General features: G+C 70.3%; 52 protein-coding genes. 32 read left to right on the forward strand and 20 right to left on the reverse strand.

The genetic code is table 11. The features are described from left to right. Positions 1-1011, forward strand: a 1011-nt coding sequence (locus GC157_16000; protein MBI1378961.1) for a DUF222 domain-containing protein, incomplete at its 5' end; no start/stop codon positions are given. A gap of 184 nt (positions 1012-1195) precedes the next feature. Here GC157_16000 and GC157_16005 read toward each other — a convergent pair. From GC157_16005 to GC157_16015, 3 genes are all read right to left on the reverse strand, one after another. Further along, entirely contained in the window at positions 1196-1915 is a 720-nt protein-coding gene (locus GC157_16005; protein MBI1378962.1) for a hypothetical protein, read from the reverse strand. A gap of 151 nt (positions 1916-2066) precedes the next feature. Further along, positions 2067-3716, reverse strand: coding sequence for a phospholipase (locus tag GC157_16010; protein MBI1378963.1), 1650 nt, complete (start codon positions 3714-3716; stop codon positions 2067-2069). Between the two features lie 161 nt (positions 3717-3877). Beyond that, entirely contained in the window at positions 3878-4264 is a 387-nt protein-coding gene (locus GC157_16015) for a hypothetical protein (GenBank protein MBI1378964.1), read from the reverse strand. A gap of 306 nt (positions 4265-4570) precedes the next feature. Here GC157_16015 and GC157_16020 point away from each other — a divergent pair, with 306 nt between their 5' ends. The 4 genes from GC157_16020 (at position 4571) to GC157_16035 (ending at position 11351) form a co-directional block, all read left to right on the forward strand. Further along, positions 4571-7777 carry a hypothetical protein gene (locus GC157_16020; protein ID MBI1378965.1) on the forward strand — a complete coding sequence of 1069 codons (3207 nt, stop codon included), beginning with the start codon at positions 4571-4573 and terminating at the stop codon, positions 7775-7777. A gap of 246 nt (positions 7778-8023) precedes the next feature. Further along, positions 8024-8290, forward strand: coding sequence for a hypothetical protein (locus GC157_16025; protein MBI1378966.1), 267 nt, complete (start codon positions 8024-8026; stop codon positions 8288-8290). A 131-nt stretch (positions 8291-8421) separates the two neighbouring features. Further along, positions 8422-9129 carry a TIR domain-containing protein gene (locus tag GC157_16030; GenBank protein ID MBI1378967.1) on the forward strand — a complete coding sequence of 236 codons (708 nt, stop codon included), beginning with the start codon at positions 8422-8424 and terminating at the stop codon, positions 9127-9129. A gap of 992 nt (positions 9130-10121) precedes the next feature. Continuing rightward, entirely contained in the window at positions 10122-11351 is a 1230-nt protein-coding gene (locus GC157_16035) for an IS110 family transposase (GenBank protein ID MBI1378968.1), read from the forward strand. Between the two features lie 275 nt (positions 11352-11626). On the opposite strand, the gene GC157_16040 is transcribed toward GC157_16035, so the two are convergent. The 6 genes from GC157_16040 to GC157_16065 form a co-directional block, all read right to left on the reverse strand. After that, positions 11627-13420 (reverse strand): hypothetical protein, encoded by a 1794-nt coding sequence (locus tag GC157_16040; GenBank protein ID MBI1378969.1) that lies wholly within the window; start codon positions 13418-13420, stop codon positions 11627-11629. After that, a complete protein-coding gene (locus tag GC157_16045; protein MBI1378970.1) occupies positions 13374-13574 on the reverse strand; it encodes a hypothetical protein in 201 nt (66 codons plus the stop codon). Before GC157_16045 ends, GC157_16040 begins: the two co-directional genes overlap by 47 nt. Next, positions 13571-14764 (reverse strand): molybdopterin molybdenumtransferase MoeA, encoded by a 1194-nt coding sequence (locus GC157_16050; GenBank protein ID MBI1378971.1) that lies wholly within the window; start codon positions 14762-14764, stop codon positions 13571-13573. Before GC157_16050 ends, GC157_16045 begins: the two co-directional genes overlap by 4 nt. A 1-nt stretch (position 14765) precedes the next feature. After that, the gene (locus GC157_16055; GenBank protein ID MBI1378972.1) at positions 14766-15083 is read right to left on the reverse strand and encodes a DUF2249 domain-containing protein; all 318 of its coding nucleotides are present in this window, start codon (positions 15081-15083) and stop codon (positions 14766-14768) included. A 71-nt stretch (positions 15084-15154) separates the two neighbouring features. Beyond that, positions 15155-16564: an MFS transporter gene (locus GC157_16060; protein ID MBI1378973.1), complete on the reverse strand. Its 1410-nt coding sequence runs from the start codon at positions 16562-16564 to the stop codon at positions 15155-15157. A gap of 29 nt (positions 16565-16593) precedes the next feature. Beyond that, on the reverse strand, positions 16594-17976 hold the full coding sequence (locus GC157_16065; GenBank protein MBI1378974.1) for an MFS transporter: 1383 nt from the start codon (positions 17974-17976) through the stop codon (positions 16594-16596). 194 nt (positions 17977-18170) lie between these two features. On the opposite strand from GC157_16065, the gene GC157_16070 reads away from it, so the two are divergent. The 7 genes from GC157_16070 to GC157_16100 are packed head-to-tail and all read left to right on the forward strand — an operon-like array spanning position 18171 to position 26757. Beyond that, entirely contained in the window at positions 18171-18905 is a 735-nt protein-coding gene (locus GC157_16070; GenBank protein MBI1378975.1) for a helix-turn-helix domain-containing protein, read from the forward strand. 14 nt (positions 18906-18919) lie between these two features. Next, complete coding sequence (locus GC157_16075; protein ID MBI1378976.1) at positions 18920-22594, forward strand: nitrate reductase subunit alpha; 3675 nt, start codon at positions 18920-18922, stop codon at positions 22592-22594. Then, complete coding sequence (gene narH, locus GC157_16080) at positions 22594-24177, forward strand: nitrate reductase subunit beta (GenBank protein ID MBI1378977.1); 1584 nt, start codon at positions 22594-22596, stop codon at positions 24175-24177. The genes GC157_16075 and narH overlap by 1 nt, the downstream gene beginning before the upstream one ends. Further along, positions 24174-24800 carry a nitrate reductase molybdenum cofactor assembly chaperone gene (gene narJ / locus GC157_16085; protein ID MBI1378978.1) on the forward strand — a complete coding sequence of 209 codons (627 nt, stop codon included), beginning with the start codon at positions 24174-24176 and terminating at the stop codon, positions 24798-24800. The genes narH and narJ overlap by 4 nt, the downstream gene beginning before the upstream one ends. After that, complete coding sequence (gene narI / locus GC157_16090; GenBank protein MBI1378979.1) at positions 24797-25549, forward strand: respiratory nitrate reductase subunit gamma; 753 nt, start codon at positions 24797-24799, stop codon at positions 25547-25549. Before narJ ends, narI begins: the two co-directional genes overlap by 4 nt. Next, positions 25525-26340: a hypothetical protein gene (locus GC157_16095; protein ID MBI1378980.1), complete on the forward strand. Its 816-nt coding sequence runs from the start codon at positions 25525-25527 to the stop codon at positions 26338-26340. Before narI ends, GC157_16095 begins: the two co-directional genes overlap by 25 nt. 39 nt (positions 26341-26379) lie before the next feature. Further along, positions 26380-26757, forward strand: a complete 378-nt coding sequence (locus GC157_16100; GenBank protein MBI1378981.1) for a DUF488 family protein — start codon at positions 26380-26382, stop codon at positions 26755-26757. Between the two features lie 175 nt (positions 26758-26932). On the opposite strand, the gene GC157_16105 is transcribed toward GC157_16100, so the two are convergent. From GC157_16105 to GC157_16115, 3 genes are all read right to left on the reverse strand, one after another. After that, positions 26933-28057: a tellurite resistance protein permease gene (locus GC157_16105; GenBank protein ID MBI1378982.1), complete on the reverse strand. Its 1125-nt coding sequence runs from the start codon at positions 28055-28057 to the stop codon at positions 26933-26935. Between the two features lie 515 nt (positions 28058-28572). Beyond that, positions 28573-28905 carry a LuxR family transcriptional regulator gene (locus GC157_16110; protein ID MBI1378983.1) on the reverse strand — a complete coding sequence of 111 codons (333 nt, stop codon included), beginning with the start codon at positions 28903-28905 and terminating at the stop codon, positions 28573-28575. Between the two features lie 61 nt (positions 28906-28966). After that, positions 28967-29659, reverse strand: a complete 693-nt coding sequence (locus GC157_16115) for a transcriptional regulator (GenBank protein MBI1378984.1) — start codon at positions 29657-29659, stop codon at positions 28967-28969. A gap of 120 nt (positions 29660-29779) precedes the next feature. Here GC157_16115 and GC157_16120 point away from each other — a divergent pair, with 120 nt between their 5' ends. From GC157_16120 to GC157_16145, 6 genes are all read left to right on the forward strand, one after another. After that, the gene (locus GC157_16120) at positions 29780-30610 is read left to right on the forward strand and encodes a DUF2249 domain-containing protein (GenBank protein ID MBI1378985.1); all 831 of its coding nucleotides are present in this window, start codon (positions 29780-29782) and stop codon (positions 30608-30610) included. Between the two features lie 2 nt (positions 30611-30612). After that, positions 30613-31068, forward strand: a complete 456-nt coding sequence (locus GC157_16125; protein ID MBI1378986.1) for a hemerythrin domain-containing protein — start codon at positions 30613-30615, stop codon at positions 31066-31068. Then, positions 31065-31373 (forward strand): Rieske 2Fe-2S domain-containing protein, encoded by a 309-nt coding sequence (locus tag GC157_16130; protein MBI1378987.1) that lies wholly within the window; start codon positions 31065-31067, stop codon positions 31371-31373. Before GC157_16125 ends, GC157_16130 begins: the two co-directional genes overlap by 4 nt. A gap of 1241 nt (positions 31374-32614) precedes the next feature. Next, positions 32615-36004, forward strand: coding sequence for a relaxase domain-containing protein (locus GC157_16135; protein MBI1378988.1), 3390 nt, complete (start codon positions 32615-32617; stop codon positions 36002-36004). A 179-nt stretch (positions 36005-36183) separates the two neighbouring features. Then, positions 36184-36537, forward strand: a complete 354-nt coding sequence (locus tag GC157_16140; protein MBI1378989.1) for a hypothetical protein — start codon at positions 36184-36186, stop codon at positions 36535-36537. Then, complete coding sequence (locus GC157_16145; GenBank protein ID MBI1378990.1) at positions 36534-38261, forward strand: tyrosine-type recombinase/integrase; 1728 nt, start codon at positions 36534-36536, stop codon at positions 38259-38261. The genes GC157_16140 and GC157_16145 overlap by 4 nt, the downstream gene beginning before the upstream one ends. Here GC157_16145 and GC157_16150 read toward each other — a convergent pair. Beyond that, complete coding sequence (locus GC157_16150) at positions 38070-38390, reverse strand: hypothetical protein (GenBank protein ID MBI1378991.1); 321 nt, start codon at positions 38388-38390, stop codon at positions 38070-38072. The genes GC157_16145 and GC157_16150 overlap by 192 nt on opposite strands. Positions 38391-38552: 162 nt before the next feature. Between GC157_16150 and GC157_16155 the strand changes: the two genes are divergently transcribed. The 4 genes from GC157_16155 (at position 38553) to GC157_16170 (ending at position 40854) form a co-directional block, all read left to right on the forward strand. Beyond that, positions 38553-38918 carry a hypothetical protein gene (locus GC157_16155; protein ID MBI1378992.1) on the forward strand — a complete coding sequence of 122 codons (366 nt, stop codon included), beginning with the start codon at positions 38553-38555 and terminating at the stop codon, positions 38916-38918. A 472-nt stretch (positions 38919-39390) separates the two neighbouring features. Continuing rightward, positions 39391-39849 carry a hypothetical protein gene (locus GC157_16160; GenBank protein MBI1378993.1) on the forward strand — a complete coding sequence of 153 codons (459 nt, stop codon included), beginning with the start codon at positions 39391-39393 and terminating at the stop codon, positions 39847-39849. Further along, entirely contained in the window at positions 39842-40111 is a 270-nt protein-coding gene (locus GC157_16165; protein ID MBI1378994.1) for a hypothetical protein, read from the forward strand. The genes GC157_16160 and GC157_16165 overlap by 8 nt, the downstream gene beginning before the upstream one ends. A 98-nt stretch (positions 40112-40209) precedes the next feature. Next, positions 40210-40854, forward strand: coding sequence for a helix-turn-helix domain-containing protein (locus tag GC157_16170; protein ID MBI1378995.1), 645 nt, complete (start codon positions 40210-40212; stop codon positions 40852-40854). A gap of 1 nt (position 40855) precedes the next feature. On the opposite strand, the gene GC157_16175 is transcribed toward GC157_16170, so the two are convergent. Beyond that, on the reverse strand, positions 40856-42277 hold the full coding sequence (locus tag GC157_16175) for an FAD-dependent oxidoreductase (protein MBI1378996.1): 1422 nt from the start codon (positions 42275-42277) through the stop codon (positions 40856-40858). 149 nt (positions 42278-42426) lie between these two features. Between GC157_16175 and GC157_16180 the strand changes: the two genes are divergently transcribed. From GC157_16180 to GC157_16195, 4 genes are read left to right on the forward strand one after another with little or no spacing between them, the layout of a single operon-like run. Beyond that, positions 42427-42636, forward strand: coding sequence for a hypothetical protein (locus GC157_16180; GenBank protein ID MBI1378997.1), 210 nt, complete (start codon positions 42427-42429; stop codon positions 42634-42636). After that, entirely contained in the window at positions 42597-43439 is an 843-nt protein-coding gene (locus tag GC157_16185) for a methyltransferase domain-containing protein (protein ID MBI1378998.1), read from the forward strand. Before GC157_16180 ends, GC157_16185 begins: the two co-directional genes overlap by 40 nt. After that, positions 43436-44101: a sigma-70 family RNA polymerase sigma factor gene (locus tag GC157_16190; protein ID MBI1378999.1), complete on the forward strand. Its 666-nt coding sequence runs from the start codon at positions 43436-43438 to the stop codon at positions 44099-44101. Before GC157_16185 ends, GC157_16190 begins: the two co-directional genes overlap by 4 nt. Further along, complete coding sequence (locus tag GC157_16195; GenBank protein ID MBI1379000.1) at positions 44098-44382, forward strand: zf-HC2 domain-containing protein; 285 nt, start codon at positions 44098-44100, stop codon at positions 44380-44382. Before GC157_16190 ends, GC157_16195 begins: the two co-directional genes overlap by 4 nt. Before the next feature lie 2 nt (positions 44383-44384). Here the strand turns inward: GC157_16195 and GC157_16200 are convergent, their stop codons facing one another. From GC157_16200 to GC157_16215, 4 genes are read right to left on the reverse strand one after another with little or no spacing between them, the layout of a single operon-like run. Beyond that, a complete protein-coding gene (locus GC157_16200) occupies positions 44385-45464 on the reverse strand; it encodes an ATP-binding cassette domain-containing protein (GenBank protein ID MBI1379001.1) in 1080 nt (359 codons plus the stop codon). Beyond that, positions 45461-46279, reverse strand: a complete 819-nt coding sequence (locus tag GC157_16205; GenBank protein MBI1379002.1) for an ABC transporter permease subunit — start codon at positions 46277-46279, stop codon at positions 45461-45463. Before GC157_16205 ends, GC157_16200 begins: the two co-directional genes overlap by 4 nt. Continuing rightward, a complete protein-coding gene (locus GC157_16210; protein MBI1379003.1) occupies positions 46276-47115 on the reverse strand; it encodes an ABC transporter in 840 nt (279 codons plus the stop codon). Before GC157_16210 ends, GC157_16205 begins: the two co-directional genes overlap by 4 nt. Next, entirely contained in the window at positions 47112-48386 is a 1275-nt protein-coding gene (locus GC157_16215) for an ABC transporter substrate-binding protein (protein MBI1379004.1), read from the reverse strand. The genes GC157_16210 and GC157_16215 overlap by 4 nt, the downstream gene beginning before the upstream one ends. Before the next feature lie 104 nt (positions 48387-48490). Between GC157_16215 and GC157_16220 the strand changes: the two genes are divergently transcribed. Continuing rightward, on the forward strand, positions 48491-49105 hold the full coding sequence (locus GC157_16220; protein MBI1379005.1) for a CDP-alcohol phosphatidyltransferase family protein: 615 nt from the start codon (positions 48491-48493) through the stop codon (positions 49103-49105). Here GC157_16220 and GC157_16225 read toward each other — a convergent pair. Further along, the gene (locus tag GC157_16225) at positions 49075-50529 is read right to left on the reverse strand and encodes a radical SAM domain-containing protein (GenBank protein MBI1379006.1); all 1455 of its coding nucleotides are present in this window, start codon (positions 50527-50529) and stop codon (positions 49075-49077) included. The two genes, GC157_16220 and GC157_16225, sit on opposite strands and share 31 nt — an antisense overlap. A 129-nt stretch (positions 50530-50658) precedes the next feature. On the opposite strand from GC157_16225, the gene GC157_16230 reads away from it, so the two are divergent. Together GC157_16230 and GC157_16235 are read left to right on the forward strand one after the other, a co-directional pair. Then, a complete protein-coding gene (locus GC157_16230; protein MBI1379007.1) occupies positions 50659-50940 on the forward strand; it encodes a hypothetical protein in 282 nt (93 codons plus the stop codon). 121 nt (positions 50941-51061) lie between these two features. After that, on the forward strand, positions 51062-51376 hold the full coding sequence (locus tag GC157_16235; protein MBI1379008.1) for a thioredoxin family protein: 315 nt from the start codon (positions 51062-51064) through the stop codon (positions 51374-51376). 198 nt (positions 51377-51574) lie between these two features. Here GC157_16235 and GC157_16240 read toward each other — a convergent pair whose 3' ends face one another. Then, the gene (locus GC157_16240; protein ID MBI1379009.1) at positions 51575-51928 is read right to left on the reverse strand and encodes a hypothetical protein; all 354 of its coding nucleotides are present in this window, start codon (positions 51926-51928) and stop codon (positions 51575-51577) included. 414 nt (positions 51929-52342) lie between these two features. Here GC157_16240 and GC157_16245 point away from each other — a divergent pair, with 414 nt between their 5' ends. The 3 genes from GC157_16245 to GC157_16255 all read left to right on the forward strand — a co-directional run bounded on the left by GC157_16245 (position 52343) and on the right by GC157_16255 (position 57009). Further along, on the forward strand, positions 52343-55513 hold the full coding sequence (locus GC157_16245) for a relaxase domain-containing protein (GenBank protein MBI1379010.1): 3171 nt from the start codon (positions 52343-52345) through the stop codon (positions 55511-55513). A 68-nt stretch (positions 55514-55581) separates the two neighbouring features. Next, a complete protein-coding gene (locus GC157_16250) occupies positions 55582-55842 on the forward strand; it encodes a helix-turn-helix domain-containing protein (protein MBI1379011.1) in 261 nt (86 codons plus the stop codon). Positions 55843-55866: 24 nt separating this feature from the next. After that, the gene (locus GC157_16255; GenBank protein MBI1379012.1) at positions 55867-57009 is read left to right on the forward strand and encodes a tyrosine-type recombinase/integrase; all 1143 of its coding nucleotides are present in this window, start codon (positions 55867-55869) and stop codon (positions 57007-57009) included. Positions 57010-57370: the final 361 nt, after the last annotated feature.

Raw genomic sequence — 57370 nt, forward strand, 5'->3', positions numbered from 1 at the left:
CTCGACAAGCTCATCGCCCGCCACGACCCCGACGCGACCGTCCGCGCGCACAAGGCCGCCGCGACGCGGGATGTGTACCGGCAGCCGATCGGCGACGGGATGGCGTTCCTGGGGGTCACCCATCAGGCGCCCGTGATCGACGCGGTGTTCGACGCGATCGAGGCGGCGGGAAAGGCGTTGTGTGCGCAGCGCGGCGGAGCCGACGCCCTGCGGGCCGGCAATCAAGACGCAGCCTCAGGAGCCTGCCGCGCCGACGCGCTGGCGGCTCTGGTTCTCGGCGACCGCAGCGAGGACGGGTCGTTGGTCTACGACGCGTCGCGGACGCAGACCGAGCTGCTCGTCGTGATGGACCTCGACACTCTCCGCGGGGAGCGCGACGGCCTCGCACTGCTGAACGGCACCCCGATCCCCGCGCCCATCGCCCGCGAGGTCGCCGGGGTCGCCGAGCTCTGGCGCCGGGTGGTCGTCGACCCGGTCGACGGGCATCTCCTCGACTACGGCACCCGCCAGTACCTGCCGGCCGCGCTGCGTGAGCACGTGCTGCACCGCGACCCCATCTGCCGCCGTCCCGGCTGCACCCGGCGTGCGCAGGAGATGGACCACGCCCTGCCGTTCCCCCAGGGCGCGAGCGACACCACGAACTGCGGCGGGCTCTGCTCGCGCTGCCACCAGGTGAAGACCGCCGGCCACGCGACCATCGAGGACAGTGCGCCGGACGGCTCGGGCACATGGGTCACGCGCTGGCGGCAGCGCATCCGGATCCCGGCCCAGCCGGTGCTCGAACCACCACCACGCCGCACGTCGACGCCGCCTGCCACCGCGGCGACCGACCCCCCGCGACCGCCGCAGGTACGCCGGGGCGTCGGCGGCACGGGCGACACCGCCGGCTCCGGGACCGACGTCGACGCGGGCTGCGGTCCCGACCGCACGACCGACCACGGATCCGGCCCAGGACCCGGTCACGGACCCGAGCAGGGACCCGGCGGTCCTGCGGACCGTCCTCCGTTCTGACCGTCGCCCCCCGGTCTCGCACGTGCGGCGGCTCCCGTCCGCGCGCGGTCGCGCGCCCGAGCGCGCATCTCGCGGCGCCCGGCGCCTGCACCACGGCTGCTCGACGGCCGCACGACGCCGGCTCGACGGCGGCGCGTCGGTCCCGCGCCCGAGGGCGGGACCGACGCGCGCGTCGAGCGGTGGGTCAGGAGGTCTGGGTCGCGCTCGGCGCCGGAGCCGGGGGCGCCCAGGCGTCGTGGGAGCTCTTCAGCCCGGTGAGGTCGACGACCGAGACGGCGGTCGAGCCGCCGGAGTCCTTGACCGCCGTGACCATCACCTCGTCGCCGGACTTCACCGACCCGATGCCGTCGCGCTGGGCGTTGACCGCGGTGTCGGCGGTGACGACGTAGGTGGCCTCGAAGCCGTCGGCGCTGGTGACCGTGAGGGAGGTCTGCGACACCGACTTCACCGTGCCGCGCTGCGACTCGATGGTCTGGTAGCCGCCACCCTGCTTCGGCACGACGAAGGAGCCGTGGATGGCCCCGCCCATGCCCATGCCCGGGCCGAAGCCACGTCCGAAGCCGCCGGGCCCGTCGTGGTCGCCACGGCCGAAGCCGCCGCGCGGACCGCCGGCGCGCGGCCCGTCCTGGCCCGGCCCGTACCCCGGGGCCAGCTGCGAGGCGCCGCCCGTGGGGCTCGGCGAGGGGGACGACGTCGCGGCGTACGCCGTGCCGGCCACGGCCAGCCCGCCGATGGCGATCGCGGCGACGGCGACTCCCGCGCCCAGCCGTCGGCGCGGCGCGGTCGGGGTGGCGGCGGGCGCCGCCTCGAGCACCTCGGGCTCGTGGGTGAACGCCGGGGGCGACACCCAGTCGGGGCCGTCGCCGTAGGCGGGCGGGTTCCAGCCGGGGCGGTCCTGGTCCATGGCAGGTCCTCTCGTGCTGCGCCGGGGCGCGGGTGCGCCGGTCCACGGCCCCGGCCGGCCCGGGGCTCACCAGCGTCCAGGGTCGAGCGTGCGCCTATGAGGACGCTGTGAACAAGCCGCCGGGAGGCTGGCAGATGCCGCCCCGCGTCCCTCAGGGACGGCCGCGGAGCCGGTCGCGCCAGGCGCGTCCGTCGGGGTCCATCAGCAGGCGGTAGAGCGCGCGCGCCCACAGCGGGTGCCGCACCTCGGCGCGGTCGACGTGGGGCACGAGATGGCCCGGCGGACGTGGACCGGACCTGCCGGTGCGGTGCCACGCCGCGAGAGAGTCGGCGCGCGACGCCAGGCAGTCGAGCCACTGCTCGGGGTCGACGAGCGACGCCGCGTCCTCGAGCCCGAGGTGCTCGCGTGCCAGGCGCAGCCGCAGGTCGCGGGCGAACCGTCGCGCGACGTCGCCGGTGCCGGCCGGGTCCGTGGGCGCACGGTCGTCGTGCTCGGCGTCCAGGACGGCGATCGACAGCTCGCTGTCGTGCGTCCACGACCGGCGGTTGAGGTTGTCCGAGCCGATCATGGCCCACACGTCGTCGACCACCACCACCTTCGCGTGGACGTAGACGGGCGTGCCCTGCTCGTTCTCGACGTCGTAGACCCGCACACGGTCCCCGCCCGCAGCGCGCAGCACGCGCACCGCCTCGGACCGCCCGTGCTCGGCGGCCTCGGCCAGCCGGCCCTCGCGGTCGCCGAACCGGGGGAGCACCACGACGAGCCGGAGCCCGGGGTGCGCACGCAGGGCCTCGGCGAACACCGCCGCGACGCTGCGCGACCAGAGGTACTGGTCCTCGACGTAGACGAACGAGCGCGCCTGCGCGAGGGCCTTGCGGTACGCCGCGGCGATGCTGCGCTCGCCGTGCGGCGCGAAGGGGTAGCGGCGCAGCCGGGCCGGGTAGGTGCGCAGCACCTGCACCGCGCAGCCGCCCCGAGGCGTGCCGTCCTCCGGCAGCGGCTCGGGCAGCGGCCGGTGCGTGAGCGCGCCGGCGTGGTAGGCCCGGTCGTAGAGCTGGCGCACCGGGCTGGGCACGTCGAGGGTGCTGCTGCCGTACCACCGCTCGCGGAACGTGTGCTCGAGGTCGTGGACGGCAGGCCCGCGCACCTCGGCCTGGAGGTCGTGCCACGGCGGGCGCGGCCCGTAGGCGCGGGGGAACTCCATCACCTGCGGGTCGCCGTCATGGTCGTGGGTGTCGCCGCGGCTGAGCCCGAGGTCGATGCCGCCGACGAACGCGACGTCGTGCGCCGGGTCGCCCGGGCGCCGTATGACGACGAGCTTCTGGTGGTGGCTGCCGGCGCGACGGGTGCGGCTGTCGAGCAGGACGTCGCCGTCGTGCTCGTCGATGTGGCGGACGAACTCGGCGTTGGCCTCCTCGCTCTGCTCGAACACGCGGGGCTGGGAGCGCCAGAGCAGCCCGAACACGAGGACACCGCGCTCGCTCGCGTCGGCGAGCACGCGGCCGATCTCGGTGCCGGGCCCGTCGAGGCGCTCCTGGAGGTCGCCGCGGAAGTCGGCGAGGTAGACGTGGTCGCCGGACCGGGTGGCCCGCAGCTCCTCGAGCAGGCGGGGGAAGTACTCGCCGCCGTCGACGAGCGGACGCACGGCGTTGCCGGTGCTGAGGTTGCGCAGCCCGGTAGCCGGGTTGCCGCGCTCGTGCCGCTCGAGGAACCAGCGGGCGATCGCCGGATCGGCGTCCGTGCCGGGTTCCGCGGCGTCCTGTTCGAGGGGCTCGTCGTCGGGAGCGGCGCTCTGCAGCATGCGCGCACGGTGGCCAGCGGGGAGCAGGTCCAAACCTGGTGTTGGTCAGGGTTCGTCCAGGATCCGTCGAGATCCGGCACGGCGCGCATCCGGGCGCACGATCGCCGCCCGCGACGAAGGGGGGACGTCGCGGGCGGCGAGCGGTGCGGCGCAGGCCGTGGTCAGCCGGCGTCGTCCAGGCAGCTCTGGTCACGCAGCCGGAGCTGGTCCGCCCCGGTCCCGTCACGAGCCTGGAGACGGTCCTGGTCCTGCGTCAGGTCGCAGGTGCCGCACGTCGACGTGGCGGCGGCCGTGCCGGAGGTCACCGGCGTGCCCGCCTGGGTGCGCACGTGCATCCCTGCCTGCGTCCGCTCCTGCACCTGGGCGAGGTCGCCCAGCCGCGTGCGGGTCTGCTCCTGCGTCTGGGTGCGGACCTGCACGGTGCTGGAGACCTGCTGGCCCGACGGACCCTGCGGGCCCGTGGCCGCGCCGGCGACGACGGTTCCGCCCGCGATCACCAGGGCGGCGGCGACTGCGGCGGCGGCTCCGAACTTCATCGTGGTCCTCATCGTTCCCACCTCCTGTGGCACCTCCAGGGAACCGCGGGACCGTGGAGGCCCCGGGGAGTCCGTGTGTGCGCCGCGTGGAGATGGACGTGACGGGAGGAGGTGGACCCCGGTCGACGCGGTCGAGGAAGGGGAGTCTCACCGGACCACGTCGCGGGTGTGCGGGAGGCGCGGGCCGGCGGGTCAGGGAAGCCTTCGCGCATCGTTGCAGAACCGCCTCGTGGCTCTCCTCGGCGCGTGACGAACGCCTTGCGGGACTAGCGTTTTCGGCGTCTCGAGGAACCTCGTGACGACAAGGGGGGTTTCACCATGAGTGACTCCTGCAGGCCCGACACGCACATGTGGGGCCGTACACCGATCCTCCTGGCCCTGGGTCTCGCCGTCGCGCTCCCGCTCGGCGTCGTCCCCTCGGCCGTGACGACGGCAGCAGAGGCGGGCGCGTCGTCCCAGCTGTCCTGGTCGACGGTGGCCAACGTCGCCGACCTCGCGCCGGGCACGACCAAGAACTTCAACAGCTTCAACCAGCCGTCGGTCAACGCCGACGGCACGGTGGTGTTCCGCGCACGCACCAAGGGCGAGTCGCAGCCCGTGCGCGGTGTCTACACCCGCGACACCGACGACGCGGGCTCCGCGATCGTCCCCGTGGCCGAGGTCGGCGGCGCGGTCCCCGCGCCGAACAACTCCGACGGCACGTTCAACGAGTTCCCGGCCTTCCCGCGCATCGACGCCACCGGCTCCATGGTGGCCACCCGCGGGCAGTCCACGCCGGTGCTCACCTACACGCTCCCGGACGGCACGGACACCAAGGTCGGGACGAGCGGGGTCTACGCCACGGTCGGCGGCACGCTGACCTCCGGCGCGACGCTCCTGGGCAACATCCCGGAGTACGCGCAGTACGCGGTGCCGGACTCGCCGGTCGAGGGCACGCGCTTCGACCAGTTCCCCGGCGCTCCCGCGGTGGACGGGTCCACGATCGTGTTCAAGGGCAACTACACGGTCGGCACGTCGGGGCTCACCGGCGTCTACTTCCGCGACCTGGGCTCGCCGGACCAGCCGGTGTCGCTCATCGCGGGGGCCACGACCCGGATCCCCAACCAGCCTGCTGCCGACTCGGTGCTGTTCGGCTCGACGGCTCCGCCGAGCGCGGCCGCCGGCAAGGCGGTCTTCTCCGGGTGGGACAACGAGGCCGCACCGACCATGGGCGGCATCTACCTCGCCCCCATCACCGCGTCCCCGGCGCTGACGACCGTCGTCGGCATCGGCGACCCCGTCCCCGGCCAGGGGCCGGACGCGCGGTTCACCAACGTCGGCGAGGGGCTCTCGTTCGACGGCCGCTACGTCGGCTTCTGGGCCTCGTGGGGCGAGCAGATGCGGTCGATCGTCCTGACCTGCCCGACGGACGGCAACAAGGACATCGTCGAGTTCTGCCTCCAGCAGCACCCGAACGGGTTCACCACCAGCGTCCCGGTGCACCAGGGCGTCTTCGTCGCCGACACGAGCACGACGCCGGCGACCATCCACCCGGTGGCGACCAGCGGCCCCCGTTTCGACGGGTTCCAGTACTGGGTCTTCTCCGGTCGTCCTCCGGGCACCGGTGGCGGCGACGAGGTCACCCTCGAGCCGGCCCGCTGGCGCTCCTCGGCGTTCGTCGCGCTCTCCAGCGACGGCCTGCCGTCGGGCGAGTACCAGGTCGCCTTCAAGGCCTCGCCGGTCGCCGGCGGCTCCGGGATCTACCTGGCCCAGGGCCCCAGCGACCAGGAGCGCGTGGTGACCGCGGTCGACACCGCGGCCCCGGGCACCGTGCTCGACCCCATGGCGCCCGCGGCGTCGTGGGTCACCACCGTCGGCGTGGAGCGCGACGCGTTCCGCGGCCGGTGGCTGGCCATCAACGCCTCGATGCTCGACCCCGCGACGACCGAGGCCTGGGGCGGGATCTACCTCGCCCGGGTGCCCGCCATGCTCGCCCTCGAGCAGCAGGTCGTCACCATCACCTCCTCGCCGCCGGCGGAGCCGATGGCCGGAGGCACGTACACCATCACGGCACTGGCGGACTCCGGCCTGCCCGTGACGTTCTCGATCGACGCCGCCACGACGAACCACGCGTGCTCCATCACGGGGTCCACGGTGCGGCTCGAGCACGCCGGCACGTGCGTCGTCGACGCGGACCAGCCCGGTGACGCCGCCTACGCCGCGGCCACGCGGGTGAAGCAGTCCTTCACCGTGAGGACGGCGCCCACCACGGTCCTGGTGAGCACCGCGCCCACGACCTACGGCCAGGACACGACGGCGACCGCGACGGTCACCGCGCCCATCGGCTCGCCGACCGGCGAGGTGCAGTTCGCGGTGGACGACGTGGCGCTCGGCGACCCGGTCGCCGTGCACTCCGGCTCGGCCACCAGCCCGGCGATCGTCGGCTCCGGCGGCCTGCCGCTGGCAGCCGGGACGTACGAGCTCGCGGCCACGTTCACGCCGGCCGACCCGACGGTCTTCGCCGGCGGGACCGGTTCGGCCGCCCTCGTGGTCGCACCTGCCGCCACGACGATCAGCCTGGCCGTGACCAGCAGCACCGTCGTCGCGACGGTGACCCGCAAGGTCCCCGGTGCCGGCGCGGTCAGCGGCGTCGTCGAGTTCAGCGTCGGCGGGGTCGCGGTGGGGCAGGCGCCGCTGGTCGACGGCGTGGCGACGCTGAACCACGTCGTCCCGTCGGGCTCGTCGCAGACCGTGGCGGCCGTGTACGCCGGCGACGGCAACTTCTCCGCGTCGTCGACGTCGATGGCCCGCCACGACCCGACGATCCGGGCGAAGCTGACCAGCACCTACCCGAGGACCGCCGCGGGCTGGTACCGGTCGCCCGTGACGGTGACGTTCACGTGCACCACGCACGGTGCGCCGCTCACGGCGCCCTGCCCTGCTCCGGTGCGCCTCGCGCGCAGCGGCGGCGGGCAGACGGTGACCCGCACGATCGCGGCCACCGACGGCGGGATGGCCACCGTGGTCGTCTCTCCGGTCAACATCGACCTTCGTCGGCCGAGCGTCCGCGTGGCGGGCGTGCGTGACGGCGGGGTCTACCGCGGTCAGGCGCCGGCTGTGCGCTGCGTCGCCACCGACTCGCTGTCGGGGGTCGCCCGGTGCACGATCACGCGTCGCACCAGCGGTGACCGCACGACCTACAAGGCCACCGCCGTCGACCGTGCCGGCAACGTGGCCACGGTGACGGGCTCCTACACGGTGCTGAAGTTCTACGTGCAGGGCGTCCGTTACAGCCGCGGCGTGTTCCAGCTCCGTGCCGGGACGCGCTACCTGGTCGTCGCGTACGCGACGTCGCGGCCGACGTACTACTACGCGACCGTGCACCCGCGGGTGCCGACCGTGCGGGACCACACGCTGTACGCCGCGGGGTACCACCGCTGGGTCATCGGCATCACGCCGTCGTACGGGATGCGGAGCTGGCCGGTCTGGCACCTCGGGGTCAGGACCGGGAGCACCATGCACCTGATCCACGTGCACGTGGGCTGAGCCCACGCACGCGCGACCTGCGCGCACGACGAAGGCCCCGGCCGATGGCCGGGGCCTTCGCACGCGTACGCCGCGTAGGACTTGAACCTACAACCCGCGGATTAAGAGACGGGTCTGCGCCGTTCTCGGCGCTGCCGCCCAATTTCGATCCGTGCTGAAAGGTGTTGGGGGAGAAGCGATTTCGCGGTTCGTGGTGTTGCTTCGCGATGCTTCAAATTCCATGATCATTGCGCGTCCGAACACAGAATGAACACAGCCTTCCTGGCCGTGATTACGCACGGTGACGAGGCCTTGGCTTCGTCGAGCAGGTCGTCTCGCGAACCTAGCGATGCGGTTAGCCGCCCGACTCGGACCCAGATCTGGCCGCATGTCACCCAGCCGTCGGTCTCCGAGCTGGAGCGCGGTGTGCTCGACCGGGCTGGCCTTGCCACGATCAAGGCCTACGTCGAGGCACTCGGCGGCTCGGTCGAGGTCGTCGCCGAGTTCGGTGGTCACCGGGTCGTCATCGGCTGACACGCAACTGACTGACCGTCGGCGATCTCGCGTCCCAGAGCGGTCAGGGTGGATTCTCGAGAGTGTCGTTTCGTCGTGGCGTGACGGGTCCGCAACGAGTTGGCGTCGGACGTCGCACCTACGATGCATACATGGCCCGATGCACAGCACCTTCGCAAGGTCACCGCACTGCGAGCGGGCGGGCGAATTGCCCTGCGTGCGGAGGCAGGGGGTACTACCGGTCTCCCTACTCGTCATACTCGCCTCGGCCGTCATATGGCAGCAGTGGTGGAGGCTCGAGTTCCAGCGGCTCGTCTGGCGGCAGCGGTGGAGGCTCGCGGCGGACCAGGACCGGCAGAACGGTCTCGTACACCCCGAGCGAATGGCGCACCGTCGAGCCATTCACCCGCAAGGCCAGCGAGCAAGCGGCGGAGCACCCCGAACGCCGAGACCTCTTCCTGTGTCACGCCTGGGACGACCGAGAAGGTAGCGCGAAGGAGCTCTACGACCAGCTGAAGTCAAACGGCGCCTCCGTGTGGTTCAGCGAAGAAGACCTCCCCCTTGGTTCGCTCATGATTCGAGAAATCGACAAGGGGCTCCGGAACTCCCGCGTTGGGATCGTGCTGGTAACGCCTGCGCTGATCAGGAGCATCGAATCCGAAGGCGTGGCCGAGAAGGAACTGGCCGTCTTGCTCTCAAGTCGTCGCGTCATCCCTGTGCTGCACGGAGTGACCTTCGATGAACTCAACGACGTCAGCCCGATGCTGGCCTCGCACGCTGGGCTGAGCACCCAGGAATCGACGCTGGACAACGTCGCGGCGAAGATCGCTGCCGCTGCCGCGGCACTTCCTGCTGCCTAGCGCGATCGAACACGGGCTGACGATGGCGACGTCGCGCCCAGTCGATCCGTCATCTCGTCCGCCGCGTGAAACCCACCACCGATGGGCCTTGATGCCCGGGGAATGATGTCCGTCATCTCGTCCGCCGCCTAGCTCGGACCGAGATGGCTCCGAATGGCGGGCCGAATTCCGTCCGTCATTTCGTCCGCCGTCACCTTGGGGTCGCGTAGACCTCCGTCGCCGCCCTGTGGGTGACCGACCGGAGGGACGCAACTGTCCGCCTGCGTTCCGCGCGCCGCCTGTGATGGCCGGCGATTCCGGCCTTCCCTGTCCGGCGGCGCGGGTCGTCCACAGTTGCCCGGCAGAATGCCGGCTGATCCAGGGTGCGGGGAGTGATGGTCACGAGGTGGTTGGGGAGCAGGAAGTTCATCACTGCGCCGACAGGGACTGTCGCGTCGAGTCTGTCCGCACCTTGCGTTGGCAGATCGAAGACCTCACCATCGCGCTGGCCGACGCCATGGCGTGTCCCGACGATCTCGTGGTTCTAGCGAGCGTGAGAGCGTTCCTGACCCTGCGAGACGTGCTGCAAGAGCTTGATGCTTCGCCGATCTCCAGGTGCCACGGAAAGCACTAGGCATCGCGACGTGGCTGTCCGCGGCAGCCGATGGACCGGCCTGCGCTGGTTCTTCGCGGCGAGAGCGTCACCCGTGCTCCACGAGAACCGGTCACTCGCGCGACGTAGCCAGCGACAACGCGCGTTGTCATCCGTAGGAGCCAGACGAGTGGACCTTGGCGATCTTGATCGCCCCGTCGTGTGGATGAGAATGGGCGGGGTCACCTGGCGACGTCGTCAATACTCTGGTGCGAGCGCAGCCCGTAGATGAGTGCGATGCGGGGTTCTCGGGTCGTCGGATTGCTGCCGTCGAGCGCGTGGGTCTGTCTCCCGTCCAGAGTGCCCTCCAGGTGGCTTGGGCATCGGCGGGCGCCGGTGCCGGAGTCGAGGAGGGCGCACGATGGATGTTCTGTTCGATCGAGTCGCTGGGCTCGATATCGGCAAGAAGATCGTGGTGGTGTGCGTGCGCACGCCGGGCGAGCGTGGTCGTCGTCGTTCGGAGGTCCGCACGTTCCGGACCATGACCCGCCACATCGACGTGCTCGGTGATTGGTTGATCGAGGAGGGTGTGCAGGTCGCGGCGATGGAGTCGACTGCCACGTATTGGAAGCCGGTGTTCTACGGGTTGGAGGACCGGCTCGAGTGCTGGTTGCTCAACGCCGCTCACATGAAGGCGGTCCCTGGGCGCAAGACCGATGTCCGGGACGCGGAGTGGATCGCCCAGCTGCTCGAGCACGGGCTGGTCAAGCCGTCGTTCGTGCCGCCCCCGTCGATCCGTCGGCTGCGCAACCTCACCCGCTACCGGGTGCAGCTGATGGCGGATCGGACTCGAGCCGCGGACCGGTTGGAGAAGGTGCTCGAGGACGCCTCGATCAAGCTCACCTCGGTCGCGTCGAACATCACCGGTGCCTCGTCGAGGGAGATGCTCGCGGCGTTGGTGTCCGGGGAGCGCGATGCGTCGATGATGGCCGATCTCGCGCACTCCACGCTGCGGCGCAAGATCCCCGACCTGACCGAGGCGTTGACCGGCCGGTTCGATGACCATCACGCGCTGCTGGTCGGGGCGATGCTGCGTCAGCTCGACCTTGCCGACGAGGCACTTGCCCGCCTTGACGCGCAGATCGTCGCGGAGATGGCGCCCTGGCAGCACCAGCTGGACCTGCTGCAGACCATCCCCGGCATCGGGAAGGTCGTCTCGCAGGTCATCATCGCCGAGACCGGCGCGGACATGGCCAGGTTCGGTTCGCCCGAGGCTCTCAGCGCATGGGCCGGGGTCGCGCCCGCAGTCCACGAGTCCGCCGGCAAGCGAACCCCTGCCGGGTCGCGGCAGGGCAACAAGTGGCTCACCTCGTCGCTGGTCGAGGCCTCGCACTCCGCGGCCAGGACCAAGGACACCTACCTGGCCGCCCAGTACGCCCGACTGGCATCGCGGCGAGGCGCCAAACGTGCAGCAGTCGCGGTCGCTCACTCCATGCTGGTGTCGGCCTACTGGATGCTGGTCCGTGACGAGCCCTACCAGGACCTCGGTCCCGACTGGCTGAACAAGCGAAACGACCAGGCGCACGCACGCCGCCTGGTCGCGCAGCTCGAACGCCTCGGCCACACGGTCGTTCTCGATCCCGTCGCCTGACCAAGGAACCGCGGAAACCGTTCCGGGGTGGCTCATCCGGGCTGCGCCCGGATGCTGTCGCGCCCTACTGCACGTCATTCTCGGGTCAGTACGAGCTGCGGTTGCCGTGGGAAGCGGATGCGGGCAGCTGGCTGCTAGTGCAAGACGGGGGCCGATGCTGCTTGTCGCCACGGGCGTGTACGAACCAGCTCGCGACGCGCCACGATCTGGCCGAGGCTCAGATTCGTGCTCGCTGGTGTCAGGGCATGTCGGAGCCCGCTCGGTGCCCCGCGGCGCTACTCGATACTCCTGGGCTGGACCACTTCAGGCCCGGTGAGGATGTCGTGCAAGCCGGCCAGGATGTTCTCGAGTGACAGGCCAGGGACGGCAGCGACGAGTGGGTACACGATGCCGTCCTCCTTGGCGACGTGAGTGTCGAACAGCACGCGCAAGGCCTCCCCGGCCGCGGCGGCTCGTACCGGGTGATAGGCGTAGCGCACCACCTCGACGAGCTCGGCGATGATCCGATGCTCGGCGATCATCGCTTCGATCAGCAGTCGGGTCCGACCATCGGTCGCGGCCGCGGGGTATATCGAGCTCTCTTCGGCCTTCGCGTGGGGAAGCAACTGGGTGTCACAGAACTCGACCAGCCGACGTCGCGACTCTGACACGTCCGCGGTTCCCGATTCGACAGCGACGAGGAGCTCCTCGACGCCATCGGCCAACACGTGAGACAAGGCCGCATGGTGGCGTCGCGCCGCTTGGACCACCCGGTACTCGCTAGAGCCGTGATGCTCCCAGTGGGTCATGACGGCGCCGGCTCGGTCTGGAGCGGTTCGCGTGCGCGCCTGAGCAGGACCGCTCGAACGACCAGCGGAAGGAAGGCAGCCATCGCGCCGAGTGCAGCAAGTCCGAGAACCGTGCGGATGGTGGCCGACAGCGGGAGTGCTGCGGCGAGGACTCCCGTGTTGATCAGGACGAGCCGGGTTCGTGCCCCGGTGTCGAGGACTGCGATGGTGCGGCGGGCCGCCGCGGGACCCCCTCCGAGGACGACCGGGATGAGGTAGCTCAGGGCACCGAGGAGGACCTGTGCGCCGAAGCCGACGAGGAGCGGGACGGCGAGGCGATCGGCGACGTCTGCGGCCGCAGCCCAGGAGGGCGCGAACGCCACAACCACGGTCAGGACCGCAAGGGTCACCACGAACCAGACAACACCGATGCACACCGACCACGTCGCGTAGGTGCTCGGACGGCGACGGAGCGTCTCCTCGACGAGCGGTCGCCCGGCGATGACGAGCCCGCCGAGGTAGCAGGTCAGGCCAAGAGCCGTCAGCACCTGGCTGCCGATGAGGGCAAGGGTCACGGAGGCCACGATCGCCGTGATCAGCACAGGAAGCGCCCGCCGGCTGGCCCGCTCGGCGCCGTCGACGATCTGGGTGTGCAGCATCGTCGGCCACAGCGTGACGAGGGTCCCGAGAACGGTGAGGCCCATCCAGCCGAGGACGTTGAGGGCGACGTGCGCGAGAGCGACGCGAGCGTGCGCGTCGTCGTCGAGGTCGTGCAAGGCCAGGACGACACCGAGACAGATCCCGAGCAGGAGGAGCGTGCTGGCTACCACGTAGTAGCGGACCGTCGCCCCAAAGCGTGACGGCAGCGAGCGACGGATGCGGAGCAGCAGGACGAGGGCATGCCACCCGACCGCGACGATGACCAGGTCCGCGCCGACGACGACCAGGGCTACCGCATCGACAGTCATGCCGAGCACGACGGCAACGGCGCCGACGTTGAACGTCCCCAGCCGCACGGCTTCGACCAGGCGACGTCCTGCCCGGGGTTGACGCAGCAGCGCCTCGGTGAAGTATGTGCTCCAGACCAGGATCGCGTTGCTCACGGCTCCCAGGAGCAGGAGATGGACCGGGAGCCAGGGGTCGACCTAGGTGAGCATGCCGCGTAGCGCCACCACGACAGCGCAGAGCAGCCACGAGGCCCCGATGGCGCCGACGCCGATGTGCCAGGCCGACCTCGCCGACATCGTCCTCGCTGTCACGGCTGCTCCGCCCGGAGCACGTGGGCCAGCACGGTGGGGTCATCCGAGCGCAGGTGCCCCATCACCTCGCCGCCGGAGCAGGTGAGCAGCTCAAGGACCACCCCGTCGCCGTCATGACTCACGAGCCGCCAGGTCCCACCGGAGTCCTCCCACCGCTGCAGGATCGCGAGGGACTCCTCGCCCGTCGCGCCGCTCATGGAGGCAGCGGCAGCCAGCGCAGCACCTGCCCCGCGGTGCTGCCTCCTGCAGGGACGACGAGATAGCCGTCGGCGACCGCGAGGCCGCGAAGCATTCCCGAGCCGTGGTGGGTCGTCGGCTCGACACCGTCAGGCCCGAGCGCGGCGAGGACGAGGCGGGTCGCGTGCGGGGGCGCAGACACGTCGACCGGACTGATGGCGGCGCCCAGCACGGGCAGCGGTCGACCCAGCAATGCGGCGACCAGTGGGCCACCGAGAGTGAGGAGCGCCGCGACGGCCGCCTGCGGGTTGCCGGGCAGGCCGACGAGCCAGCGCCGGCCGGGCAGCATCGCGAGCAGCATCGGGTGCCCCGGTCGCACGGCGACCGAGTCGACGATGAGGGAGCCCGATCGGGCCGCGATCGCGCGGTGCACGTGATCGGCCGGGCCGGCGGCTGTGCCACCGGTCGTGACCACGAGATCCACGTCGTCCGCAGAGTCGAGTGCCACGAGATGCGCGTCGAGCGTGTCCTGCACGCGCGTCACGCCGACGCAGTCGACGCCGAGCCGCTCGAGCCACGCCGGCACCTGGGGACCCAGAGCGTCCCGCACTCGCCCGTCGCCGGGAGTCCCGGCGTCGAGGAGCTCATCGCCGAGCACGAGGACCCGTGCCGTCGGTCGACGTACGACGTCCACCGTGTCGGCACCCGCTGCGGCCGCGAGACCGAGGTGCGCCGGCCCGAGGACGGAGCCGGCGGCGATGAGCAGCGACCCCTCGGGCGCCTCCTCCCCGGCCGGTCGCAGGTGTCGACCTGCGACCGCTTCCGCGCGCAGGAGGCCGTCGACGACGACGCCGTCCTCCCGGCGCACGACCGCGGTCGCGCCATCGGGAACCGCCGCGCCCGTTGCGATACCGACCGCGTCGCCGTCACAGAGCCGCGCTCCGTGAGCGAAGCCGGCGAGTACGGACCCGACGAGGACCCAGGGCCCCGAGCCGCAGACCGCCCAGCCGTCCATAGCCGAGGAGAGGAACGGCGGGAGGTCGGTGGCGGCACGGACGTCGCACGCGAGCGTCCTGCGGTGCGCCTGATGCAGCGCGACGGTCTCGCTGCCGAGCGGTGTTCCAGCCCCGTGTGCCGCGACGCGCGCCTCGTCCCACGAAGGCGAGACGAGGACGCCGTAGGGCGCGAGGTGGGCGAGGACGGCAGTCATGTCACTGCTGACGGGTGAACTTCAGGAGCCACGTCTTCGGCCCGCGCTCGACGTAGCTGACGGCGAACTCGCCAGGGTGCAGTTCCTCGAGCTCGGCCAGCAGCGGGAGCGGCTCGTGCGGTGCGGCCAGCACGATCGAGCCCGACACTGGGATCGCGCCGAGCGCGCCGTGCACAGCGGCGTGCCGCACGGCGGCCGGGATCGCGCGCACGTCCAGCACGGGCGTTGCTGCGTCACCCTTCCCGCACGTGCAGGTGCCACCGGCGCAGCCGCCGGACGAGGTGGTGGAGTCGAGGCCGGAGTCGATGCGGATGTCCATGGGGGTCCTTCTGGTTTGTGGCGCCGGGCCCCGGTGACGGAGGGGAGCGGGGACCCGGCGGGTCGGTGGGATCAGGAGGGCTTGGGTGCGCCTGGTCGTGCGTAGCGGACCCAGGTGAGCACGATGCACGCCGCGGCGAACACGACGCCCAGGGTGAAGAACGCGGTGATGTTCGCGATGGCCAGGCCGACACCGAAGAAGAAGGGTCCGTAGGCCGCGATGGCGGACGTCCATCCGATGACGCCACCGGCCTGACGGCGCTCGAAGATCATCGGCATCTGCTTGAAGGTCGACGCGTTGCCAATCCCGGTGAAGAAGAAGATAGCGATGAAACCGACCAGGAACGCGTGGAACTCGCTGGTGAGCGCCGCTGCGCCCTGTGCCGGGTCGGGGTTCACGTGCAGCATGGTGAACAGCAGCGAGAGCAGGATCCCGATGCCGGAGATGAGGGTCCACCGCGCGCCGCCGTGCCTGTCGGTGAGCGGGGCGAACGCCACTCGGGTCGCTGCGCCGACGAGCGGGCCGAGGAAGGCGAACGAGAGCGCCAGAGGGACGGTGTACCCGGGGACCAGCACCGATGTGGAGCCGTCGGCGGCTGTCGCGACGATCGCGGTGTTGCCGGCGCCGTAGAGGTTCTTGATGAGGAGTCCGAACTGGGCGGAGAGCCCGGCGAAGGTGCCGAAGGTCATGATGTACAGGGCGGTCATGAACCAGGTGTCGATGTTGGTGAAGATGTCGAGCTGCTGGCGGAAGTTGGCGCACACCGGCACGCTCTTGAGCATGGTCCAGGCGAGCACCGCGGCCACGATCACGAACGGCACGTAGATGAAGGCGGCGTTCTGCTCCCAGACCGGGTGGTCGGTGTTGTTCGCGGGGTCGTGGAACTTCTGCGACGCACCGAGGACGCCGAGCAGTGAGAAGCCGATGATCCACGGCGTCACGAACTGGACGATGGAGACGCCGAAGTTGCCGATGCCGGCCTGCAGGCCAAGCGCGGTGCCCTGCTTACGCCGAGGGAAGAAGTACGACGTGCTCGGCATGAAGCCGGAGAACGCTCCACCGCCGATGCCGGACAGGAACGCCAGGATCAGGAACGTCGTGTAGCTGGTGGACGGGTTCTGCACAGCGATGCCCCACCCGATGAGCGGGATGAGCAGCAACGCGGTGGTCAGCGTGACGAGTTTGCGCGTCCCGATGACGGGCGGGAGCCACATCCACACCAGGCGCAGCGTGCCGCCGGCGAGGCCGGGCATGGCGACGAGCCAGTACAGCTGGTTCTTGTCGAGCTTGAACCCGAGGTTGGTCAGGTTGGGGGCGATCGCGCTGGCGAGGAACCACGTGCAGAACGCCAGGGTGAGCGCGAACGTGGAGATGGACAGGGTTCGCCAGGCGAGCGACGAGTTCCACGTCGCCTCGTCCTCGGGGTCCCAGTCGGACAGCCACTCGCTGCCCTTGCGGGCCTCAGGGGTGGTGACGGTCATGTCGATCGCTCTCCTCGGTTCCGAACGGTTCAGCGGGTGGACGTGGTCTCGAGCACGGGCTGCTCGAAGTCGTCGGTCAGGTCGGGTGCGTTGCGGTGGAGCATGTGGACGACGGTGAGGTGCATCCAGAGCGTGCAGACCAGCGTCAGCAGGAACAGCACGCCGAACAGCGCGGTGGGGATCCCGGTGAGCTCCACGGCGTAGCCGAAGACCGGCAGCAGGAAGAAGCCGCCGAGCGCGCCGAGCATCCCGACCAGGCCGCCGACGGCACCGACGTCCTTGGGGAAGTACTCGGGGATGTGCTTGTAGACGGCCGCCTTGCCGACGCCCATCGAGCAGCCGAGCAGGACGACGAAGAAGGTGAAGGCCCAGAGGCCGAGGTGCCAGGGGAGGATCTCGGCGGTACCGTCGGCGGCCTTGCTCGTGGCGACGTCGATGGTGATGAAACCGCTGGGCATCATGAGGACACCGGTCGAGAACAGCATCAGGCCGAAGGTCCAGTACATGATCCGGCGGGCGCCGATCTTGTCCGACATCCAGCCCCCGACCGGCCGCAGCAGCGACGCGGGGAAGATGAACAGCGCGGTCAGCAGACCGGCCTGCCAGAGCTCCACCCCGTACTGGGTCTCGTAGTACTTGGGCAGCGCGGACGACAGCGCGACGTAGGCGCCGAAGACGGCGACGTAATAGAGGCTAAAGCGCCACACGCGCAGGTGCTTGAGCGGCAGCAGCTGCACCCGGAGCGGGATCGTCTTCCCCGGTGTGCGGTCGGGCTTGGGTGCGACGAACCAGAGCACCGCGGCCATGATCACGAGGGCGACGGCGTAGATCACCGGGACGAGACGCCAGCCGCCGCTGACGAAGCCGCCGAAGTACGCCGCACCAGCGGTGCCGGCGATGATCGCCGGTCCGATCAGCTTGGTGACCGACGCGCCGACGTTGCCGGCCCCGAAGACCCCGAGCGCGAAGCCCTGCTGCGAGCGCGGGAACCAGGCGCTGTTCCAGGCGATGCCCGAGCTGAACGAGTTGCCGGCGAAGCCGATGAGGAACGCCAGGACGAAGAGCATCGTCGGGTTGTGGGTTCCGGCCAGCAGGTAGGTCGGGACCGCCGCGAGGAGCAGGAGGCCGGTCATGACGATCCGGCCACCCCAGCGGTCGGCGAGGATGCCGGTCCCCAGACGCCAGATCGCACCGTTGAGGACGGGCAGCGCCGTCAGCCAGTAGAAGGCCGTGTCGGAGAGACCGAACTCCTTCTGGATCGGGAGGCCGAGGATCCCGAACTGCAGCCAGACCGCGAACATGAGCGTGAACGCGATCGTCGAGGTCACGAGCACCCGGTAGCGCCCCGGCGTCGGGGGACCCTGCGTGGTCGCTGGCTGCTCGAGGATGACCCCGGTGGCAGCGAGACTCATGGCAACTCCTCGATTGGTATTTGCTGATCGGAGTCACCGTAGGACCTCGTGTCCGGGGCAAGTCCAGACCAAGACATGGTATTTACTAGTGACCTGTCTTACATCTGCTCACCGCGGCAGACGGGTTCGAAGTGTCATAGAGTCCAGTTGTTCGTTAGAAACTGACGTGAAGTGAACAATGTGGGGAGGTGCTCATGGCGTTCGCCAGTCGTGTCACCCGACGCGAGCGTGGCCCCGCTCAGGCTGACTCCTCTCGACGCCGGGTCCTCGACCTGCTCGATGCCTCTGATCGTCCCCTGACCATCACCGAGATCACTTCCGGTACCGGTCTGCACGCGAACACCGCCCGTTACCACCTCGCGCTGCTGGCTGATATGGGGCGCGTCGAGGCGGTGCGTGAGGACCGGACTCTCCCGGGACGGCCGAAGCTGCTCTACAAATCGTCCTCGCATGGTGAGCCGACTGATCCTTACCGCATGTTGGCCGCGGAGCTCGCAGCGGGGATTGCGGGCGAGGAGCCCGGTACGTCGCCGGGCGTGGCGGCGGGTCGCCGACTGGCACGCAGCCAGCGCGAGAAGGTCGCGCCCGGCGGTGTCGCAGTCACCATGCAGGACAGCGTCACGATGGCGGTCGAGGGCCTCGAGGTGCTCGGCTTCGAGACGACGACCGACCCCCTCGGCGACCGCTTGTACCTGTCGCATTGCCCGTTCGCCGATCTGGCCCGTGAGGACCGGGCGATCTGCCGGCTGCACCAGGACATGCTCGACGGATTCTTCGGCGAACTCGATTCCGGTGTGACCCTGCGCCGGCTCGACACCTTCGTCAAGGATGACTTGTGTGTCGCCCACCTGAACCGCCCCGACCTGCGCCCGGCCCCTGAGCCGTCCACAGCGCAGGACGCACCACCGACCTTGGGAGCAGTGACGTGAACCCCGCGCCTCGCATCGACGACCCGGTCGTCGACGGACTCATCTCGGCCCGCTCGTTCCTCACCCGTTCCGATGTGTCGCCCGACCACCGGGCGGTGCACGAGGTGGGTGGTCGTGAGGGCGATGTCTTCTACCGGGACCGGTGGTCGCACGACAAGATCGTGCGCTCGACGCACGGGGTGAACTGCACCGGATCCTGCTCCTGGAAGGTCTACGTCAAGGACGGGATCATCACCTGGGAGACCCAGCAGACCGACTACCCCTCGGTCGGTCCGGACTCGCCGGAGTACGAGCCCCGCGGCTGCCCTCGTGGCGCGGCGTTCAGCTGGTACACCTACTCGCCCACGCGGGTGCGCTATCCGTACGTCCGCGGGGTGCTCCTCGAGATGTACCGCGCGGCCAAGCTCGCAAACGACGGCGATCCGGTCAAGGCGTGGGCCACGATCGCCGACGACGAGGACGCACGCCGTCGCTACCACTCCCAGCGCGGACGCGGCGGGCTCGTGCGCGCGACCTGGGACGAGGCGCTCGAGATCGTCGCTGCCGCCCAGGTCCACACCATCGCGAAGTTCGGACCGGACCGCGTCGCCGGCTTCTCGCCGATCCCGGCGATGTCGATGGCGTCGCACGCCTCAGGCGCGCGCTACACCTCGCTGCTCGGCGGCACGATGCTGTCGTTCTACGACTGGTACGCCGACCTGCCGATCGCGTCGCCGCAGATCTGGGGCGACCAGACCGACGTCCCCGAGTCGGCCGACTGGTGGAACGCCAGCTACCTCATCATGTGGGGCTCGAACATCCCCACGACCCGCACGCCCGACGCCCACTTCATGACCGAGGCCCGCTACAAGGGCCAGAAGGTCGTCACCGTCAGCCCGGACTACGCCGACAACACCAAGTTCGCCGACGAGTGGATGCCCGCGGCGCCCGGGACCGACGGGGCGCTGGCCATGGCGATGGGCCACGTGGTGCTCAAGGAGTTCTACGTCGACCGGCAGGTGCCGATGTTCGTCGACTACGCCAAGCGCCTCACCGACCTGCCGTTCCTCATCTCGCTGCGCCAGCGCGAGGACGCCTGGGTGCCTGACCGGTTCGTGAACGCGGCCGACCTCGGCATCGAGGAGGACGTGGCCGAGTGGAAGCCGGCGATGATGGACCGCCGGACGAACGAGCCGGTGATCCCGCACGGCTCGATCGGCTTCCGCCACAACGAGTCCGGCATGGGGAAGTGGAACCTCGACCTCGACGGCATCGAGCCGGTGCTCTCGCTCTACGACCCCGCAGGCGAGTCGGTCGCCGTCGACATGCCGCGCTTCGACGTCGGAGACGCGGGCAGCGAGCAGGGCTCGATCATCCGCCGCGGCGTGCCGGTCCGGCGCGTCGGCGACCGGCTTGTCACGACGGTCTACGACCTGCTGCTCGCGCAGTACGGCGTGGGCCGTGCCGGCCTCCCGGGCGAGTGGGCTGGCGGTTATGACGACGCGTCGAGCCTCTACACGCCTGCGTGGCAGGAGGAGATCACCTCCGTCCCGGCCGAGACCGTCACCCGGATCGCCCGCGAGTTCGCGGCGAACGCCGAGGAGTCGAACGGGCGCTCGCTGATCACGCTCGGCGCCGGGACGAACCACTGGTACCACTCCGACGCCACCTATCGCGCGATCATCGCGCTGGTGGTGCTCACCGGCTGCCAGGGCAAGAACGGTGGCGGCTGGGCGCACTACGTCGGCCAGGAGAAGGCGCGACCGTTCACCGGCTGGGCGCAGCTGGCCTTCGGCCTCGACTGGGTCCGACCGCCGCGTCAGATGGCGGGGACGTCGTACTGGTACCTCCACACCGACCAGTGGCGCTACGACGCGTTCGGCGCCGAGGACGTCGCGACCCCGCTCGGCACAGGCATCTTCGCCGGTCAGTCGTTCGCCGACACCCTCGCGCAGGCGGTGCGGATGGGGTGGACACCGGGATCGCCGACGTTCGACCGCAACCCGCTGACGCTGGCCGCGGACGCGGAGAAGGCCGGGATGTCGCCGGCGGACTACGTCGTGTCCGAGCTCAAGGCCGGACGCCTGAAGTTCGCGGTCGAGGACCCGGACGCGCCGGAGAACTTCCCGCGCGTGCTCACCGTGTGGCGCGCGAACCTGCTGGGCTCGTCGGGCAAGGGCAACGAGTACTTCCTGCACCATCTGCTCGGCGCAGACGGGGCGATCGACAACGTGGAGACGCCCGAGGGCCTGCGCCCGAAGGACGTGACGTGGCGCGAGGAGGCCCCGGTCGGGAAGCTGGATCTCCTGGTGTCGTTGGACTTCCGGATGACCAGCACAGGGCTGTTCAGCGACGTGCTGCTGCCCGCGGCGACGTGGTACGAGAAGTACGACATCGCCTCCACCGACATGCACCCCTACATCCACGCGTTCAACGCCGCGATCGCACCGCCGTGGCAGGCGCGCAGCGACTACGACACGTTCACCCGGCTCGCCGAGGTCTTCAGCGAGATGGCCGGACCGCGGCTCGGCACCCAGACCGACGTCGTCGCGACCCCGCTCACCCATGACACCCCGACCGAGATCGGCCAGCCGGGCGGCCGCGTGCTCGACTGGCGAGCGGGCGAGTGCGAGCCGATCCCCGGCAAGACGATGCCGAACATCGCGGTGGTGCAGCGCAACTACGGCGAGATCGCGGCGATGATGACCGCGCTCGGCCCGAACGTCGAGAACCTCGGCACGGTGGTCAAGGGCGTCACCCTCAAGCAGCCCAACTCCGTGGAGCACCTGCGCAAGGTCAACGGCGTCGCGCGCGGTGGCGTGGCCGACGGTCGGCCGTTGCTGAAGTCGGCCGAGCAGGCGTGCGAAGCGATCCTCACGCTGTCCGGAGTGTCGAACGGCGCGGTCGCGGTGGCCGGGTTCGAGCAGCTCGAGAAGCGGACCGGCGTGGAGCTGGCCGACCTCGCGCGCGAGCACGAGGGCAAGCAGATCACCTTCGCCGACACCCAGAGCCGGCCGCAGTCGGTCATCACCTCGTGGGAGTGGTCCGGCAGCGAGCACGGTGGCAGGCGCTACTCGCCCTTCACCATCAACGTTGAACGAGGTAAGCCCTGGCACACCCTCACCGGTCGCCAGCACTTCTTCCTCGACCACGACTGGATGGCCGAGGTCGGCGAGTGCTTCCCGACCTACCGCCCGCCGCTCAACCTCGCGGCGCTCGCCGGCTACCCGAAGATCGGCGACCACGGCGAGTCGCACGTGGTGGTGCGCTACCTCACCCCGCACTCGAAGTGGTCGATCCACTCGGAGTACCAGGACAACCTGTTCATGCTGGCGCTCTCGCGCGGCGGCCCGGACATCTGGATGAGCAAGGAGGACGCCGACAAGATCGGCGTCGCCGACAACGACTGGATCGAGGCGCACAACCGCAACGGCATCGTCGTCGCGCGCGCGGTCGTCTCGCACCGGATGCCCGAGGGCACCGTCTACATGTACCACGCGAAGGACCGCACGATCGGCGTCCCGCGGGTCGAGAAGACCGGGAAGCGCGGCGGCATCCACAACTCGCTGACGCGCCTGCTGCTCAAGCCGACGCACCTCATCGGTGGCTACGCCCAGCTGTCCTACGGCTTCAACTACTACGGCCCCACCGGCAACCAGCGCGACGAGGTCACCACGATCCGTCGCCGCTCGCAGGAGGTTCAGTACTGATGACGAGAGTCATGGCCCAGGTGGGCATGGTGATGAACCTCGACAAGTGCATCGGGTGCCACACCTGCTCGGTCACGTGCAAGCAGACGTGGACGAACAGGCGCGGCGTCGAGTACGTGTGGTTCAACAACGTCGAGACGCGCCCCGGTCAGGGCTACCCGCGCCGCTACGAGGACCAGGAGCAGTGGAAGGGTGGATGGGTCCTGAACAAGCGCGGCAAGCTGCGCCTGCGCAGCGGCAGCCGCTGGCACCGGCTCACCCAGATCTTCAGCAACCCCAAGCTCCCCGGTCTGGACGACTACTACGAGCCGTGGACCTACGACTACGACACGCTCATCAGCTCCCCGCCGATGGACACGGTGCCCGTGGCACGGCCGAAGTCGATGATCACCGGCAAGGACATGGAGATCCGCTGGGGCGCGAACTGGGACGACGACCTCGGCGGCACCGCCGAGAACGGGCACAAGGACCCGATGCTCAAGGGCATCGAGGACCAGGTGTCCTTCGAGTTCGAGAAGGCCTTCATGTTCTACCTGCCGCGAATCTGCGAGCACTGCCTCAACCCGTCGTGCGTGGCCTCGTGCCCGTCGGGTGCGATGTACAAGCGGTCCGAGGACGGCATCGTGCTCGTCGACCAGGACATGTGCCGCGGCTGGCGCATGTGCGTCTCGGGCTGCCCCTACAAGAAGGTCTACTTCAACCACCGCACTGGCAAGGCCGAGAAGTGCACGATGTGCTACCCGCGCATCGAGGTCGGCCAGCCCACCGTCTGCTCCGAGACCTGCGTAGGCCGCCTGCGCTACCTCGGCCTCTTCCTCTACGACGCCGACAAGGTGATGGCCGCCGCGTCGGTCGAGAACGAGCAGGACCTCTACGAGGCCCAGCTCGACCTGTTGCTCGACCCGAACGACCCCGAGGTCATCGAGCAGGCGCTGCGTGACGGCATCGCGGAGGACTGGATCGAGGCCGCGCAGAAGTCGCCGGTCTACGCCCTGGCGAAGACCTACAAGCTGGCCCTGCCGCTGCACCCGGAGTACCGCACCATGCCGATGGTCTGGTACATCCCGCCGCTCTCGCCCGTGGTGGATGCGCTGGCCAACACAGGTCACGACGCCGAGGACAAGGGCAACCTGTTCGCGGCGATCGAGGCGATGCGGATCCCGATCGGCTACCTCGCCAACCTCATGACAGCCGGCGACGTGTCCGTCGTCGACGGTGTCCTGCGTCGCCTCGCCGCGATGCGCGCCTACATGCGCGACATCAACCTCGGCCGCGACCCAGACGAGTCGATCGCCGAGGCGGTCGGACTCACCGGCGAGGAGGTCTACGAGATGTACCGGCTGCTGGCGATCGCGAAGTACGAGCACCGCTACGTCATCCCCGCCGCGCACCGGGAGGCGGCGGAGGCGCTCGAGGAGTCGCCGGGCTGCTCGCTGGACTACGAGGGGGGCCCGGGCATGCAGGGCACCTCGGTCAACGGCAAGGGACCGATCCCGGTGTCGATCGAGAGCTTCCACCTCACCAAGCAGCGGGCCGAGGCCGAGAAGTACGCGAACCTGCCCGAGGCCGGGGGAGAGCGATGAGCGACCCGATCGCGACCCGTCGCCTGCTCGCGGCGTGCTCGTTGCTGCTCAGCTATCCCGACGAGGCGACGGTGGAGCGCATCCCGCTCGTCCGTGAGCACCTCGCCGTGCTCCCGGCGCAGGCACGCGACCCGCTCGCGCGGTTCCTCGACTGGCTGGCGTCGACCGACGTGCTCCGCGCCCAGGAGCACTACGTCGAGATCTTCGACCGTCGTCGCAAGGCGTGCCTCTACCTCACCTACTTCCTCAACGGCGACACCCGTGGTCGTGGCATGGCGCTCGTGGGCTTCAAGGAGGCCTACCAGAGCGTGGGGTTCACGATCGGCGACGGCGAGCTGCCGGACTTCCTTCCGGTGGTGCTGGAGTTCGGCGCCGTCGGAGACCTCAAGTCGGCGCTCGGGATCCTCGGGCGCAACCGCGCAGGGCTCGAGCTGCTGCACCACGCGCTCGACGGCTTCGACTCGCCGTACGCCGAGGTCGCCGCAGCCCTGCTGACGGTGGTGCCCACCGGCATGGCCGGACCGAAGGCCGCCGAGCTGGCTGCGAGCGGTCCGCCGACCGAGATGGTGGGCCTCACCCCGTTCATCCCCGTCGAGTCGCTGCGAGTGGGAGCCCGGACATGACCGCCACCCAGACCTTCCTGTGGGTCGTGCTGCCCTACGTGACCACGGTTGCGTTCGCGATCGGCATGTTCTGGCGCTACCGCTACGACCAGTACGGCTGGACCACCCGCTCGTCGCAGATGTACGAGTCGCGTCTGCTCCGCATCGGCAGCCCCCTGTTCCACTTCGGCATCCTCATGGCTCTCGGCGGGCACATCCTCGGACTCGTCGTGCCCGAGGGCTGGACCAGCGCGGTAGGCGTGAGCGAGCACCTCTACCACGTGGCCGCGGTGACGTTCGGCGTGATCGCGGCGGTCATGGTCGTGGTGGGTCTTGCGATCCTGATCTACCGCCGGCGCACCGTCGGCCGCGTCTTCACCGTGACAACGCGCATGGACAAGCTCATGTACGTGATGCTCGCAGCTGTCGTGCTGCTGGGGGTCTACAACACCGTGGCGATCAACCTGCTCAACGTGACGGGCGAGTACCCGGGCGGTTACAACTACCGCGAGACGGTCGCCGTCTGGTTCCGCAGCCTGTTCGTCTTCAGCCCCGACGCGAGCGGCATGGTGCTCGCACCGCCGTCGTTCCAGATCCACGCGGTGCTCGCCATGCTGCTCTTCGCGCTGATCCCGTTCACGAGGCTCGTGCACATCTTCAGCGCCCCGGTCGGTTACCTGACGCGGCCCTACCTCGTCTACCGCAGCCGCGACCCCGAGGGCTCAGCGCGCGCGCCGCGCCGCGGATGGGAGCCGGTGCAACACAAGTGAGCACCTCGACGGCCCCGCGGCCGGCAGCTCGACGACGCGCACCGGTCCTGCCCCCACAGCACGGGGCGTGGGCGTTCCTGGCGCTGCCCCTCGTGCTCGCCTGCACGGTTGTGACGCCATCGTGGTGGACGGTCGTGCTCGCGGTCGCGTGGTTCGCGGCCTACCCCGCGAGCTACGCGGGCGGGCGCCTGCTGCGCGACCGCCGCCCCGAACGATTCCGACGCCCCTTCGTGCTGTGGGCCGCCCTCGCCGCGGTACCCGCTGCACTCCTGCTTCTCCGGTTCCCGTGGCTCGCCTGGGTGGGGGTGGTGCTCTTCGCGCTCGTCGCGGTGAACGTCCGCTACGCACGGCGCAACAACGAGCGTGCCCTGGCCAACGACCTCGTCGTCGTCACGGAGTGCGCACTGCTCGTCCCGGTCACGTGGGCGGTGAGCACCGCCGCGAGCACGGTGCCGCTGCCCGGCACCGTGCCCGCGCAGATCGCCGTCCTCACCGTCGTCTGCTGGCTGGTGCTGGCCGGCTCGACGCTGCACGTGAAGGCACTGATCCGCGAACGACGAGATCCGCGGTACGCACGAGCCTCTCGTGCGTTCGCCGTCTCGTCGGTGGTGGTCTCGGTCGCACTGGCCGCGAAGTGGGGGCTGCCCGAAGGCTGGGCCCTGGTCGTGCCGTTCGCCGCACTGGCCGTCCGCGCGTTCCTCGTCGGGCGGCGTCCCGCGCGAGCCAAGGTCATCGGGCTGGTCGAGCTCGCGATGTTCGCCTTGGTAGCGGTTGCTGCCTGGCTCGCGTGACCCCGCTCGTGCGTTGAGGTGCACGAGAGGAGCCGGCGCATGTCACACCCGCACAAGATCCGAGTGGGACACGCCTACGACGGGCGCGTGTGGGGCGACGGCGCCAGGGTGCTCGTCGACCGGCTCTGGCCTCGAGGCCTGTCCCACGTGAGGGCGGATCTCGACGAGTGGTGCAAGACCGTCGCCCCGTCGGTGGAACTCCGCACCTGGTATGGACACGACCCCGAACTGTTCGAACAGTTCCGCGAGCGATACCGGACCGAGCTCGAGGATCCCGAACGAATCGAAGCCGTGCGCCACCTGCGTACCCTCGCCAAGCGCAGGAACGTCACGCTGCTCACTGCCTCCAGGCGCCTCGAGACCAGTCATGCGATCGTGCTCGTCGACCTGCTCGGAGAGCAGGGCGCTACGGGCTGATGTGGCGCTCCTTCGACCGCACCCGCCGGTCTGAGGTGCGGTGTACCGCGGGGTAGCTCTCGCACGCTGCGGTCATGAGTAGCCCGAGGCTCAGGTGATCGACCACGTCGCCGCCCACACGGCTGCGGAGCGCTTTTGAAGATCTCGGGAGCGGCAACAGTCGGTAGATGACGGCTCAACGAGGTGGGTCGGCCCTGAACACGGTGCGCGCGAGGTGGTGCAGCATCGCACCGAAGACGATCGCCCACACCGCCAGCGCCACCCAGATCTCGGCGTGACCGATGGCCTTGACGATCGGCAGGTCGTCAACCTCACCGAGGTACGCAGAGCCGACGCCGTACATGCCGAGTGGGAACACGATGCTCCACATCGAGGGCTCGTACACCAGCGGGACGCGGTGCCGGAAATGCCGCCAATAGCCGACGGCGAGCAGCGCCGGGATCAGCCACGTTCCGAAGGCCCAGAACAGCACGGCCAGGCCAGCGATCAGGGCGCTGGTGGCCGTGACCATGGGTGCCTTCGCCATCTCGACGATCTTCGACCCCGCCACCACGCTGATAGCGGTGGCACCCATCGCCACCCAGTACGGCGGGGTGGCCTCAACCGGTTGAATCTTGAACATCAGCAGCCGGACGACCACCAGCACACCGACGGTGCCGTAGAGGAACAGCCCGACCGACCAGGAGAACACCGCGACGAGCGCCAGCTCGCGCCGGCCCACGTCGACCTGTGGCTCGAGGGTCGCAGCCAGCACGGCGATGGACTGGCTGGCAACGACCCAGATGAACCAGCTCCCGTTGACCCCGCGCAACGCCGGGTCGGTCCTGGGCCGGTGCGCCACCATGGCCGGGATCAAGTACCCCAGAAAGAGCCAAGCCAGGGACGACACCGCCAGCAGCCCGACGACGACCTCGCGATGCCCATCGCCGACCAGCCGGGCTCCGATCACGTTCGTGGCGGCCACGAACGTGAAGAACCCGAAGGCTCTCGCCGGATCGCTGAGGTCGTTCACCAGGTCGTGCCGGAAGGCGATCAGGCGACATGCGAGGAGCAGCACCAGGATGACGTAGCAGATCACGGCCAGCCACAGCAGTGACAGCGACAGCCAGCCCACCCCGGCGGTGCTGGTTCCGATCGACATGATGCCCGTGGCCATGACCAGGGCGAAGTAGCCAGGGTGAAGGCCGCTCACCCCGGCGCGGATGCGCTGCGCCCGAGACTCAGTCACGTGCGGGGTTGCTGCCGCGGTCACGTGGTGGAGTATCTCGTGCGACGCGTCTGCCGAGCTGCCGTTGTGCATGATCTGCGCACGCCTCGTTCCGGGCGGAGGCTCAGTCCCTGCCGTGCCGCCATCACGTGGCTGCGCCGCCACCCCGGTCGGCAGCGACGCGCGTGGCTGGCCCAGGTCCGCTTGCGACGGCGATCGCTGTGATCGCGGGTCCTCAGGGTTGCCGACGACGGCGCTCGGTAGCCGGGACGGTTCCAGAGAACTGCGAGGAGCAGTCAGGGTCTCCATGGCCAGAGGCCGGCTTGGCGCATGCAGATCTCCGCGCTGTCCAACGGCCCGGCCGCCGACGGTCCGACCTGAGCGAGGACGTCGCCGCGCCAGTCGCGGGCGGAGGCGCCACCCCGCGGCGGCGGCCGCCGCCAGCTCGGCGAGGTGCTTGAGGTGTGGACCGCACGCCGCCTGGTCGAGCCCTTCGACCTGGTTGCGGGGATCGGCGAGAGCCTCGGAGCGGGTCACGGTGAGGGCTTCGTGGAGGTGGGTCAGGTCCGTGTGGAGGTCCTCTCCGTCGCACACGTGCTCGGGCATCGTCATGGGGTCTTGGCCACGGTGAGCAGGACGGCGGAGTCCTCGAGCGCGTCGAGGGTGTGGCGTGCCGCGGGGATCACGAGCAGGTCCCCGGCCCGCCCCTCCCACTCGTCGCTGCCGGAGGAGAGTCGGACACGGCCGACAACCACGAGGAGGGTCGCGTCACCGGGGCTCTCGTGCTCGGCCATGGTGGTGTCCGCGGTCAGGGCGATCAGGGTCTGGCGCAGCACGCGTTCGTGACCTCCGTAGACCGTTTCGGCGCTGCGTCCGCTGGCCGCGCGATGGGCGAGCCTCAGCTGTTCGCGGGCGACGGCGTCGAGCGAGATCTTGTTCATGCGGTGTTCCTTCCCGTGCTTGGAGGTCGAGGGTGCCGGGTCACGCGTGTCGTGCCGGTGCTCAGGCGATCGGATCGTTGAGGTGCAGCAGGCAGGCGCCCGGCTCGGCGAAGGGACGGAGGTGGGCGCGTTGCGGGTCCCCGCCCAGCTCGGCCAGGGCTCCACGGACGAGGCCGAGGTGTAGCGGGCAGACGATGTCGGGTTGGGCGCGGGCGACGTCGAGGAGCGGGCAACGCCGCAACCGGACCTTGGCGCCGCGGGCGTCGCCGCTGGGGTCGAACCCGAGGCGGGCAAGCAGGCCGACGACCTGGCGACGGGCGTGCGTGGGGCTCCGGGCCGACGGGTCGGTGACGAGTGAGCGACCCCAGGTGTCGCCCGCGGCCAGCGCGTCAGCCCCAGGGTCGCTGCTCGTGCGCGAGATGTGTGCTGCCAGCGCCCCAGCGAGGCCGGCATAGTCGCGGACCCGAGGGTCGGGCTCGGCCTGGCCAAGGGCCGCGGTGTACTGCCACCCGGGCCGGCCGCGACCGAGGATCGGCGCCGGTGACCTCGTGGCCAGCCCCCGCGCGACGAGGCCCTCGAGGTGTTTGCGCGCCGTGTTGGGGTGCTGGACCAGTCGCGTCGCCAGCGACTCCACCGTGACCGCCGCAGCGGACCCCTGCAGATGTTCGAGCACGCGGGCGCGCTGCGGGGACAGCGGCACCGCCGCTGTGTCGTACCGAGCAGGCGCCGGCCCTAGAATTTCCACGTACAACAGTGTATTAAATAATGAGGCAGCCGGCTACCCGTCGGCGCAACTGAGGAGAACATCGTGGACATCACGCAGACCACCCCGAACCGTGGCACTCCTGCGGCTACGACATCGTCGCGAACCGGGGTGGTCCTCGCGTCAAGCGAGGCCGAGTCCGACGCCGTGGCCGCCGTCGTCCGACACCACGCCGAACTCGCCGGCGCCCTGACCTCGCTCACGGACGCGCTCCTGACCGCCGCCGCGGGCGTGCGCGGAGTGGCTGTGAACGCCGCGGACACCGCCCGGCACCGCCTGCTGGACTTCTGCACCGGCGAGCTGCTTGCGCACGCAGCGGCGGAGGAGTCCACCCTGTACCCGGCGGCCGTGTCCGACGAGCGAGCCCGGCTCCTAGTCGAGTCGATGCTCGCCGAGCACCGGGTCCTAGAGAGCCTGGTCGCAGAGGTCCGTGCGACCGAGAACCCGGTGCGAGCGGCCGCGGGGGCGAACGCCCTGCGCGTGCTGTTCGATGTACATCTCGCCAAGGAGAACGACCTGCTCCTGCCGCGGATCGCCGCCGACCCGTCGGTGTCGTTGACCAAGATCCTGACCGGGATGCACGAACTGCTCGGAGCCGACGAGCAACACGTACGGGAAGATCCCCCGGACCATCGCGATCGCCCGGCCGCAGCGACAGTTTCCGCCGAGACTCATGGGGCGGCGTGCGGCTGCGGTGGGTCGGACGGCGACCAGGACGCGCCGGTCCTCGACGTCCGAGACGTTCCGCACGCCATCCGACATGCGACGGTCTTCGGTGCCGTCGGTGCGGTTCCCCTCGCGGGCTCCCTCGTCCTGGTCGCGCCTCACGACCCGCTACCCCTGCTCAGGCAGCTCGAGGAGCGGGAGCCCGGCGCCTTCGGAGTGTCCTACGACCAGCGCGGACCCGACGCCTGGCGGGTCCGGCTCACCCGGACCCGCTAGCCATGTGCTCCTACTGCGGGTGCCGCGCCATCACTGTCATCGGTCAGCTCATGTCCGAGCACGAGGCGATCATCAATGCGACCGGCCTGCTCAGCCGCGCGGCAGCCGTGGGGGACGCCGCCGCGGCACGGACCGCGGCAGCAGTGGTCGCTGCGCTGCTCGAGCCGCACGCGGTCCGCGAGGAGGTCGGCCTGTTCGCTGAACTGCGGTGTGATTCGGAGTTCACCGCTCCCATCGACTCGCTCTGTGCGGAGCACCGCGAGCTCGACTCGCTACTCGCCCTTGTGTCCGGCGGGGATCTCGAGGCGGCCGCCACGCTGGAGATGCTGATGCGCCACCACATCGACCGGGAGGAGAACGGGATGTTCCCCGCCGCAGCCATCGCCCTGGACGGGGAGACATGGGATCTCATCGACGCCCGCGTGGCGCGCAGCGCCACAGGTGAGGTGAGCACATGACGTGGCTAACCGTTCGCGAGCTCCGTGACCTTGAACCCGATGTCCCACTCGGAATCCTTGTCGAGGGCGTCGCGGTCTGCCTCGTGTACACGTGCGGGGAGATCTACGCCGTGCACGACGAGTGCACCCACGCGGCCGTGCCTCTGTCCGAGGGAGATGTCGCCGACCGTACGATCGAGTGCTGGATGCACGGGTCAAGGTTCGACTTGCGTACCGGAGCCGCGCTGAACCTGCCGGCAACCAAACCAGTCAGGACGTACCCCGCTCGCTTGCTCAACGGGCGCGTCCAGATTTTGCCGCCATGACGGCCACTCCCTGCCCAGAGGCCGAGCGCACAAACTGCACCCCACCAGCAGGCAGTCCCCCGACGCGGGGCGCCGTCGGGAGCAAACCTGCGTCCAAGCGCGGTCCCTGCGGTGCGGCTTGTTGATCCCGGCCCGCTGCAGTGGCGTCGGGCAGGCTGCGACGGTGCCGCCCGGGCGGCTGATCTTGCCCGAGAGTCCCTGCGATTGACGATCCCGGCGAGTCTCAAGATGTCCCTGACGCTCGCCAAGATGGCGCCGGACGCGGCGATTGTCCTGGACGGAGTTGCTCGTTTGGCCGCCCTTGAAACGCAACCGCTCGGAGCGGCGGGATTCCTGGGTCGGTGACAGCGTTCGGCCATCGAATGTGCCCGAGGGCGGACTTGAGCAGAGGCCAGAAGCGGGACACTTTCTTTCGTGGTCACGGGCACGAACTCACGCCCTGCCGGCCGATGGTGTGACGGGAGGGGACGTGCGCTCCCGCCATGGCGAACGAATGGCGTTGACGGTGTCAATAGGGGGTCACGAAGGGACCACGTCCGTCCCGCTACATCCATGTCCGCCCCGTGCTCGAACGTGCCGAGTACCAACGGATTCCCGGGCTCCAACCCGGTTCGACCCCCGCCGCCTGCACTTCGACAAGCATCTGACGTGCTGAAACACCGCAGGAGGAGGCGGGTCTTGGTACCTACCCTTCTTCCCTTGGGGGAGTGGGAACTTGCGGCTCGATGGATACTCGACGCGATCGATTGAGCTGTGTCTCGTCTCGTTCCCCTCAGTTACCGGACGCTGTGCCGCGTGACCCTGCGCGCGTTAGTCAGACGCTCCTGGACTGCTCTCACCTCAGGCGCGGTCGCATCGTGCCTATCGAATCGCTGGGCGATAGCGCTATAGAGATCATCGGCGCTGGCTCGCGTGGTTCCTTCGGAGTGGCGGGGGTCTGCGGGGCTTCGGCGAGGCCGTGGGTCGCGCGACGCGGGGCAGCCGGAGCGGCGGCCCATCGGCGGTCCGTCGCCGACGACACGCGCGAACGCGACATCAACTTCCAACGTCGACCACACGAGACGAATCGTCCGCCTCCGTCCAGTCGAGACCGTCCACTGCCACGCCGTCACCGACCGATCATCGCGCCCGACCAGTGACAGCCACCTGCCGCAAATCGAAGCAGACATGTGCATCGGCGGCGTGTACCGTCTGGCCCTGAGTCCATTGTGGCTCAACGGGTTTCCGGGTTGTGATGTTTCGTGTTGTCCAGTGCGAAGATCGGTCGTTCCTCCTGGCGGTACTACCAGCGCAGCGTCGCGGGTGGTGCGTGCGAGTACTACGCCGAGCACGGCGACACCCCTGGCCGCTGGCATGGGTCCGGCCTCGCGCAGCTCGGCCTCACAGCAGGTGCCGAGGTGCAGGAGCGTGAACTCGAAGCACTGTTCGGTCGCGCCCTGTCCCCGACAACAGGTGTCGCGCTGGGGTCAGCCTGGCGCGCGGATGCGGTCACGGGGTACGACCTGACGTTCTCGGCGCCGAAGTCGGTGAGCACCCTGTGGGCGTTGGGTGACGCCCGGACGATGGCCGCGATCGACGCGGCACATGCCGCGGCGGTCAACGCCGCGCTCGGCTACCTCGAGACCCATGCGTCGCTGTCGCGACGTGGCCGTGACGGTGTCGAGCAGATCTCCTTGGCTGGGTTCACGGCCGCGTGCTTCGATCATCGGACGTCGCGCACGGGGGATCCGCAGCTGCACACCCATGCCCTGGTGGTGAACAAGGTCCGCTGCGTCGATGGGGCGTGGCGGACGTTGGACGGGCACGAGATCTTCCACCACAAGAAGTCCGCGGGTGTGATCTACCAGACCGCGCTGCGGGCGGAGCTGAGCGCGCGGTTGCCGGTGTCGTTCGGGCCGGTGTCCGAGCACGGTCAGGCCGAGATCGCCGGCGTCCCCGAGCCGCTCATGGCCGCGTGGTCCTCGCGCACGTCCGCGGTGATGGCGGACGCGGTCCCGACGATCGCCGACGCCGAGGACGCCCTCGGCCGCCCGGTGTCCGCGGCGGAGCGCGCGCGGATCATCAAGACGGCGGTGCTCTCGACGAGGCCGGCGAAGGACGCACCCGTCCCCGAGGGTGACCGTCGTGCCCTATGGGCGGCGCAGGCGGCGGCGTTGGGGTTCGAGGCGGACGCGGTGACGGACTCCGTCCGGACCGCGAACGCCCAGGCGAGAAACGTTCCGGTGCCGTCCGGGTGGTCGGGAGCGGTGCTGGTGGACTCGGTGACCGAGGTCGGGCGGCGCAAGGCGATCTGGTCCCGTGCGGACCTGGCCGTCGCGGTCGCGTCGCGGGTCCCGACGACGGGGGACCCCCGGCTGAGGTCGGCGGCCGATGCCGTGGCGTGGGTGGAGGAGATCACCGACCTCGCGCTCACCGAGGTCGGGCTCTCCGGCGCGGTGTCCTTGGGTGCGGACCCGTCCGGGGTGAGCGCGCGCGCTTCCGATGCCCGCTACGCGTCGCGGGAGCTGGTGGAGACCGAGGCTCGGATCCTGGACCGGGCGGTGACGGGTGGGTTCCGGTCCCCGGAGCGGCTGCGCCCGGACTTCGTCGCGTTGCTGCTGTCCGGCGAGGCGGGGCTCTCCGAGGAGCAGGCCCGGGCGGTGGTGCGCCTGATCGCGACTCGTGACCTGGTCACGGTGATGACCGCACCGGCGGGGGCGGGGAAGACCACCACCCTGGCCGCGGCCACGGTGGTCTGGGGCAACGACTGGAAGGACGTGACCGCGCTGGCCCCGTCCGCGCGTGCCGCCGCCGAGCTCGCGAAGGCGACCGGCGCACCGGGTCAGACCGTGGCCCGCTGGCTGCTCAACGAGGCGACCAACCCGACGCCAGTGAAGGTCCCGTCCGATCCGGGATACATGCGGCGAGAGGTGGTCGTGGTCGATGAGGCCTCGATGCTCACCACCGCGGACCTCGACGCCCTCACCGCTTACGTCGCGAAGCACCGAGCACGTCTGGTCCTGGTCGGGGACCCGGGGCAGATCGGTGCGGTCAACGCCCCCGGTGGCATGTTCGAGCACCTCACCCACAAGCTGAGCGGTCAGGTCATCGAGCTTACCGAGCTGCACCGGTTCACCCACCCGTGGGAAGCCGCCGCCACACTGCGCCTACGAGCCGGCGACGCGGGCGTCCTGGACATCTATGCGCAGCGGGGGCGGGTCCACCCGGCGGCGTCGAGTGAGGACGCCGCGGACGCGGTCTTCGACCGCTGGCATACAGCCACGATCACCGGGCGGGATGCGTTGATGCTGGCGCGGGCGTGGACGGACGTGAACGCGCTCAACGCCCGCGCCCGCGCTGTCGCGATCGCCACCGGCGCTGTCACCGGCCCCAACCTCGCCGTCATCGCTACCCGATCGGCGTCGACTCGTGGCCAGGTCGAGCAGCGGTCCTGGCGGGCCGGGGACGTGCTGCTGGCGAAGAAGAACGACAGCCGCACCCGGATCGGGGGCGAGACCCTGCGCAATGGGGACCGGTTCCGCGTCCTGGCCGCCAGCGACACCGGTGGGCTGGTCGTGGCGGACCTGCGTGGCCGCGGCACCCTCACCCTCCCCGGCGCCTACTTGGCCCGGCACGCGGAGTACGGGTGGGCCGCCACGATCGACGGCGCGCAGGGCGCGACCGCGGACGTCGGCATCGTCCTGGCCCGCGCCGGCCTCGACCGGGAGCACCTCTACGTCGCGATGTCGCGCGGGCGCCTGGAGAACCACGTCCACACCACCCCGGAGTTGGCCACCGGAGACGCCGGCCCCCACCGGCACCCGCCGACAGCATCCGGTACGAAGGCCGGGGCAGGGCCAGGGTCGCGTCCATACCCCGGACCCCTGGCCGCCGGGCTGGCGGAAGACGGGCAGGAACCGTGGCCAGGCTCGCGGCAAGGGGTGCCAGCCCAGGGTGACGCCATGACCAGTTCCAGCCCCGGGGTGCAGCTCGCACGGCCCGACCTCGACGCCGCGCTCGCCATGCTCGCCCGCGCGGTCGCGACCAGCGGACGCGAGCGTGCCGCGCACGCCCTCCTCGACCCGCCCGTCCACGCCGCGCGCGAGGCGGCGTGGGCCCGCGAGGAGGCAGCCCGGCCCAGCCCGGCGATCCCGCGCGAGCACCAACGCAACCGCGACGCCCTCGCCGGCGCCCGGGCTCGCCGCGACATGGCAGCCGATCACGTCACCCGCGTCAGGACCGAGCTGGAGTCCCAGCGGGCGGAGCTCGAGCGGGTGCCGTTCTGGGCCCGCAAACGCCGCACCACCGCAGAGGCTGCGGTGCGGCGCAGCGAAGGCGACCTCGACCAGGCTCTGACCTACCTCGGGACCCAGGACGCCACCGTCACCCAACACGCCGCCGTCGTCGACGCCGACACCACCCAGCGCGACAGCGACGAGACCCAGGCTCGGCGACGCCGCCGCCAGGAGTGGGCCACCTGGGACAGCAGAGACGTGAAGGACCCCAACGTCTACACCGGCCCCGACGACCCCCGGCTCCACCCCACCCAGCCCACGCGGGCACAGGAACCGTTCACCGTCGACCACGACCCACCCCACCGCAGCCACAGCCACGGCCACCGCTATGGACGCGACCACGGGATCAGCCGATGACCCCGCAGGAACGCCGCGTTTCACCACCACGCGAGAGCAGACGGACGTGCGCGGACGGCGATGCGGATCGTGTCCGGATCGTGGCCCAGCGAACTCGGTGTTGCCGATATGTCGTGCACACCTCCAGATAGAGGGACTCATCAGTCCCGAGCCCGAGACAACCCCACCCGGAGGCCGAGATGAACCGCAATGAGCTCGACGAACTCCCACCCGTCCTGGACGTCCCCACCGCCGCGAAGGTCCTCGGCATCGGCCGCTCGCTGGCCTACGAGCTGGTCCGCCGAGGGGAGTGGCCCACCACCGTGCTCCACGTGGGGACGTTGATCAAGATCCCGACCGAGCCGCTCGTCCGCCTGCTCGGTGCCGAACGGGAACCCGCCTCTGACGCGGGACCCGGGCAGGGTGCGAGTCACGTCCACGGAACCATCGCGAGGGCGTTGCCGGTGTCGGCGGCGGAGCCGACAATCAACGACGGGACCCACGGGCAGGCGCCTGTGCCAGTGGTTCGGGGATCGAGGAGGGGTGTCGCATGAGTGGCGGGTTCACCTTCAAGCGCTGCCCCTGCGCGCCGGTGACGAACGAGGCCGGGAAGGTGTTGGCGTGCAAGCGCAAGCACGGCAGCTGGTACTTCGCCGCCGAGACCCGCAGCACCGACGGGAAACGCCGCCAGGTCAAGCGGGGCGGGTTCGCGACCCAGGCCGACGCCCAGGCCGCGCTGACCGCGTTCGCGGAAGCGCAGAACACCGGCGCCTGGACCGATGACCGCAACCTCACGGTGAGCGAGTTCCTCACCGACTGGCTGGCCAAGAAGGTCGCCAACGGCCTGCGCCCGACGACCGAGCGCTCCTACCGCTGGCACATCACCGGCTACATCACCCCCGTCATCGGCAACCTCCGCCTGCGCGACGTGCGACCTCCGCACGTCGAGGAAGTCCTCCGCCTCGCGGCCGTGCCGAAGGAGAAGGGGCGCACGCCGGGGCCGGCGACGGTGCGGCGCATCCACGCCACCATGCGCTCCGCGTTCGCCAGCGCCAAGCGGGCCCGCTACATCCCCTACAACCCCGCCGTCGACGTCGAACTCCCCCGGGTTACCCGACCCCACGTGCAACCGTGGGAAGCCGACGAGCTCGGTGCGTTCCTCGACCACTGCGCCTCAGACCCCCTCGGCCCGCTCTACGAGGTCGCGGCCTTCACCGGCCTACGACGTGGTGAGCTCCTCGGCCTGCGGTGGGACGACATCGACGTCGAACGGTCCCGGCTGGTCGTCCGCCGTCAGATCGTGCAGCTCGGTCACGCCACACACGTCGGCCCGGTCAAGACCGCCAGCGGTCAGGACCGTGTCGTCGACCTCGACGAAGCCACTATCGGTGCTCTGCTCAGCCACCAGCTTCGCCAGCAGCAGCAACGCGACGAGTGGGGGAGCGCCTGGGTCGACAGCGGCCACGTCTTCACCAAGGAGGACGGCTCGCCGCTGCACCCCGAGACCGTCACCAAACGCTTCCGCGAACTCTCCGACGCTGCCGGGCTCCGACCGGTGCGGCTCCACGACCTACGCCACGGGCAGGCCAGCCTCATGCTCGCCGCCGGCGTCCCGATGGCCGTTGTCAGCAAGCGACTCGGACACGGCTCACTCGCGATCACCTCGGACACCTACTCGCACCTACTCGAAGGGGTCGGCCAGCAAGCCGCCACCGCCGCAGCCGCCTTGGTCCCGCGCACAGACCGCCGAACCCAGAATGAACCCAGGTCCCCTGAAGACGCCCTCGAGGCAGGGTCTCTGGAGGCTCTGTCTATGGGTTCAGAAGACGAGCCCAAATCGGGTATCGCCGCAGGTGAAACAGCAGAGGCCCGGTCCGAAGACCGAGCCTCTGCACACGTACGCCGCGTAGGACTTGAACCTACAACCCGCGGATTAAGAGAGGGCTCGGAGCGCATTCGGCGGAAGTCCCGAAAGTGCATTTCCGCAGGTCAGGGCAACATGCGCACGTCCGCGTTCGTGCGCGAATCGACCGGAACTGCCGAGAATGGCAACCAGAATGGCACCAATGATCTTGGTGGCTCGAGGTCACATCGAGCCCGGCATGGGCAGCAGTCGGAGCACCTCGATGGTGCCGACCTCATGGTGCGGGTGCGCGGCGAGGATCTGCTGGACGGCGTCGTCATCTTCGGCTTCCAGGATGGAGTATCCGCCCACCCAACCCGCTGGACCGGGGTCGCCGTCGGAGACAGGCTGAGTGGGGGAGCCCCAGTCGACTAGAGCATCGCCGGCCGACGCGCCCCAGGCCATCCAAGCCTCCATGCCGGCCTGTCGCTGTTCCGGGGTGCCGGCGGCCATCTGCTCGCCTGCGGTCATGGTGGATCGGTAGAGCACGAGGTACTTCTCCACGGTGCTACCTCCGAGAGCGCCTGGTCTGAGAGAGGTCAGTATCGCCGCGCTGTGTCCGCCAGGCCTAGAGTCGCGTCAGATCATGTTGTCGACCGCCCGTTCCAGGCAGTGAACGACGGCCCGTCATGGCACGCATCGGTCGGTTCGTATCGGAGGTCGTAGGTGGAGATCCCCAGGATGACCGACGAGGACAAGGCGCGGTTCCTCGCGCTGGTCCCGGACCGGCCAGACGTCGTCGTGAAGCCGATGTTCGGCAACCTCGGGGCGTACGTGAACGGCAACATGTTCATGGGCTCGTTCGGTGGTGACGTCGGCGTGAAGCTGTCGGCTGAGGACCGTGAGGCCCTGCTGGCGATCGCGGGAGCCGGCCCGTTCGGGCCGCCGGAGCGTCCGATGGGCGGCTACGTCACGCTGCCCTCGGCGTGGCGCTCGCCACGCTCGAAGGCGACCTCGTGGATCGCCCGGTCCCTGGCGTTCGTGGCGGAGATGCCGCCCAAGGCCGCGAAACCGCGGAAGCAGCGGGCCTGAGGCGGGCGCACCTCGGCAGGTGGCCACGTGGCGCGTTCAGTCGGAGCGCGTAGATCGGAAGCCGGACAGGAACCCGATGCTCGAGACGACGTAGGGGATCGCGTAGTTGGCGGCCACGCGCGCCGCGGTCGCAGGGCTGTGATCACCCGAGGTCAGCACGGCGAACTGGTTGACCACGGTGAGCAGGGTTCCGACGACGAGTGCGATCCGGGCGGCGGGGCGAACCGTTCGGCCCCGCGCGATGAGTGTGGCGCACTCGCTCCATCTCGACCACGCCAGATCCGTCGCTCGTTCCTCGGCAACGCCCATGGTCCACTCCTTGTCCGCCGGCTCGGGAACCCTGCGGGAATGGCCGACGATTCCCGACGGGTTCCCGGGCCGTCCGGACGAACGTGGGCTGGCCCACCGACGAGTGCCGCGAACGCTCCTACCGTCGTCACGCTCGTCCGAGCACGTAACCAGAGGAGACGACATGACCACGACTACATCCACCACGGTCGCCAAGGTCGGCGCATCGCCCGCATCGCGCACCGTCGTCGCGGGGGTCGTCGGAGGCCTCGCCGGCGGCATGGTCTTCGGGATGATGATGCAGATGATGGGCTTCATCCCGATGATCGCGGCGCTGGTAGGGAGCAGCTCGGTCGCTGTCGGTTGGGTGGTGCACCTGGCCATCTCGGCTGTCATCGGCGCGTTGTTCGGGTTGCTGCTCGCGGGGCGCGCTCTGCGACTCGGCGCTTACGCGGGCGCCGGTCTTGTCTACGGGGTGGTGTGGTGGGTGCTCGGCCCGCTCGTGCTGATGCCGGCCAAGCTCGGGATGCCGCTGTTCCAGTTCAACGACACCGTCTGGAAGTCCTTGATGGGGCACATGATCTACGGTCTCGTGCTCGGCTTGGTCGCCGGATGGGTCGTGCGCCGGAACGCGGATGCCTGACCGTTCGGGGAGTGGCCAGCGGCTCACCGTGCTGGTGTCCGGCGACTGTCCCGGGTGCGGTACGGCACGGTCGGTCGCCGCTGACGTCGCCCGCGCGCTGCCTGCCGTGGAGGTCGAGGTCGTCGACGTCGACCTCCACGGCGTCCCATCCGGGCTCGCGTTCGTAGGCACGCCGACCTACGTGCTCGACGATCGGGTGGTCTCGTTGGGGAACCCGCGTGCGGAGGACCTGGTGACCCTCATCGATGGAGCGCGACGGTGACGACGGCCGCCCGGCCGCCGGGTTGGAGTCCGGATCGCTGGGCGCCCGAGTGGCGGTTGGCGGAGGTCGACATCTTCCGGGACCTGCCTGCGTCGGACATGGAACGGATCGCCCGGGCCGCACCCATGCGCGAGGTCGGGGCGTCGACCGTTGTGTATCGCCCCGGCGATGAGCACCCGGTGCTGTTCATCCTCAAACGTGGACGGGTACGGGTCTACCGGTTGGCCGAGGATGGCCGCAGTCTGACGATGTCGATCGTCGAGCGTGGCGAGATCTTCGGTGAGATGCCCGAGCTCGGCCTGCGCATGGCGGGCTCGGGGGCGGAGACCCTCGAGCCGAGCCTGGTCTGCCTCATGAGCCGTGACGACGTGGAGCGGCTCGTGCTCGGCGACGGGCGGGTTGCTGCCAGGCTGGCCACGACGTTGGGGGAGCGCGTGTCGGAGCTCGAACGCCGGCTCGAGGACGCGGTGTTCCGCTCGGTCCCGTCGCGCGTGGCCTCGACTCTCGCGCTGTTGGCAGGCTCCGGCGACGACGACGTGAGGTTGACCCACGAGCAGCTCGCCGACCTGGTGGGGACCACGCGCGAGACGGTGACAAAGGTGCTCGGCGACCTGCGGGGCCGGGGGCTGGTGACGTCGAGGCGCGGGCGGATCCGCGTGCAGGACCGTGCTGCGCTGGCCGATCTCGCGACGTCGGGTGGATCGACGGCCGTGACCGGCGGGCACGCGGTAAGGCGGGCCTGAGTCAGCGGGTGAGGGCTCGACGCGCGGCCAGAAGGGTGCGCACGGCCCTGGAGGCGGCGGGCGCGGCGAGCCCGGCGCGCACGACGTCGATGGCCGCGTTCCAGGGCCCGTCCCCGTACGTCGGGTACGGGTGAGTCGTCGCCGCGAGGTCCCGCGCTCGGAGCCCGAGGCGCACGGCCAGGGTCAGTTCGGCCAGGGACTCGCCGGCCCGAGGGCCGACGACGGTCGCTCCCACGATGCGGTTCCGTGCGTCGAGGTGGAGCCTCGCGAACCCTGCCGTCCTCCCGTCCGCCACGGCGCGGTCCACGTGATCGTGCAGCCGGGTCACCGAGCGAACGCCCGGGTCGTCGGCACCCGCGCCGACCGCCGCGACCTCCGGGTCGGTGAACGTCACCCGTGGCACCGCGCGCCCTGTGACGGCTCGTCGCAGGCCCAGGACGGCGTTGGTGGCGGCGATGCCGCCGTGGACGCCGGCGACGTGGGTGAGCTGCGGATGCCCGGTGAGGTCGCCCGCCGCCCAGATCCGAGCGTTGCTGGTGCGCAGGTGGCGGTCGACGACGACGTTGCCGCGCGCATCGCATCGGATCAATGCCCGGTCGAGGTCCAGACCGCTCGTGGCCGGTGTGCGACCGACCGCCACGAGGATCCGGTCGAACGGCACGTGCTCGCTTCCACCGACGATCACGTCGCCCCCAGCGGGGGAACCTGTCACGGCCGTGACCGCGTGCCCGGTCAGGACCCGGACGCCGTCGCGGCGCAGCGCAGCGGTGACGAGCGCCGACGCGTCGGGGTCCTCACGGGGGAGCAGACGCAGCAACGACTCGATGACGGTGACGTCGCTGCCGAGTCGCGCGAACGCCTGCCCCAGCTCGCAGCCGATGCCGCCACCGCCCAGCACCACCAGGCGAGGGGGCAGGGCGTCGAGCTCCCACAGGGTGTCGCTGGTGAGCGGATCGACGTCGGCGAGCCCTGGGAGGGAGGGGATCGTGGGACGGGCACCGGTGGCCAGCACCGCGCGCTCGAAGGGCAGCGTCTCGTCGCCCACAGCCACGTCGCATGGTCCGGTGAACCGGGCGCGGCCGTGCACAACGCGTACGCCGGCTCGCTCCAAGGCCGCCGGGGCGTCGTCCGGCTCGATCGTGGCGATCGCGGCACGCACGTGCTGCATCACGTCGGCGAAGCGCACGGTGACCGCCGCGTCGATACCGAGCGGCGCGGCGCCGCGCGCGTGTGCGGCAGCAGCCGCTGCGGCCAGCAACGCCTTCGACGGGACGCACCCGGTCCACAGGCAGTCGCCCCCGGTCCGTTGCTGCTCGACGAGCACGACCTCGGCACCTAGGGCCGCCGCCGTCGCCGCAGCCACGATCCCTGCGGTTCCTCCGCCTACCACCACGAGATCTGGCGCGCGCCTGCCCCTGGCCATCCTGACGTCCTTCCGGGTCGCCGGCCGCCCTTGTCGCGTGCGCAACCCGATGACCTCCGGGATTGCTTCCCGACCGCGACGCCACCCGTCGGGAAGGAATCGGTCTGCCCGTCGGGTTGCTGCGTCGAGGTCGTCGCTGCGGAGGTGCCATGCCCGAGACCATCCCGTCGTACACGCCCAGCTGGTGCGGCGACATCGAGGACGATGCCGCGGCTGCCGCACCGTTGATGCGAGGCAACGGCGGGAACCGATCAGTGTCGACGGTCGTGCTCCGCGACGCCGAGACGATCACCGAGCGGTCGATCTCTGAGCTGCTCGACTGGTTGCGGCCCGGGGGTGCCAGGTCGGGCGAGCGGTGAGAACTCCCCTCGAACGCTCGGCGGGCTGGGCCGACTACCTCCGCGACTACCACGCTGCACGGCCCGGGATCACCGAAGCGGTGATCACCCGATCGACGCACCCTGACGCCGGAACGCCTTACCAGTGGGTCGTAGCCGCGCTGCCCGTCTCGCCGGGCACGGTGGTCGATCTGGCGTGCGGCAGCGCCCCGCTGCAGCAGCACCTCCCTCCGGGAACCGGTTACGTCGGGCTCGACCTGTCCGAGCCCGAGCTGCGAGCAGGCGTGCGCGTGGGGCGCTCGGCCCTGGCCGTCGCGGATGTCGAACGGCTGCCGCTGACCGACGCGTCCGTCGACGCGGTCACCTGCTCCATGGCGATCATGCTCTTCGACAGGCTCGACCTCGTCCTTGACGAGGTCGCACGCGTGCTGCGTCCCGGAGGCACGTTCGCCACGATCCGCCCAGCGGGTCGACCGTTCGACCTGTCGGACCTTCTCCACGTCCTGCCCCTCGCCGTCGGGCTGGGTCGTCCACCCCAGCTACCTCACCGCTACCGCTCGAGGACAGTGGCCCGCCTGCTGCGGGAGCGCGGCCTCCACCTGGCACGAGACGAGGCGCTGCGCTTCGCCTTTCCGCTCGAGGGCCCGGCCGACGCGCACCTGGCCGTCCAGGCCCTGTACCTCCCGGACGTGCCGCCCGTGCGTCGACGGCGCGCCGCTGACCTGCTGGCGCGGACCGCGGGGGCTGGACGTTCGCTGCCCGTGTCGGTGCGCCGCACGGTCGCGACCCGTGTGGTCGAGTTGGACGCCCGAGGCGATCGATGACCGCCGCCTCGGGCGCCCTTGCACCCTGCCCCCCAGGATCGACCTGGGTCCGTGATCGGGCCCACGGTCCGGGTGTGCGATCGCGGCGTCGCGGGGCCGGGGATACTGGTGCGGTGACCGGCGCGGATCTCACGGGCGATCGTCGGGCCGAGGGCTTCGCCGCCTACGTCGAGCCCGAGATCCCCGTCCTGCTCCGCGTGGCCCGCACGCTGACGGGGTCGGCCGCGGACGCCGACGACCTCGTCCAGGAGACGCTGATCCGAGCCTACCGAGCGCTCGACTCGTTCGACGGCCGGCATCCGCGGGCGTGGCTGCTCACGATCCTGCGGAACACCGCGTCGAATCTGCGCCGCCGGACACGGCCGGACCTGGTCGACGACTGGGACGGACTGGCCAACCCGCGACCGGCGTTCGGCGCCGCGCGACCGGTGGCCGCCGACCAGCCGGTGATCGACAACACGCTCGACACCGACGTCGCTGATGCGCTGCGGGCGCTCGACGAGCGATTTCGCACTGTGCTCGTGCTCATCGACGTGCATGGGCTCACCTACGCGGAGTGCGGTGACGCGCTGGGCATCCCGGTGGGCACCGTGATGTCGAGGTTGAGCCGTGCCCGCGATCGGATGCGGACCACGTTGCGCGCCACCGGGAGGTTCGCATGATGTCGATCCGGCAGGCGCTCGAGTGCCGGCGCACCCGCAAGCGGCTCCAGCGCTTCCTCGACCGCGACCCCTCGGCGCTGCTCACCACCGAGGAGGTCCGCGAGGTCGAGGTGCACTTGCAGGGCTGCGTGCGGTGCCAGGGCCTGGCTGAGGAGTATCGCAGCCTGCACCGCAGCCTGGGTCGGCTCGGCGATGCGCTGACGCCTGACGACGACGCGGTCCGGCGTGCCCAGGAGGCCCTGCGGCGCGCGACCGAGTCGATCGACCGGCCGGAGGCCTGACCTCAGACCGTCATCGGGTGCGCGACGGGCTGCGCCGCGGCGTCCACGACGTGGCGCGCTTCGATCGGGATCGACACCCCGACGACGTCGCCGATCCGGACGGGGTCGGTGGCGGGGACCTCGACGTGCAGGACCTGGGACCCGCAGGCAACCGAGAGTCGGTCCCGTGCGCCTGCCGCGCGTCGTTCCACCACCTGGCCGACGACATCCGCCGCCGCGTCGGTCCGGTCGACGACGCGCAACGATTCGTGGCGCAGCAGCAGCAACCCGGGTCCTTCGGCGCGCCGCGTGTCTGGGGGAAGCCGGAGCCGACCGAGCGACGAGACGTGGTCGCCCCCTGCGACCCGGCCCTCGATCGCGATGAGGCCACCGAGCAGATGATGCACGTGAGCACTGGCGGGGCGGGCGTGCAGGACCGCAGTGGCGGCGTGCTGCAGGAGTCTGCCGTCGTCGAGAACGGCGACCGAGTCCGCGATACGTGCCGCCTCAGCCCGATCATGGGTCACCAGCAGGATGGTGGGGGCCAGCATCGCGCGAAGCTCGAGCAGCAGCTCGTGCAGCTCGTCGGCCAGTGGTCGGTCCAGGGCGCTGAACGGTTCATCGAGCAGCAGGACTCGCGGCTCCCGAGCCAGAGCGCGCGCGAGGGAAACCCGCTGAGCCTGCCCTCCAGACAGAGTCGTGATCGCTCTGTCGCCCATGCCGACGATCCCCACGAGGGCGAGGTAGTCGTTGGCGACTTGTCGCGCGGTGCGACGTGAGCAGCCGCGCATCCGGGCTGCGAAGGCGACGTTGTCCCGCACGTCGAGATGCGCGAGCAGGGCAGGGCGCTGGAACACCATGGCCATGCCACGTCGCTCGGATGCCAGGCACGTGATGGTGCTGCCGTCGAGCAGGACCTCTCCGTCGTCGGGATGTTCCAGGCCTGCCACGATCCGCAGCAGCGTCGTCTTCCCCGATCCCGACGGGCCGATCAGTGCGGTGCACTCGCCCGCGGGCACGGTCAGCTCGACAGCGTCGAGCGCGGGGGTCGGTGTCCCCGTGTACCACCGGGTCACGTTGCTGATCCGAAGTTCGCCGGTCATGGCACGAGAGCCGGTTCGACCACGCGGGTATCGGCGCGAGCGGGGCTGTGGATCATCGTCGGACGGAGCAGGGCTAGAGCCAGGAGGAGCGGCGGCAGCGCGGCCAGCATCGACACGACGGCCACGACGTGCTCGTTGCCCGTCCCAGAGGCGGCACCCGCCACGAGCAGCGGCAAGGTCACGACGGTGCCCCCACCCACGACCACGGTGACGATGTAGTCGCTGCTGGCGATCAGGAAGGCCAGGAATGCGGCGAGCGCCAGTGGCCGTCGCAGTGCGGGCGTACGGACTGCCCGGACCACCACGGAGGTGGTGGCCCCGAGCAACCGCGCCTGCTCCTCCACGGACCAGTCGTACTCCTGCAGCGCACCTCGCACGGCGAGGAAGGTGTAGGGCAGGGCCAGTCCTGCCAGCAGCAGAGCCACACCGGCGAGGCTGGGCACACGCAGGCGCAGCAGCACGGGCGTGGCCCCCAGCGCCAGCGCCAGCGGCGGGACCGCGACGGGTGACAGGAGCGCCACCTGGGCGACCCGCAGCAGTCGCGGTGGCAGAGCGCGCACCGCGAGTGCTGCGCTCGCTCCCGCCGGTACCGCCAGCGCGACCGTAAGAAGGCCCAGCGCGACCGAGGCACCGGTGGCCGCGACGAGTGCGCCGCGGTCGGCGGCCGCTCCGAGGCCCCACTGCTGGGGTAGCGGGGCCGGGTAGCTCCACCGGGTGGCGACCGACCACAGCGCAAGCGGGACAAGCGGGACGACATACCAGACGGCGAGCGTTGCTTGGAGAGCCCTCGAGCGGGTGGACGGCGGCCTGGTCATGGCGTCGTCCGTGCGGGGGAACGCAGCAGCGAGAGTCCCGCGAGCGTGGCCCCGAGGCACGCGGTCACCAGCACGGACGTCGCGGCGAACGCCTCGGGACGAGCCGCAAAATCAGTCGAGGTGAACAGTCGATAGGCCGTCTCCGGCAGGGTCTCGGGAAGGGCCGGTCCGAGCAACCAGGCAACCTCGTACGAGCCGAGCGCGTAGGTGAAGGCCACGGTGGATGCGACGACGAGCGCGGTTCGCGATGCCGGCAGGGACACTGCGAGCCAGCGTCGTCGCGCGCCCGCGCCGAGGACGGCCAACGCGTCCTCGCGCTCCTCGAGGTCGGCGGGCAACGCCGCGAGCACGACGAGCGCGATGAACGCCGACTCCTTCCAGGCGAGCTCCAGGACGACGGCCGCATACCAGTGACCGCCGACCCACGGCGGGAAGGATCCGGGCGCGGCATGCACGATGCGGGCCAGGAACCCCGAGTCCGAGAGGAGCAGTGCGAATGCCACCGCCCCCACGAGGTGCGGCAGCGGCACGGTGGCCGCGGCCAGCGTCGCGACCACACGTCCGGTACGCCGTCCCGCTCGGACGGCCGCCACGGTCAGCAACCCGGTCGTGATCGCGAGACAGGTGGCGGCGCTGGCGACGACCAGCCCGACGCCTAGGGACGACACGACGGGCTCGTCCCCGAGCAGGGCCCGGTACGCATCGAGGGACAGTCGCCCATCGCCGGTGAGCGAGTCGGCGCCGAGACTCTGCAGAAGGCCGCTGGCCAGGGCGACGCCGAGCACGGCCAGCAGGGCACCTGCCGGCGCAAGCAGCAGCCAACCGGACCGGCTCATGCTCCACCGGCGAGCACATGACGGCGCCACCCGTCGTCGAGGACCGGTACCCACGTCGCCGCTAGCTCGGGGTTGGCGTTTCGGGAGAGCTCGACGTACGGCGGCACTACGGCGGAGGCGGGCAGGGCCGTGAAGGCGGCCCGGTCGCCGGGGGTGAGCCGCGACTGGTCCAGGACGGTGAACTGGCCCCACACCGAGGGCTGGGCGGCAGCCAGTTGCTGGGCAGGGGAGAGGGCGAGGTCGGCCACGACTTCGGCGGCTGCCTGGTGTCCTGAGGTGCTGGGGATGGCCAAGAAGTTGGCGTTGCCCACGGTCCCCTCGTCGAGGGGTAGCACCCGGGTTGTGCGCGGGAAGGTCCCGCGGTCGACCAAGCCGGTGAGCGTGGCCGGCCCGTACGTCATCGTGAAGTCGACCTGGCCGCCAGCAAAGAGCTGGTCCAGGGCCATGGAGTCCTTGGGGTAAGTCGCGCCCTGACGCCATAACGAGGGGGCGAGCCCCGACAGCGCCGACCACAACGCGTCTGCCTCGCTGGTGGCCTTCGAACCGTCAGGGGATGCGGGCACGGAGCGGTAGCCGCCAGCGGTCGCGTAGAGCGCCTCACGCACGAACACCGACCCGGTGAAGTCCGGTGGTGCGGGGTAGGTGAATCGGCCGGGGTGCGCCTTCGCCCAAGCGAGCAGGCCGAGCAGGCTGCGAGGCGGGTCGCTGACCCGCGCAGAGTCGTAGACGAAGGTGAACTGCGCCTTGTGCCACGGCGCTTCGCACCCGTCGACCGGTGTCCCGAAGTCATGTGTGATCAGCGGGTCGTTCGGATCGACGTACGTCATGCTCGGCAGCTGCGAGGTCCACCCGCACGCCCACAGGCCGGCCTGCCGCCCGGTGCTGAAGTTGTCCCCGTTGACCCACACCAGGTCCACCGACCCGTCCGTGACTCCCGCCTGCTTCTCGGCCGCGATGCGGTCGATAGCGTCCTTGGTGTCCGTGATGGGGACGCGCTTGAGCGTGACGCCGAGGGCGGCCGCGGCGGGAGCCAGCACGTCGTCGACGTACGCGTTGCCCTGCGGATCCCCACTCCACATCCACAGCGACACCGACTGCCCACGTGCTGCTGCCAGGGTATGAGCCCAGGTGCCGGCCGCAGGTGATGACGTCGCACCGCCGGTTCCCGCTACCGCAGCGGAACATGCGCTGAGAAGCAGGACGGACGAGGCCAGCAGGGCCAGGCGTGATCGGGGCACAAGGGGTCGCCACACACGTCGTGCCGACGTCATCGGTCCTCCTCGTGACGGTCTGCGTTCGCCCCGGGAACACAGCGAGCCTCCCGAAGCCTTCCCAGCGCGCGGGCTGACTGGCACCGACGACAGGAGGTGATCGGATGATCGACGCAGCGTTGCGTCCCCGGCTGGCAGGCGGCGTGGACCGGCTCGCCCGAGCTATCGACCGCCCGGTGGCGACACCGGCACGGCTCACCCTGCTCGGCCTCGCGCTCGGTCTCGGCGGCGCCGTCGCTGCCGCGGGCCGATGGTGGTGGGCGGCGGCGCTGCTCTGGATCGCGTCGCGCGTCGCCGACGGCCTGGACGGAGCATTGGCGCGGCGACGGACGCCGGGGCCGTCGTCAGCGGGTGGCTTCCTCGACATCTCGGTCGACTTCGTCGTCTACGGCGCTTTCGTCGTCGGGGTGGCAGTCGGGGCGAGCGAGCAGATGCTGCCCTTCCTGCTGGTGCTGTTCGCCTACTACGTCAACGGATCGGCCTTCCTGGCCTTCTCGGCGGCGGCCGAGCGCAGCTCGGCCCGCATCGATGACGGTCGCTCGTTGTCGTTCCTCGGAGGTCTGGCCGAAGGCACCGAGACGGTCCTCGTGCACACCCTGTGGTGCCTGATCCCCTGGTGGGCGGCGCAGGTGGCCTGGGTGTGGGCCGCCTTCGTCCTGCTCAGCGGAGCTCAGCGCATCGTGGTCGGCTACCGGGCCTTGTCCGCCGCGGCGCGGTGACCGATAGAGGAGCCTCCGTCTGACCGTTGCCGGACCTCGACGATCGGCAGCAGCACCCGAAGCTCGCGGTTCTCGTCGGGGTCGTAGACGCTGTGCTGGGCGCAGGCGGGGACGAGCAGGTCGGCCTCAGGGTGAGACATCGTGTACACGCAGGCCTGCAGCCGCTCCTGGACCGCCCGCACCTCCGGATCCTCGCTCACGATTCCGTCCTGGAGCATCGCCCACGCCGGTGCCACCTGCGCGGCGTCCATGAACGAATGCATGACGAAGGTCATCAGGCGCGTGCCCGCGAGCATCTTGCGGGGGCCACCTGCTCTGCCGATCAGTCGCCAGCCGTGCTCGATGCCGAGCCATGCGGCGTGAGGATGCCGAGCGGCGACCTGAAGCGCTCGCGCGGCAGCAACCCAGAGTGGAACTCCGCCGAGCGGCACGGCAGTGAAGTGCTCGAGGAACGCGTCCCGGACTCGAACGTCTCGAGGGTCGACGTCGTCGAAGAACGGTATCCACTTCTCGCCCACCAGCACTCCGAACGCGGATCGGTTGCAGCGCGGGTCCCCCATCTGCAACGAGCGCCACGGCAGGCGAGTGCCCGCGCCACGCTCGATCTCGCCCCACACGTCGTCCCCGGTGACGTCGCGGAAACCCTCGCGCCAACGGCGGTCGTCACCGACAAACGCTGCCGGCTGGAACGACAGCATCGAGTAGCCCATCCGCATCACCGAACGCGTGACCCCCTCGACCTCCGCAACATTGCCCGGAGTCACCGTCATGTTGTGGGCCAGGTAGTAGCGCACGCCGTAGTCGCGGCGCAGCCGCTCGAACATCTCCACGAACCGACGCCGATACGGATCGAGATCCTCCTCACGGCGGGGCCTCGGCACGCCTCGGCGTCCTCGCATGAGCGAGTCGAAATGCGCTGCGAACGACAGGCGTGCGAACCGAGGCCGTCCGTCCCCACCCAGGGCCAAACTGCGCAGGTACTCCTCGTCGAAGTCGCCGTGCGTGAAGCTCATCGGCTCACGACCCGCCAGCCGCATCTCCTGCAGCGCAGCAGCATGCGACTCGGCGTCCAGCAGCGACACCTCCCCACCGATGAGCTGAGCGTGCGCGCGGGCTCCTCGCCGGCCGCGCAGATGCGCCATCTGCTCGCGAACCCGTGCGACCGTGTGAGCACCATCGACCGCGACCTTGTTCGCGTCCTCCGAGTGGTAGCACGGCGAGCAGGTCAGATTGCACCGAGGGAACACGCCGTGGGTCCCCTCGCAGCCCACCGCGATCCGGCCCACCATCTGGTTCGCCGTCCTCGCCGACTCAGGGAGTTCGGCCCACCGCCGCGAGTAGATCTGCGCGCGTTCGGTGTCAGTCACCCCCAAGGTTGCGGCCAGCTCCTGGGCGTGCTTGCGCAACGTGCCCCATGTTTGCACCACTCGCACTGTGCCTCCCCATCGCTTGACCTTGGCGCGGGAACACGGTGGGCGTCACGAGGCCTTCCCGTCGCCCGATCTGTGTGCGGGCCCACACATCCCCAGGACTTCAGGCCCTAGCCTGGGTCCATGAAGTTCGTGCTCGCCGCGCTCGTGGTCGCCCCGGTCGCCTACCTCATCTGGGCCTCTTGGCGGGGACGCGTCCAGGTGCGCTGCTGCGGCGTCGACGCGCGATACGACAAGCGGATGGCAGCGGCCTTCGAGGACGAGGAAGACGATGGCGACCAGATCCGCCCGCCGTCGCCGCGTTTGGCGCGATCCGGCAAGGTGTGCGTCACGCCGTCGAACCATCAGGCCCGCGCTTGGAGCGCGCTGCCCGTGCGTGAACCGACGTCGCCACCGCGATCGTAGCTTTGGGAATGCGACCACTCGACACTGCGGAGGCGGCCGGACGAGGCTTCTGGACGCGGGTGCTCGTGATCGACGTATGGTCTGCCCGCCCGGGAGTCGAGAGGTGAGGGCCGTGAACGACTTGGACCTGGTCGTGTTGACGATCGCCGGCTGCCCCCATCTGGCTCCGGCGCTGCACGATCTGCGTGTCGCGCTCGACTCACTCGGCCTGCACGACGAGGACATCCAGGTGTTCGTCGTCGACTCGCCAGATCAGGCCATGGCTCTGGAATTTCGCGGATCGCCGACTTTCGTCGCTGGCGGCGCCGACCTCTTCCCGGAGGAGGGCAAGCCCACCGGTCTCTCCTGCCGCCTGTACCGGACGCCTTCCGGGCTGAAGGGCTCGCCCGGTGCAGAACGGCTAGCCGAACGTCTTGGTGATCGGCACACCGGGTGAGCTATCCGCTGTCTTCCAAGCGGCTGCCGAAAACGGGAAGAACTGCTCGACGCCGAGATAATGCTGGGCGCGCAGGACGCGGACCCTCCCGTTCTGCACGGAGCCGTGGTCGCGGTGTCATGAATGTGGCGCCGAAGCTGCCGCGCGCGAGCAGTGCGAGCCCTACCTCCTGTCTCGCCGGACCGAGCCGAGTGCGGGCTAGAAGACAAGTACCTTGTCGGCCGCGATCGTGCGCTCTGCCAACTCGTCCATGGTCGAGCGAGTCGCCCCTGGCATGAGCATGTCTTCGGAGATCCCGCGCGCGTCCATGCACGTTCCGCAACATAGGACATCTCCTCCGTCGGCTCGTGTCACGACGGTGAGCATGCTGTCGAGCTGGTAGTAGCCATTGGGTGTCTTCTGACCCGCCATTGCGGCGGTCACGCCGTCACCCATGAGGAACACTGTCATCTCGACGCCTTCTCGCTTAGCGAGATTCCCGGCCAACCGGATTGCGTTGTAGGTCGAGTCCAAGCCGTAAGCCGAACCATTCACGATCACGAGCATCTTCATGGGTACTCCAGTGTGCGGCAGGTGAGGCCTCTGACGCTACGGGCTCAGTGGCACCCGAAGCACATTCGAGCGAACGGCCATGCCACGTGATGCGGATGGCGCTCGCACGCGCTCGCGATCCTCCACGGCTCGCGCTCTTCGCCCCGTCAGGGACGGTGAGCCGAATCCATCGAGCACCTCGCGAGGGAAGTGATGCGGCCCCATGATCAGCACTCGTCTTGCACTGGGTGCTCGTCGTGGCCGCGGGCCGGTCCCTCGACGTTCCGACGGGTTCGGAGAGGTTCTGTCCGCCGTCCCGTCGGGTTCGGGATCGTCCGCGCCGGCACGGATTGCGCGCTGATGGGCGTGTAGCGCTCCCGATCTGCACACCTCCCTGGTGAGTGCAGTCGTCGTCGACTGCCTGGGCTGAGGGCGGTGATGGGGGTCGTGATGTCGGTGCATCGGATGTCGGCGTCGGGCGGGTTCCGGTACCTGCTCGCGCACACGGCGTCGGCCGACGTGCCCCGCGGTCAGTTGCCGCTGGTGGAGTACTACGTCGAGTCGGGCAACCCCCCGGGTCGCTGGCTCGGGTCGGGGCTGGAGTGCTTGGGCGATGGCCGCGGGCTCAAGCGCGGGACGCAGGTCACTGAGGCTGCGATGACCGCTGTGTTCGGTATGGCGCGCGATCCCCTCACGGGGCGGGCGTTGGGTCGGGCGTTCCCGACCCGGATGGGCGCGGACGGGGTGGCCCGGCCTGCGGGTGTGGCCGGGTACGACCTGACGTTCACGGCGGTGAAGTCCGTCAGCCTGCTCTGGGCGCTCGGCGACGAAGCGACGCGGGCGGCGGTGCAGGCCGCGCACCACGCCGCCGTCGACCAGGTCATCGACATCCTGGAAGCCCGCGTGGCCGCCACTCGGATCGGGCGTGCGGGCGCGACCCGCGTCGGGGTGCGGGGGATCGTGGCGGCGGCGTTCGACCACCCGGACACCCGCACCGGGGACCCGAACCTGCACACCCACGTCGTTGTCGCCAACAGAGTCCAGGCGGCGGACGGCACGTGGCGGACCCTGGACGGGCAGCTGCTGTTCGCGGCCGGGGTCGCCTTGTCGGAAACGTTCGACGCACTGCTCGCCGACGAGCTGAGCCGGCGTCTTCCGGTGGCGTTCCGGTGGCGGAATCGTGGGGAGTGGGCGACACCGGCGTTTGAGCTCGACGGGTTCCCTGACGAGTTGCTGAAGGCGTTCTCGACGCGGTCGACGGGCATCGCCACGCATCTGTTCCGGGCGACGGAGGCGTTCGTCGCCGAGCACGGACGGCATCCGACGCGGGTGGAGCAGATCCGGCTGCGCCAGACCGCGACCTTGGCCACCCGCCCGCCGAAGGTGGCGCGGTCGTGGGCGGACCTGCTGACCTCTTGGGCGCAGCGCGCCCGCGAGCTCGCCGGCCGGGAGCCGCGGGACCTGGTCGCCGACGCTCTGTCCGGGCAATACGCGCGTCCCTTGCGGCTGCGCGACATCGGCACGGAGTCCCGGCGCATCTTCGCCACTTACGCGGTGACACAGGTGGAGGGTCGGCGCTCGACCTGGAACGCGTGGAATCTCGAGGCCGAGGTCGCCCGCGCGACCAAGCACGTCCCGATGGCCTCACGCGAGGACCGAGCCAAGCTCCACGAGAGCCTGGTCGCGCTGGCACGGGAGCAGTGCGTCGCGATCGACGGACACCCCGACACCCTCGCCCTGACACCCGAGGGGCCGTCCGCCGCCTCAGTCGAGCGCGACGGACCGTCCGTCGCCTCGATCGGGCTCGACGACGGTCCATCCGTCGCCGTGTCCGTCGCCGACGGACACGGTCTCGCGCCGTCCGCCGCCGATGGTCCGGAGCGCGGGGTGTCCGTCGCCTCGTCCGTCGCCGGCACGGCCTTGGACGGCCGCGACTCGGTTGGTCCGTCCGCTGCCGACGGATCGCCGTGGTCCGGGATGTCGCGCCGCTACACCTCCACTCGGATCCTCGAGGCGGAGCGGCTCCTCCTCGACGCGGCGACGACCGGGGTGGGTCCGGCGGTCGAGCCAGAGGACCCGGCGTGGATGGAGGGTGTGACGCTGGGCGCGGACCAGAAGGCGGCGCTGGAGCAGGTGATGCGCTCCGGGCACGGGGTGCAGGTGCTGGTCGGTCCGGCCGGGTCGGGGAAGACCGCGACGCTGAAGGCCCTCGCGGACCTGTGGGGGTCGCAGTGGTGGCACGGGGACTCGGTGATCGGACTCGCCCCGTCGGCGACGGCGGCGCTCGAGCTGCAGCGGTCGTTGGGGATCCGCTGCGAGACGGTGGCCCGCTGGCTCTGGAAGTCCGCCGGCCCGGGAGCTGACGGGTATCTCGATGTCGCCGACCGCGCCGCCTACCTGCCCGGCGGTGCCGGGCGGACCTGGGAGCGGCAGCAGCACGTCGCCGAGATGAAGGACGGCGAACGGTCGATGGCCCTGCACTGGGGGTTCACCGACCCGGCCGACCGGTACCGGATGCGGCCCGGTCAGCTGGTCATCGTCGACGAGGCCACCCTCGCCGGCACCCTCGACCTCGCGACCCTCGCGGACCAGGCCCAGCAGGCCGGAGCGCTGCTGCTTCTGGTCGGGGATCCGGCGCAGTTGTCGGCGGTGCAGGCCGGCGGCGCGTTCGGACTGCTGGCCCGTGTCACCCACGCCGTCGAGCTGACCGGACTGTGGCGGTTCACCCACCCGTGGGAGGCCGACGCCACCCGCGGCCTGCGCCGCGGCGACCCCACCGTCCTCGACACGTATCAGTCGCATGGCCGGATCCTCGATGGTGACCGCGAGGCCATGCTGACCGCCGCCTACGACGCCTGGCGCGCCGACGTGGACGCGGGTCGGGAGTCGCTGCTGATCGCGGCGGACAACGACACCGTCCTCGAGCTCAACACCCGCGCCCGAGCCGACCGAGCCCTCGCCGGCAGAGCGAGCGTCCAGGGGATCGAGCTGCGCGACGGCACCACCGCCGGGGTCGGGGACCGGATCACCACTCGTCTCAACGATCGCCGACTGACCGGCCCGGACGGGGACTTCGTGCGCAACGGCGCGGTCTGGACCGTGGTCGAGATCTGCCCCGACGCTGCCCTGCTCGTCACCCCGATCGCCGACGATCCCGGCCGCGACGGCGAGGTGTGGGAGCTGCCGGGTGACTACGTCGCCGAGCACGTCGAGCTCGGTTACGCCATCACCGCCCACCGCGCCCAGTCCCGGACCGTGGACACCGCGCACGTGATCACCGGACCCGGGATGACCCGCGAGCACCTCTACGTCGGCATGACCCGCGGCCGCGACGCCAACCACGCCTACGTCCCCCTCGAGGGTGTCGGTGCGGGTGACGAGCCGCACCACGTCCTCGACCACGTCAACGCCGGTCAGTCCGCGCTCGACGTGCTGGCGGGGATCCTTGCGACCAGCGGAGCCGAGACCTCCGCCACCGAAGCCCTGAACGGCGCGCGGCCGTGGAATCCACAGCCGACGCTGCCGCCGAGTCGTCCACAGCCCATGGCCATACCTGTGGACTACGTGCCCGTCCTCGATCTCGATGAGCCCGAGCTGTCCCTGTAATTCCGTGGATCACCCGATCCGCGGGTCAGAAGCACGACCGAACACGAGGGAGACCCCGCATGACCCCCATGAGGACCCACCCGTCCGTCCGCATCACGCCCGCAGTCCCCGCCCGGTCGGGTGACCCCGCGTCGGGGGAGACGCGGGTGCTGCTCACCGTGGAGGAGGCCGCTCGCCGGCTGCGGATCGGCCGCACCACCTGCTACCGCCTCGTCGCCACCGGGCAGCTGGCCACGATCACGATCGGGCACCTGCGCCGGGTCCCCGTCGACGCCCTGGCCGCGTTCGTCCGCGACCGCCGCGCCGCCGACGCCATCGACACCCACTAACCACCTCGAGGGAAGGAGCGCTCGATGGGATCACGGGCCGCCAACAACGAGTCCTCGATCCACCAGGACGACACCGGCCGCTGGCACGGCTACGTCTCCATGGGCCTGAAAGAAGGAGGACGCCGCGACCGCCGCCATGTCACCGCCACCAGCCGTCGCGAGGTCGTCGCCAAGGTCCGGGCGCTGGAGACGAAGCGCGACGCCGGCACGGCGCTCGCGGCGGGGACACCGCCGACTGTCGGAGTGTGGATGGGGGAGTACCTGGACAACGTCGCCGCCCGCCGGGTCCGACCCTCCACCCTCGAGCGGTACCGGTCGCTATCGCGGGTCCACATCGTGCCGAGGATCGGGCACCACCGACTCGACCGGCTCCAACCCGAGCACGTCGAACGCCTCTACACCGACATGGCCGCCGCCGGCCTCGCCCCCGCCTCCGTCCTCCAAGCCCACCGACTCCTATCACGCGCCCTGAAGATCGCCATGCAACGAGGACGCATCGCCCGCAACGTCTGCACTCTCGTTGACGCACCCAGCGTCACTCAGCACGAGATCGAACCCCTCTCCGTGGCAGAGGCGCGCGCGATCCTCGAGACCGCCAAGACTCGACGCAACGGGACCAGGTGGGCGATCGCGCTGGCCCTCGGCCTCCGGCAGGGCGAGGCACTGGGGCTGCAATGGCGCGACCTCGACCTCGACGCCCCCACCCTTACCGTCCGTCGCGCCCTGCAACGCCAACGCGGACAGGGCCTCGTCCTCGTCGAGCCCAAGTCACGCGCCGGACGCCGGACGATCACCCTGCCCGAACCCGTCGTCGAGCTGCTCCGAGCGCACCGCGTCGCCCAGAACACCGAACGCCTCCACGCCGGCAGCGAATGGCACGCCCTCGACTACGTCTTCGCCCAACTCACCGGACTCCCACTCGACTCCCGCGCCGACCGCCGCGACTGGGACCAGCTCCTGCAGGACGCCGGGGTGAGGCCAGCGCGGCTGCACGACGCGAGACACACCGCCGCCACCACCCTGTTGCTTATGGGAGTGCCGGCGCGGGTGGTCATGCAGATCCTCGGCCACTCCCAGATCGGGCTCACCCTCGGCACCTACAGCCACGTCGTGCCCGAGCTCGCCACCGACGCCGCCAACAAGATGAGCGCTGCGTACTGGTCCTGACGCTCGCGGCGTCCCACTTTGAGAATTGCAACCAAAATGGCACCACGGCTTGTTCGAAGGCTCTCGCGGAGGCTTGCCCGGGGGCGTGAGAATCAGCGCCCGAAGGAGCGTTTCCGCAGGTCAACGACGAAGGCCCGGTCCGAGGACCGGGCCTTCGCACACGTACGCCGCGTAGGACTTGAACCTACAACCCGCGGATTAAGAGACGGGTCTGCGCCGTTCTTTGTGCTGCCGCCCAATTTCGACCCGTGCTGAAAAGTGTTGGGGGAGAGACGGTTACGTGGATCGTCGTGCTGCTTCGCATCGCCTCAAATTCCATGATCACTGCGCGTCCGAACACAGAATGAACACAGCCCTCCTG

It is taken from the genome of Frankiales bacterium (assembly GCA_016125335.1).
Classification (GTDB): Bacteria; Actinomycetota; Actinomycetes; order S36-B12; family CAIYMF01; genus Longivirga.

What these genes read in the sequence shown, in the direction of transcription:
- GC157_16005 (MBI1378962.1), bottom strand. Translation starts at nt 1,915, where the DNA reads ATGGACCAGGACCGCCCCGGCTGGAACCCGCCCGCCTACGGCGACGGC.
- GC157_16010 (MBI1378963.1), bottom strand. Translation starts at nt 3,716, where the DNA reads ATGCTGCAGAGCGCCGCTCCCGACGACGAGCCCCTCGAACAGGACGCC.
- GC157_16015 (MBI1378964.1), bottom strand. Translation starts at nt 4,264, where the DNA reads ATGAGGACCACGATGAAGTTCGGAGCCGCCGCCGCAGTCGCCGCCGCC.
- GC157_16020 (MBI1378965.1), top strand. Translation starts at nt 4,571, where the DNA reads ATGAGTGACTCCTGCAGGCCCGACACGCACATGTGGGGCCGTACACCG.
- GC157_16025 (MBI1378966.1), top strand. Translation starts at nt 8,024, where the DNA reads ATGAACACAGCCTTCCTGGCCGTGATTACGCACGGTGACGAGGCCTTG.
- GC157_16030 (MBI1378967.1), top strand. Translation starts at nt 8,422, where the DNA reads ATGGCCCGATGCACAGCACCTTCGCAAGGTCACCGCACTGCGAGCGGG.
- GC157_16035 (MBI1378968.1), top strand. Translation starts at nt 10,122, where the DNA reads ATGGATGTTCTGTTCGATCGAGTCGCTGGGCTCGATATCGGCAAGAAG.
- GC157_16040 (MBI1378969.1), bottom strand. Translation starts at nt 13,420, where the DNA reads ATGACCCCACCGTGCTGGCCCACGTGCTCCGGGCGGAGCAGCCGTGAC.
- GC157_16045 (MBI1378970.1), bottom strand. Translation starts at nt 13,574, where the DNA reads ATGAGCGGCGCGACGGGCGAGGAGTCCCTCGCGATCCTGCAGCGGTGG.
- GC157_16050 (MBI1378971.1), bottom strand. Translation starts at nt 14,764, where the DNA reads ATGACTGCCGTCCTCGCCCACCTCGCGCCCTACGGCGTCCTCGTCTCG.
- GC157_16055 (MBI1378972.1), bottom strand. Translation starts at nt 15,083, where the DNA reads ATGGACATCCGCATCGACTCCGGCCTCGACTCCACCACCTCGTCCGGC.
- GC157_16060 (MBI1378973.1), bottom strand. Translation starts at nt 16,564, where the DNA reads ATGACCGTCACCACCCCTGAGGCCCGCAAGGGCAGCGAGTGGCTGTCC.
- GC157_16065 (MBI1378974.1), bottom strand. Translation starts at nt 17,976, where the DNA reads ATGAGTCTCGCTGCCACCGGGGTCATCCTCGAGCAGCCAGCGACCACG.
- GC157_16070 (MBI1378975.1), top strand. Translation starts at nt 18,171, where the DNA reads ATGGCGTTCGCCAGTCGTGTCACCCGACGCGAGCGTGGCCCCGCTCAG.
- narH (MBI1378977.1), top strand. Translation starts at nt 22,594, where the DNA reads ATGACGAGAGTCATGGCCCAGGTGGGCATGGTGATGAACCTCGACAAG.
- narJ (MBI1378978.1), top strand. Translation starts at nt 24,174, where the DNA reads ATGAGCGACCCGATCGCGACCCGTCGCCTGCTCGCGGCGTGCTCGTTG.
- narI (MBI1378979.1), top strand. Translation starts at nt 24,797, where the DNA reads ATGACCGCCACCCAGACCTTCCTGTGGGTCGTGCTGCCCTACGTGACC.
- GC157_16095 (MBI1378980.1), top strand. Translation starts at nt 25,525, where the DNA reads ATGGGAGCCGGTGCAACACAAGTGAGCACCTCGACGGCCCCGCGGCCG.
- GC157_16100 (MBI1378981.1), top strand. Translation starts at nt 26,380, where the DNA reads ATGTCACACCCGCACAAGATCCGAGTGGGACACGCCTACGACGGGCGC.
- GC157_16105 (MBI1378982.1), bottom strand. Translation starts at nt 28,057, where the DNA reads ATGCACAACGGCAGCTCGGCAGACGCGTCGCACGAGATACTCCACCAC.
- GC157_16110 (MBI1378983.1), bottom strand. Translation starts at nt 28,905, where the DNA reads ATGAACAAGATCTCGCTCGACGCCGTCGCCCGCGAACAGCTGAGGCTC.
- GC157_16125 (MBI1378986.1), top strand. Translation starts at nt 30,613, where the DNA reads ATGTGCTCCTACTGCGGGTGCCGCGCCATCACTGTCATCGGTCAGCTC.
- GC157_16130 (MBI1378987.1), top strand. Translation starts at nt 31,065, where the DNA reads ATGACGTGGCTAACCGTTCGCGAGCTCCGTGACCTTGAACCCGATGTC.
- GC157_16140 (MBI1378989.1), top strand. Translation starts at nt 36,184, where the DNA reads ATGAACCGCAATGAGCTCGACGAACTCCCACCCGTCCTGGACGTCCCC.
- GC157_16145 (MBI1378990.1), top strand. Translation starts at nt 36,534, where the DNA reads ATGAGTGGCGGGTTCACCTTCAAGCGCTGCCCCTGCGCGCCGGTGACG.
- GC157_16160 (MBI1378993.1), top strand. Translation starts at nt 39,391, where the DNA reads ATGACCACGACTACATCCACCACGGTCGCCAAGGTCGGCGCATCGCCC.
- GC157_16165 (MBI1378994.1), top strand. Translation starts at nt 39,842, where the DNA reads ATGCCTGACCGTTCGGGGAGTGGCCAGCGGCTCACCGTGCTGGTGTCC.
- GC157_16170 (MBI1378995.1), top strand. Translation starts at nt 40,210, where the DNA reads ATGGAACGGATCGCCCGGGCCGCACCCATGCGCGAGGTCGGGGCGTCG.
- GC157_16175 (MBI1378996.1), bottom strand. Translation starts at nt 42,277, where the DNA reads ATGGCCAGGGGCAGGCGCGCGCCAGATCTCGTGGTGGTAGGCGGAGGA.
- GC157_16180 (MBI1378997.1), top strand. Translation starts at nt 42,427, where the DNA reads ATGCCCGAGACCATCCCGTCGTACACGCCCAGCTGGTGCGGCGACATC.
- GC157_16190 (MBI1378999.1), top strand. Translation starts at nt 43,436, where the DNA reads ATGACCGCCGCCTCGGGCGCCCTTGCACCCTGCCCCCCAGGATCGACC.
- GC157_16195 (MBI1379000.1), top strand. Translation starts at nt 44,098, where the DNA reads ATGATGTCGATCCGGCAGGCGCTCGAGTGCCGGCGCACCCGCAAGCGG.
- GC157_16200 (MBI1379001.1), bottom strand. Translation starts at nt 45,464, where the DNA reads ATGACCGGCGAACTTCGGATCAGCAACGTGACCCGGTGGTACACGGGG.
- GC157_16205 (MBI1379002.1), bottom strand. Translation starts at nt 46,279, where the DNA reads ATGACCAGGCCGCCGTCCACCCGCTCGAGGGCTCTCCAAGCAACGCTC.
- GC157_16210 (MBI1379003.1), bottom strand. Translation starts at nt 47,115, where the DNA reads ATGAGCCGGTCCGGTTGGCTGCTGCTTGCGCCGGCAGGTGCCCTGCTG.
- GC157_16215 (MBI1379004.1), bottom strand. Translation starts at nt 48,386, where the DNA reads ATGACGTCGGCACGACGTGTGTGGCGACCCCTTGTGCCCCGATCACGC.
- GC157_16220 (MBI1379005.1), top strand. Translation starts at nt 48,491, where the DNA reads ATGATCGACGCAGCGTTGCGTCCCCGGCTGGCAGGCGGCGTGGACCGG.
- GC157_16230 (MBI1379007.1), top strand. Translation starts at nt 50,659, where the DNA reads ATGAAGTTCGTGCTCGCCGCGCTCGTGGTCGCCCCGGTCGCCTACCTC.
- GC157_16240 (MBI1379009.1), bottom strand. Translation starts at nt 51,928, where the DNA reads ATGAAGATGCTCGTGATCGTGAATGGTTCGGCTTACGGCTTGGACTCG.
- GC157_16250 (MBI1379011.1), top strand. Translation starts at nt 55,582, where the DNA reads ATGAGGACCCACCCGTCCGTCCGCATCACGCCCGCAGTCCCCGCCCGG.
- GC157_16255 (MBI1379012.1), top strand. Translation starts at nt 55,867, where the DNA reads ATGGGATCACGGGCCGCCAACAACGAGTCCTCGATCCACCAGGACGAC.